40 protein-coding genes and 1 riboswitch are annotated in these 43,251 nt (G+C 62.4%); of the genes, 23 read left to right on the top strand and 17 right to left on the bottom strand.

All coding sequences use genetic code 11. The features are described 5' to 3' along the window. Positions 1 to 1,202, top strand: a 1,202-nt coding sequence (locus tag NCS58_RS28825) for a hemagglutinin repeat-containing protein (protein WP_250538926.1), incomplete at its 5' end; no start/stop codon positions are given. 234 nt (positions 1,203 to 1,436) lie between these two features. On the opposite strand, the gene NCS58_RS28830 is transcribed toward NCS58_RS28825, so the two are convergent. Beyond that, positions 1,437 to 1,763, bottom strand: coding sequence for a hypothetical protein (locus NCS58_RS28830; RefSeq protein ID WP_143756366.1), 327 nt, complete (start codon positions 1,761 to 1,763; stop codon positions 1,437 to 1,439). 785 nt (positions 1,764 to 2,548) lie between these two features. Here NCS58_RS28830 and NCS58_RS28835 point away from each other — a divergent pair. Continuing rightward, positions 2,549 to 3,280, top strand: coding sequence for a Crp/Fnr family transcriptional regulator (locus NCS58_RS28835; RefSeq protein WP_061119554.1), 732 nt, complete (start codon positions 2,549 to 2,551; stop codon positions 3,278 to 3,280). Between the two features lie 108 nt (positions 3,281 to 3,388). Here NCS58_RS28835 and NCS58_RS28840 read toward each other — a convergent pair whose 3' ends face one another. From NCS58_RS28840 to NCS58_RS28865, 6 genes are all read right to left on the bottom strand, one after another. Next, entirely contained in the window at positions 3,389 to 4,216 is an 828-nt protein-coding gene (locus tag NCS58_RS28840) for an ABC transporter permease (RefSeq protein WP_061119555.1), read from the bottom strand. 14 nt (positions 4,217 to 4,230) lie between these two features. Further along, on the bottom strand, positions 4,231 to 5,484 hold the full coding sequence (locus NCS58_RS28845; protein WP_061119556.1) for an ABC transporter permease: 1,254 nt from the start codon (positions 5,482 to 5,484) through the stop codon (positions 4,231 to 4,233). Positions 5,485 to 5,508: 24 nt separating this feature from the next. Further along, entirely contained in the window at positions 5,509 to 6,555 is a 1,047-nt protein-coding gene (locus tag NCS58_RS28850; RefSeq protein ID WP_061119557.1) for an ABC transporter substrate-binding protein, read from the bottom strand. A gap of 1 nt (position 6,556) precedes the next feature. Continuing rightward, on the bottom strand, positions 6,557 to 7,738 hold the full coding sequence (locus NCS58_RS28855; protein WP_250478083.1) for an ABC transporter ATP-binding protein: 1,182 nt from the start codon (positions 7,736 to 7,738) through the stop codon (positions 6,557 to 6,559). 19 nt (positions 7,739 to 7,757) lie between these two features. Further along, positions 7,758 to 8,897, bottom strand: a complete 1,140-nt coding sequence (locus tag NCS58_RS28860) for an SRPBCC family protein (RefSeq protein ID WP_061119590.1) — start codon at positions 8,895 to 8,897, stop codon at positions 7,758 to 7,760. A gap of 174 nt (positions 8,898 to 9,071) precedes the next feature. Continuing rightward, complete coding sequence (locus tag NCS58_RS28865; protein ID WP_061119559.1) at positions 9,072 to 9,998, bottom strand: LysR family transcriptional regulator; 927 nt, start codon at positions 9,996 to 9,998, stop codon at positions 9,072 to 9,074. Between the two features lie 174 nt (positions 9,999 to 10,172). Between NCS58_RS28865 and NCS58_RS28870 the strand changes: the two genes are divergently transcribed. From NCS58_RS28870 to NCS58_RS28890, 5 genes are all read left to right on the top strand, one after another. Beyond that, positions 10,173 to 11,522 (top strand): NAD(P)/FAD-dependent oxidoreductase, encoded by a 1,350-nt coding sequence (locus tag NCS58_RS28870; RefSeq protein WP_061119560.1) that lies wholly within the window; start codon positions 10,173 to 10,175, stop codon positions 11,520 to 11,522. A gap of 31 nt (positions 11,523 to 11,553) precedes the next feature. Continuing rightward, positions 11,554 to 11,991, top strand: coding sequence for a RidA family protein (locus NCS58_RS28875; protein WP_061119561.1), 438 nt, complete (start codon positions 11,554 to 11,556; stop codon positions 11,989 to 11,991). Between the two features lie 19 nt (positions 11,992 to 12,010). Next, the gene (locus NCS58_RS28880; RefSeq protein WP_250538927.1) at positions 12,011 to 12,688 is read left to right on the top strand and encodes a DUF1028 domain-containing protein; all 678 of its coding nucleotides are present in this window, start codon (positions 12,011 to 12,013) and stop codon (positions 12,686 to 12,688) included. Then, entirely contained in the window at positions 12,681 to 13,844 is a 1,164-nt protein-coding gene (argE, locus tag NCS58_RS28885) for an acetylornithine deacetylase (protein ID WP_061119563.1), read from the top strand. The genes NCS58_RS28880 and argE overlap by 8 nt, the downstream gene beginning before the upstream one ends. A gap of 480 nt (positions 13,845 to 14,324) precedes the next feature. After that, positions 14,325 to 15,656, top strand: coding sequence for an epoxide hydrolase family protein (locus tag NCS58_RS28890; protein ID WP_061119564.1), 1,332 nt, complete (start codon positions 14,325 to 14,327; stop codon positions 15,654 to 15,656). 35 nt (positions 15,657 to 15,691) lie between these two features. On the opposite strand, the gene NCS58_RS28895 is transcribed toward NCS58_RS28890, so the two are convergent. After that, a complete protein-coding gene (locus NCS58_RS28895; protein WP_061119591.1) occupies positions 15,692 to 17,092 on the bottom strand; it encodes an MFS transporter in 1,401 nt (466 codons plus the stop codon). A gap of 328 nt (positions 17,093 to 17,420) precedes the next feature. Between NCS58_RS28895 and NCS58_RS28900 the strand changes: the two genes are divergently transcribed. The 8 genes from NCS58_RS28900 to NCS58_RS28935 all read left to right on the top strand — a co-directional run bounded on the left by NCS58_RS28900 (position 17,421) and on the right by NCS58_RS28935 (position 24,748). After that, positions 17,421 to 18,440 carry an alcohol dehydrogenase gene (locus NCS58_RS28900; RefSeq protein WP_061119565.1) on the top strand — a complete coding sequence of 340 codons (1,020 nt, stop codon included), beginning with the start codon at positions 17,421 to 17,423 and terminating at the stop codon, positions 18,438 to 18,440. A gap of 106 nt (positions 18,441 to 18,546) precedes the next feature. Beyond that, entirely contained in the window at positions 18,547 to 19,416 is an 870-nt protein-coding gene (locus tag NCS58_RS28905) for a rhomboid family intramembrane serine protease (protein ID WP_143756367.1), read from the top strand. Between the two features lie 110 nt (positions 19,417 to 19,526). Beyond that, positions 19,527 to 20,585 carry a toxic anion resistance protein gene (locus NCS58_RS28910; protein WP_061119567.1) on the top strand — a complete coding sequence of 353 codons (1,059 nt, stop codon included), beginning with the start codon at positions 19,527 to 19,529 and terminating at the stop codon, positions 20,583 to 20,585. 20 nt (positions 20,586 to 20,605) lie between these two features. Beyond that, entirely contained in the window at positions 20,606 to 21,388 is a 783-nt protein-coding gene (locus NCS58_RS28915) for a VWA domain-containing protein (protein WP_061119568.1), read from the top strand. 51 nt (positions 21,389 to 21,439) lie between these two features. Next, positions 21,440 to 22,450 carry a DUF475 domain-containing protein gene (locus NCS58_RS28920; RefSeq protein ID WP_250538928.1) on the top strand — a complete coding sequence of 337 codons (1,011 nt, stop codon included), beginning with the start codon at positions 21,440 to 21,442 and terminating at the stop codon, positions 22,448 to 22,450. 76 nt (positions 22,451 to 22,526) lie between these two features. Next, positions 22,527 to 23,192 carry a TerD family protein gene (locus tag NCS58_RS28925; RefSeq protein ID WP_061121829.1) on the top strand — a complete coding sequence of 222 codons (666 nt, stop codon included), beginning with the start codon at positions 22,527 to 22,529 and terminating at the stop codon, positions 23,190 to 23,192. A gap of 261 nt (positions 23,193 to 23,453) precedes the next feature. Beyond that, entirely contained in the window at positions 23,454 to 24,125 is a 672-nt protein-coding gene (locus tag NCS58_RS28930; protein ID WP_143756457.1) for a hypothetical protein, read from the top strand. Next, positions 24,122 to 24,748, top strand: a complete 627-nt coding sequence (locus NCS58_RS28935) for an HAD family hydrolase (protein WP_061121827.1) — start codon at positions 24,122 to 24,124, stop codon at positions 24,746 to 24,748. Before NCS58_RS28930 ends, NCS58_RS28935 begins: the two co-directional genes overlap by 4 nt. A 34-nt stretch (positions 24,749 to 24,782) precedes the next feature. On the opposite strand, the gene NCS58_RS28940 is transcribed toward NCS58_RS28935, so the two are convergent. From NCS58_RS28940 to glyA, 5 genes are all read right to left on the bottom strand, one after another. Further along, complete coding sequence (locus tag NCS58_RS28940) at positions 24,783 to 25,388, bottom strand: dimethylsulfoniopropionate lyase (RefSeq protein ID WP_061121826.1); 606 nt, start codon at positions 25,386 to 25,388, stop codon at positions 24,783 to 24,785. Between the two features lie 82 nt (positions 25,389 to 25,470). Then, positions 25,471 to 26,574, bottom strand: coding sequence for a hybrid-cluster NAD(P)-dependent oxidoreductase (locus NCS58_RS28945; protein ID WP_250478085.1), 1,104 nt, complete (start codon positions 26,572 to 26,574; stop codon positions 25,471 to 25,473). Positions 26,575 to 26,699: 125 nt separating this feature from the next. Next, positions 26,700 to 27,248: a GNAT family N-acetyltransferase gene (locus tag NCS58_RS28950; protein ID WP_061121825.1), complete on the bottom strand. Its 549-nt coding sequence runs from the start codon at positions 27,246 to 27,248 to the stop codon at positions 26,700 to 26,702. 27 nt (positions 27,249 to 27,275) lie between these two features. Beyond that, a complete protein-coding gene (locus NCS58_RS28955; protein WP_061121824.1) occupies positions 27,276 to 27,893 on the bottom strand; it encodes a helix-turn-helix domain-containing protein in 618 nt (205 codons plus the stop codon). 779 nt (positions 27,894 to 28,672) lie between these two features. Continuing rightward, positions 28,673 to 29,920, bottom strand: coding sequence for a serine hydroxymethyltransferase (gene glyA, locus NCS58_RS28960; RefSeq protein ID WP_061121823.1), 1,248 nt, complete (start codon positions 29,918 to 29,920; stop codon positions 28,673 to 28,675). Positions 29,921 to 30,184: 264 nt separating this feature from the next. Further along, positions 30,185 to 30,293, top strand: a riboswitch (guanidine-I (ykkC/yxkD leader). A gap of 58 nt (positions 30,294 to 30,351) precedes the next feature. Between glyA and NCS58_RS28965 the strand changes: the two genes are divergently transcribed. The 7 genes from NCS58_RS28965 (at position 30,352) to atzF (ending at position 39,971) form a co-directional block, all read left to right on the top strand. After that, positions 30,352 to 31,416: a putative urea ABC transporter substrate-binding protein gene (locus NCS58_RS28965; RefSeq protein ID WP_061121822.1), complete on the top strand. Its 1,065-nt coding sequence runs from the start codon at positions 30,352 to 30,354 to the stop codon at positions 31,414 to 31,416. Positions 31,417 to 31,446: 30 nt separating this feature from the next. Next, positions 31,447 to 32,262, top strand: a complete 816-nt coding sequence (locus NCS58_RS28970) for an ABC transporter permease (RefSeq protein ID WP_061121821.1) — start codon at positions 31,447 to 31,449, stop codon at positions 32,260 to 32,262. Further along, positions 32,259 to 33,032 carry an ABC transporter ATP-binding protein gene (locus NCS58_RS28975; protein ID WP_061121820.1) on the top strand — a complete coding sequence of 258 codons (774 nt, stop codon included), beginning with the start codon at positions 32,259 to 32,261 and terminating at the stop codon, positions 33,030 to 33,032. The genes NCS58_RS28970 and NCS58_RS28975 overlap by 4 nt, the downstream gene beginning before the upstream one ends. 17 nt (positions 33,033 to 33,049) lie before the next feature. Then, a complete protein-coding gene (locus NCS58_RS28980; RefSeq protein ID WP_061121819.1) occupies positions 33,050 to 33,757 on the top strand; it encodes an urea amidolyase associated protein UAAP1 in 708 nt (235 codons plus the stop codon). 13 nt (positions 33,758 to 33,770) lie between these two features. Continuing rightward, positions 33,771 to 34,415 (top strand): urea amidolyase associated protein UAAP2, encoded by a 645-nt coding sequence (locus NCS58_RS28985; RefSeq protein ID WP_061121818.1) that lies wholly within the window; start codon positions 33,771 to 33,773, stop codon positions 34,413 to 34,415. A gap of 170 nt (positions 34,416 to 34,585) precedes the next feature. Next, a complete protein-coding gene (gene uca, locus NCS58_RS28990; RefSeq protein ID WP_250538929.1) occupies positions 34,586 to 38,140 on the top strand; it encodes an urea carboxylase in 3,555 nt (1,184 codons plus the stop codon). Between the two features lie 31 nt (positions 38,141 to 38,171). Beyond that, a complete protein-coding gene (gene atzF, locus NCS58_RS28995) occupies positions 38,172 to 39,971 on the top strand; it encodes an allophanate hydrolase (RefSeq protein ID WP_250478088.1) in 1,800 nt (599 codons plus the stop codon). Positions 39,972 to 40,028: 57 nt separating this feature from the next. On the opposite strand, the gene NCS58_RS29000 is transcribed toward atzF, so the two are convergent. Beyond that, complete coding sequence (locus NCS58_RS29000; protein ID WP_061121815.1) at positions 40,029 to 40,739, bottom strand: GNAT family N-acetyltransferase; 711 nt, start codon at positions 40,737 to 40,739, stop codon at positions 40,029 to 40,031. A gap of 101 nt (positions 40,740 to 40,840) precedes the next feature. On the opposite strand from NCS58_RS29000, the gene NCS58_RS29005 reads away from it, so the two are divergent. Next, the gene (locus tag NCS58_RS29005; RefSeq protein ID WP_061121814.1) at positions 40,841 to 41,815 is read left to right on the top strand and encodes a GlxA family transcriptional regulator; all 975 of its coding nucleotides are present in this window, start codon (positions 40,841 to 40,843) and stop codon (positions 41,813 to 41,815) included. Positions 41,816 to 41,818: 3 nt separating this feature from the next. Here the strand turns inward: NCS58_RS29005 and NCS58_RS29010 are convergent, their stop codons facing one another. The 3 genes from NCS58_RS29010 to NCS58_RS29020 form a co-directional block, all read right to left on the bottom strand. Then, on the bottom strand, positions 41,819 to 42,520 hold the full coding sequence (locus NCS58_RS29010; protein WP_061121813.1) for an SDR family NAD(P)-dependent oxidoreductase: 702 nt from the start codon (positions 42,518 to 42,520) through the stop codon (positions 41,819 to 41,821). Positions 42,521 to 42,716: 196 nt separating this feature from the next. After that, on the bottom strand, positions 42,717 to 42,974 hold the full coding sequence (locus tag NCS58_RS29015; RefSeq protein ID WP_061121830.1) for a hypothetical protein: 258 nt from the start codon (positions 42,972 to 42,974) through the stop codon (positions 42,717 to 42,719). A 44-nt stretch (positions 42,975 to 43,018) separates the two neighbouring features. Further along, positions 43,019 to 43,251, bottom strand: a 233-nt coding sequence (locus NCS58_RS29020) for a hypothetical protein (RefSeq protein WP_250478089.1), incomplete at its 5' end; no start/stop codon positions are given.

The following is a 43,251-nucleotide window of genomic DNA, read 5'->3' on the forward strand; positions in this document are numbered from 1 at the left end:
GCGTAACGCTGGCGGCCGGTCAGAACGGCGGCGGCAATCTGTCCGTGCTCGGCTCGAACGTGACGGCGGACAAGGGCCGCATCGCGCTTGTTTCGACGGGCGACATCAACATCGGCAGCGTGAGCGAAACGCATGATTCGCAGAGCTGGTCGCATCAGAACAGTTCGGGCTTCCTTGCGAACACTGAAACGACCGACACGGCGAACGCGCACGCGGTGTATGCGAACGGCTCGACGATCTCGGGCGATACGGTCATGGGCGTGGCCGGTCGTGACATGACCATCAGCGGTTCGACGGTCGCGGCGACGAACGATGTGGCGCTGAGCGCCGGCCATGATCTGACGATCGACACGACGCAGGATAAGAGCCAGTCGTCATCGTTCCATCAGGAAACGAAGACCGGCATGGGCGCATCGGGTACGGCCATTTCGTACGGCACGCACGACCAGAAGGACACGAGCAACGACGCGTCGGTGAGGAACAACGCGAGCCTGATCGGTAGCACGGATGGCAGTGTGCATCTGTCGGCCGGCAATGACCTGCACGTCACGGGAAGCGATCTGATCGCGGCGAAGGACATGATCGGTACGGGCGCGAACGTGACGATCGATGCGGCGACCGACACGTCGCATCACGACGAGACGCATGAGACGAAGCAAAGCGGTGTCTCGCTCGGCGTCAAGGGCGGTCTGGTCGACATGATCCAGTCGGCGGCGGATCAGGCGGACGCGTCGGGCAAGAGCGAGGATTCCCGCGCCTCGACGCTTCATTCGATTGCGGCGGCGGGGAGCCTCGCGGCGGCCGGTGAATCGATGGCAAGCGGCAAGCCGGACGTCAAGGTCGAACTGAGCTTTGGCAGCAGCCACAGCAAGGACACGTTCACCGAAGACACGACGACGCAGCGCGGCTCGAACGTGCAGGCAGGCGGTACGGCAATGTTCGCGGCGACGGGCAGCGACACGCCTGGCAGCGGCAACGTGACGATCGCGGGCTCGAATGTCAACGCAACCGATGTGGTGCTCGCGGCGAAGAATCAGGTCAACCTGGTCAACACGACGGACACGGATTCGACGCGCAGCACGAACGAGTCGAGCAGTTCGAGCGTGGGCGTGTCGTACGGGACGCAGGGTTGGGGCGTCAGAACAACAAACCCTGCTTCGAGCTGGGTTTGTTGTTTGTGGGAGTGGTTCAAGCGGGCGTGATGACGAGTCTTCCGTGTTCGACTTGCACTCTCACGCTTACCGGCCGCGCAAGACTCCTGCGCCCCTTTATCCGTGGATCCAACAGGCCGAGCGCGAACGGCCGTTTCTCTTGATGTGTCGCTCGGCAAGAGCGGTTGATGCTTTAAGATTGGCGTCAGCCATAGTCAACTCCTCAGATGAGTTGGTTGTGGTCAGCGGGTCGTATGGGTTGCCGCCCATGCGGCCCGCGCTTCTTCAAACGTGTTTCTTCCCTACTTCTGCCCGCCGATATGTGCCCTGGAGCGACGCGCCGCGTTCAAGGCGGCCATCGCGGCTCGCTCCGAACTTGCAGCCGAGCGATTGCCTTAACGAATGCCGTTGATCGAATATCTGCAGGCCGAGTGAGTTAGCGGACGAAAAGGAAAAACTATTTCGATCGATCGCGAAGATCGATTCTTTGCGCCATGCCTGTTTCAACGGCGTGCCCGACAGGCTCGTTCTGCAATTGGCTGTCGCGCTGTGAGCCGACACATCATCATGAGCGGCTATGCGGCGAACGCCGGTGCCTTCGTCGAGACCCACATCCTCGACAATCTTTGGTCGCGCGTGCGGTGCCGCAGCGCGAGAAGGAATACGAACCCGCCTTGGTCAGGCGATTGTCGAACGAGATACGCTGACCCGGCGCGGAACCCGCTCTGATATTTTTAAGCCTCTGTGGAGTCGGCATTCCCCTTAGGTATAAGCAATGCAACGTTTTTCGCGCCGACGCTAAACCGCCCTCCATAACGCGAGCCTCGGCTCGACGACGCGCACGTAGCGCGCGGAGCCCCGTGCAATAAGGCCTGACGCCAGCGCAACGCCTGATCTTCAAAAGGCGCATCCGAAGCCGTTAACCACGTTTGCAACATTTTGCGAGCGCGCACCATTTCCGCTGTGACAAGGCTTCGGGGCCCGCAATCAGCAACGTTTTGATGACGGACCCCTCGCCCGGCGCCCCACCCGACAAGGCATTCGCCAGACGAAAACGTTTGGCGTGGGCGCGATGTCGCGTTCGATCCGTATGAAGGTCGCCTTTCATGTTTGAATCAATTTTGTTCGTAGTCGAGCACGCGCCGCCGCGCGCTGCGTGCGGACTCGCGCAAACCCCAACTGGTATAAGGATTGGCGTGCGCTGGCACACCTCTCGCTAATGTATGACCACGCACGAAGGTCACCGCGATCCTTCAACAACAGATAAGAGCGGTGAATTCGTGCTACGGGGCTGGTCGCAACAGGGTTCGATGTACGCCGACAGATGCATACGCGAATCCTGTTGCGAGCCAGAAGAAATCAAAAGCGCCAGGCGCACACGCACGAGACTAAAAAAAATGTTGACTCTCCAATCCGATCTGCACGGCAATCATCTGTTGGGCGCGCTTCCGGCACAGGAATGGCAAGCCATTGCGCCGCATCTCGAACTTGTCCAGTTGCGCACCGAGCAGTTGCTGTGCGATTCCGGTCAGCGCATTCACCACGTCTATTTCCCGACCACGGCGATTATTTCGCTGCTGCATACGATGGAAGACGGCGGCTCCGTCGAAGTCGCGGCGGTCGGTCGTGAAGGGATGTCCGGCGTTCCGGTGCTCACGGGCGGCGACACCATGCCCACGCGCGTCCAGGTGCAATGCGCGGGATTCGCGTATCGCATGAGTGCGGGCGCGCTGCGCGAGCACTTCGGTCGCTCGGACTTTCTGCGCCGCGTGATGTTGCTGTACATGCAAGCTCTTCTCACGCAAGTCGCGCAGACGGCCGCATGCAACCGCCATCACTCGCTGTCGAAGCAACTGTGCCGCTGGCTGCTGATCCAGACGGATCGCACGCCGTCGGATCAACTGCGTGTCACCCAGCAGATGATCGCGGACATGCTCGGCGTGCGCCGTGAAGGCGTGACCGAAGCCGCAGGCAAGCTGCATGACGCGGGCGTGATTCATCATAGCCGCGGCTGCATCAAGATCCTGGATCGCGCAGAGCTGGAAGAGCGCGCGTGTGAATGCTACGGCATCGTTAAGCGCGAGTTCGATCGGATGCTGCCGCGTCGGCAGGTGGAAGCGACGGTTTGAGCGATTTTCGCCGGATTCCGTATTGATGTTGGTTTATCAGCGTTGCGCCGCACAGGGGCAGTGCCAATAGACCAACAAGAACCGGGATCCGGCGAAAAAAGAAAGCATTCAAACGAGGGCACGGCTGGCCGCAGCCGCCCGCCCCCGCAACCAGTTGATGCTCGCAAAAAGCAGCACAGCAAACACAATCAGCATCGTCGCAACCGCGAGAATCGAAGGATCGATCGAATCGCGGATACCGCTCCACATCTGACGCGGCACGGTGCGCTGATCCGGCCCGCCGATGAACAGGATCACGATCACTTCATCGAATGAGGTCGCGAAAGCGAACACGCTGCCCGTGGCGACCGCAGGCGTGATGAGTGGCAAGGTCACCCGCCGGAACGCCGTCCAGGGCGTCGCGCCGAGGCCGGATGCCGCGCGCAGCAGACTCTGATCGAACGACAACAACGAAGCCGTCACCGTGATCACGACGAACGGCGTGCCGAGCGCCGCGTGCGCGAGAATCACGCCGGGATACGAGTTCACGAGCCCGAGCGGCGCGAAGATCAGATAGAAACCCGCCGCGACGACGACGATCGGCACGATCATCGGCGAGATGATGATCGGCATGATCACCGAGCGCAGCGGAAACTGCGAACGCGAGAGACCGAGCGCCGCGAGCGTGCCGAGACACGTGGCGATCAACGTCGATGCCGCGCCGATGCCGATGCTGTTCAATAACGAGCGCTGCCAGTCGGGGCTCGTCAGCGCCTGTTCGTACCAGCGCAGCGAAAAACCCTGCAACGGATACGAGAAATACGATCCTGAATTGAACGAGAGCGGAATGATCGCGAGAATCGGCGCGACGAGAAAGAACAGCACGATTGCGGTATGCACGCGCACCCAGCGCGATGCGATGCGTTCGGTCAATACCTTGTTGCGTTGCTCTTTCATGGAAGGAGGACTCCTCAACCGAATCGCAACCGGTCGATGCCGACGATGCGGTTGAACAGGAAATAGAAGATCGCCGTGAAGATCACGAGATACGCCGATAGCGCGCCCGCAAGCCCCCAGTTGAGCTGCGTGTTCGTTTGCAGCGCGATGAGCTGACTGATCATTTCATCGCCTGCGCCGCCGAGCAGCGCGGGCGTGATGTAGTAACCGAGCGCAAGCACGAAGACGAGAAAGCAGCCCGCGCCGACGCCCGGCAGCGTCTGCGGAATATAGACGCGCACGAAGGCGGTGAACGGATGCGCGCCGAGCGATTGCGCCGCGCGCACGTATACGGGCGATACGCCTTTCATCACCGAATAGATCGCGAGAATCATGTATGGCAAAAGGACGTGCGTCATGCCGATCAACACACCCGTGCGATTGAAGATGAGCGGCACCGGATGCGTCGCAAGGCCGAGCCCCATCAACAGACCGTTGATGACGCCGCCCGGTTGCAGCAGCACATACCACGCCGTCGTGCGCACGAGCAGCGACGTCCAGAACGGCACGATCACGAAAAGCATCAGCCGATTGCTGCTCTGCGCGGGCAGATTGGCGAGCAGCCATGCGACGGGATAACCGAGCACGAGGCACAACAGCGTGACGGACGCGCTGATCGATATCGTGCGAAGGAACGCCTGTCGATACACCGACGAGTTATCCGGCACGAATGCGACGTTGCCTTGCGGCGTCACTTGCGCATCGACGGCGGCGAGCAGATAGTCCGGCGTCGGCGAGGTCGCTGCGCGCTTCAAAAGACGCCAGATTTCAGGCGAATTCCAGCGTTCGTCCATCTCGATCAGCGCCGGCTTCCATGCAGGCGGTGTCTCGTCGCGGACGCTGCGCGCGGTGCGCATCAACAGGCTGCGAAATTCGGGCTGCGCGAAATTCAGCCTGCGGGCGACGGTGCCGAGCTGCCCGCTCTGCTGCGCATCCCTGAGCCCGGCGGCGAGCAGCGCGAATGTATGTTCATCGGGCACGCCGCGTCCGTCCCACGCATTGAGCGCGCGCGTGAGCGTGGGCATGCTGCCCGGCACTTCCTTGTTCTCGACACTGCGCGCAAGCAGCAGCGCGATCGGTGCGATGAACGTCGACAGCAGAAACACGATCAACGGCAATGCAAGCATCAACGCCTGCACCGATGCGCGGCGGCGCGCTCTTTGATACGAAGCACGGCCATCGGCTCTCGTCGGAGAACCGGTGGCGGGCGCGTGAATCGATGCAGGCATGAGGTCCTCGAGTCGTCGAACGCGTTACTGCGTCAGCCACACCTGAAAGCGCTTGTTGATCTGGTCCGCGTTATCTGCCCAGAAATTCGCGTTGATCTGCACGGCGCGCTTGAAGTTGTCCGGCGCGGTCGGCATGTCGGCAAGACGCTGTTTATCGACGAGCGCAACCGCATCCTTGCGCGGCGGCGCATACGCGATGTACTTCGACAGATCCGCGGATGCCTTCGGCTGCGCTTGCGACACGATGAACTTGGCGGCCGTGTCGGCGTGTTTCGCGCCAGTCGGAATGGCCCACCATTCGAAGTCGTAGACCTGCGCATCCCAGACCGCCTTGAACGGCTTGTTGTCCTTCTTCGCGGCATCGTCGATGCGGCCGTTATAGGCCTGCACCATCACGACCGCGCCATCGGCGAGCAGCTGCGGCGCCTGCGCGCCCGACTCCCACCACACGATATTCTTCTTGATCGTGTCGAGCTTCTTGAAGGCGCGATCGACGCCGGCGGGCGTGCCGAGCACCTTGTACACGTCCTTCGGCTCGACGCCGTCCGCGATCAACGCCCACTCCATCGACACCTTCGGCGACTTGCGCAAGCCGCGCTTGCCGGGAAATTTCTGCAAGTCGAAGAAATCGTTGACAGTGGTCGGCGCGGTCTTCAGCTTGCTCGTGTCGTAGGCATAGACGGTGGACCAGACCATGCTCGCGACCGCGCAATCACTAATCGAGCCGGGGATGAAATCGCTCGTCTTGCCGAGTGACTTCTTGTCGAACTTCTGCAGCAGGCCTTCATCGCAAGCGGTGATCGCGTCGTTGGTTTCAAGATCGATCAAATCCCATGTCGTGTTCTTCGCCTGCTCCATCGCGGAGAGCTTGGCTAAGCCGCCGTCGTACGATTCGGTCGAGAAGTTCACGCCCGTTGCCTGTGTGAACGGTTCGAACCAGGCCTTCTTTGCCGCGGCTTCGAATGCGCCGCCGAAAGTCACGACAGAGAGCGTCTCCGCTGCGTGTGTCGGGATAGTTGCAAACGCAAATACTGCGAGTGCGGCGCATTGTGCTTTGATGTGAGTGCGCATGTCAGTTGGCTCCTGCGGGTGCGGTCGAGATGAGGGAAGGTGAGGGCGGTGTGGTCGGGGCTATCGCGGGTGCGCTCTTTTGCGCCATCATCGCGAGAATCTTGCAGTCGTCGTGACGCCATGCAATGTCGATCGTGCTGCCGGCGGACGGCAACGCATGGCGCTGCGTGTTGGGTACTTTGACGACGATGGAATCGCGCGAGCCGAGCTTCAGATGCACGCGATGATGATCGCCGCAATACACGAGTTCCTCGACGCAGGCGCGCACCACGTTGCTGTGCTCGTCGGGCTGCGCGCCTTCCGTCCCCGGAATATGCGCGCGTTCGGGACGCAGCGCGAGCATCGCTTCGTCGCCGGCGCGCAGGCCGTGTTCGCAGCGTCCGCGAATGACGCTGCCATCCGACAGCGCAAGCGTCGCCCATTCGTCGTTCACACCGGTCACGCGCCCCGTGAGCCCGTTGTTCTCGCCGACGAAGTTTGCGACGAACGCGTTCTGCGCGTTCTCGTAGAGTTCGCTCGGCGTGGCGGCCTGCTGAATGCGGCCATCGGAGAAGACGGCGACACGGTCGGACATCGTCAGCGCTTCGGCCTGATCGTGCGTCACGTAGACGATCGTCAGCGAAAGCTCGCGATGCAGGCGCATGATTTCGTATTGCATCGTTTCGCGCAGGCGCTTGTCGAGTGCGCCGAGCGGCTCGTCCATCAGCACGACGCTCGGCTCGAACACGAGTGCGCGTGCAAGCGCGACGCGCTGCTGCTGCCCGCCGGAAAGCTGGGAGGGACGCCGGTTCGCGAGATGCGGCAGCTCGATCATCTCCAGCGCGCGCCGGACGCGCGTCTTCTGCTCGGCGCGGCTCACGCGACGCACGGAAAGCGGAAACGCGACGTTCTCCGCAATCGTCAGATGCGGAAAGAGCGCGTAGTTCTGAAACACCATGCCGATGTCGCGCTGATGCGGCGGCTTGTCGTCCAGACGCCTGCCATCGAGGCGGATCTCGCCTTGCGTCGGCGTCTCGAAGCCGGCGAGCATCATGAGCGTGGTCGTCTTGCCCGAGCCGGACGGACCGAGCAGCGAAAGAAACTCTCCCTTGCGCACGTCGAGGTTCAGGTCCTCCACGACGTAGTTCGCGCCGTCGTACGATTTGCTCACGCCCGAGAAGGAAATGAAGGAAGGGTCTGACATCGTGATCGCGTCCTGTCTTTCAGTGCTGTGCGAGCTTCGCCGCGATGTAGCGTGCGAAGTCGTAGTTGGGCCGTTCGAGATGGCTCAGGTTGCCGGGCTTCGCGAGCGGCGCATGCACGCCGCGAAACACGGCTTCCACGCCGCGCCTGTCTTCCGCGTTCACCTCATCGAGCAGCTTCTTCAACGTCGTCATATGCGCATTCGCTTCCGGATCGGCAATGAACTCGGGCGCGAGCCCGCCGCCGAAGCGGATATGCACTTGCCCGACGCCGCGCGGCTGCAGCACGAGATACCAGAAGTAGCCGGGCGTGAGCGTAACGAGATGCGCCGGGTAGATCGCGAGCAGCGCGGTCGTCTTGCGCCAGTGACCGGATAACCGCGTGTTGTCAGGATGCGCATTGCCGATCGGCAAGCTCGCTTCCTTCGTGATCCAGTGATAGTTGAACGCGGGATAGCCGGGCGGGCACTCCATCTCTTCGAGCCTCGAATGCGGCCCCACGGTTGCGCGATGCAGCATCGGCAGGTGATAGCTTTCCATGAAATTCTCCGCGAGGATCTTCCAGTTGGTATCCCACACGTGCTCTTCATAGAAAGTTTCGATGTAGTCCGTCATCCCGTACGCGCCGATGAGTTCGCTCAATTCGGCCAGTTGCTGCTGAACGGGCGGCGCACTTTCATTGAGCGTCACATAGATCCAGCCCTGCCATTGTTCGCAGCGCACAGCGGGTAATTTATAGCTTTCCTTGCAGAAGCCTTCTTGCCGGTCCATGAGCGGCGCGCCTTTCAATTCGCCGTCGAGCCCATAGCTCCATGCGTGATACGGACACACGATACGGCGCTTGTTGCCGCGCCCTTCCAGCAGCACCGACATGCGATGCAGACACACATTCGACATCGCCTTGAGCTGCATCTGCTCGTCGCGCAACACGACGATCGGTTGTGCGCCGAGTTGCGCCGTCAGATAGTCGCCAGGCTCTTTCAGCGCGCTTGCACGGCCGACACACTGCCATTCGCGCGCAAAGATGTCGTGCTCTTCGAGGGACAGAAACTCGGGCGATGTATAGACGCCGGGCGGCATGGCGCGCGCATCGCTGAATGATCGTGCGCAATTCGACCGCAATTCGTCGATGACCGTTTGCACCGCGATGGTCCTTGTCATGAGGCTCTCCATGTTCCTCCCCGTGGAAGCGCGTCAACGCGAGGTTTCAAGGCGTTGCGCCCGGCATGGACATCAATCTATCAAGCCAAATTGCCAGCCAAAATATTGTTTTCGGATACAAAGCAAAGCTTTTACCTATGCAGCGCGGATAACTTCTCTATCCGATAGCGCGCATCATGTATCGATATGCAGCCGCCGTATATAAGTCTCGCAGAAGGACGAAAAGCGATGCACGACCTGGCGCGGGCGCATCGTGCGCGATTGCGCGATGCCGAGCGTCGTCGCGTTGACGTTGTCCTTGAAGCGTTTAATCACGAAGTCTTCGCCGTCCACCGTGCGATTCGACTTGAGCGGGAAATTGAGGATGCTATAGCCGAGGCCGTTCGCCACCATGCCGCGCACGACTTCCGGCTGCGATGAACGAAACGCGGGCACGGGGCGGCTGCCGACCGCATCGAAGAGCGCCGCGAAATACTCGCGGCTGTGCGGCAGATCGAGCATCACGTAAGGCTCCGGCAGCAAGTCGGCGAGCGATACCTTGCGTGCGCGCGCAAGTCGATGCGTCTTAGGGAGGATCACATACGGCGGCAAGGAAATCAGCGGCGTGAAGGCGATGTCTTCGGTGAGGTCCAGGCTATAGGTCAGCGCAATATCGAGCGAGCCGTCGTGCAGGCCGCGCAACAAGCCGTCCTGATGGGCTTCTACCGTGCGAAACGAAATGCCCGTGTGCCCGGCCGTGAAGCGGCTGATGAGACCCGGCATGAGCGGCGGCGCGAGCGACACGAGGCAACCGAGCGCGATTGAGCCTGTCATGCCGCCATCCATTTCCTTCGCGGCCATTTGCAGTTCTTCCGCGATCTTCAGCAAATTGCGCGCTTGCCCGAGCAAATCGCGGCCTGCTTGCGTGAGCGACAGGCCGCTCGCGTGACGGCGGATGAATAGTTGCACGCCGAACGACTCTTCGAGATCGGCGAGCGCGGTCGAAATCGACGGCTGCGAGATATGCAGTCTTTTCGCGGCGGCGGTGAAGGACAACGCTTCCGCCGTGACGACGAAATAACGTAGCTGCCGCAGCGAGTAGCGCAAGGGATGGATGTCCATCGACGATGCTCCAGAGATCATGCTTCGATGGGCGGCATTGTGAAACGCTCAAAAATCATTGCATAGCCAAATCCGATGCTAGGCATTTTTTAAATATATTTTTCAGATTCTGGCGGGGCGCGTAGATTTTCACGAGACATCACGGATACAACGGCCTTTCAGAAGGACATAGCCATGACAGTGGAAATGAAGTCAATCGACACGCTGGTGGTCGGCGCGGGACAAGCTGGTGTCGCGATGAGCGAACATCTGAGCAAGCTCGGCGTGCCGCATCTCGTGCTGGAACGCGACCGTATCGCCGAGCGCTGGCGCACGGGCCGGTGGGATTCCCTCGTCGCCAATGGCCCTGCATGGCACGATCGTTTCCCTAATATGGAGTTCGCCGATTTCGACCCCGACGGCTTTGCATCGAAGGAACAGGTCGCGGACTACTTCGTCCAGTACGCGAAAAAATTCGATGCGCCTATTCGTACCGGCGTCGAAGTGAAGAAGGTCGTGCGCAATGCGGGGCGGCCCGGCTTTACCGTCGATACATCTGAAGGAATCATCGAGGCGAATCGCGTCGTCGTTGCAACGGGCCCGTTCCAGCGTCCCGTGATACCGCCCATCGCGCCGAAGAGCGCCGCGCTCATGCAGATTCATTCCGCCGACTATCGCAATCCGCAGCAATTGCCGGAAGGCGGCGTGCTGGTCGTGGGCGCGGGATCGTCGGGCGTGCAGATTGCCGATGAACTTCAGCGCGCGGGCCGCCGCGTGTATCTGTCGGTCGGCGCGCACGACCGCCCGCCGCGCGGATATCGCGGACGCGACTTCTGCTGGTGGCTCGGCGTGCTCGGCGAATGGGACGCGGAAGTGATGAAGCCCGGCCGCGAGCACGTGACGATCGCGGTGAGCGGCGCGCGCGGCGGACATACGGTGGATTTCAGGCGTCTCGCGCATCAGGGCATCACGCTCGTCGGCCTGACGAAATCGTTCGACGATACCCGCGTCACGTTCGAAGCCGATCTCGCGGACAACATCCGTCGTGGCGACGAAAACTATCTGTCGCTGCTCGACGCCGCCGATGCCTATGCACGGCGCAACGGCCTCGATCTTCCCGAAGAGCCGGAAGCCCGAATCATTCCCGCCGATCCGGAATGCATGACGCATCCGCTTCTCGAACTCGATCTGGCGAAGGAAGGTGTGAACTCCATCATCTGGGCGACGGGCTATGCCGTCGATTTCACCTGGCTGCAAGTCGATGCCTTCGACGACAAGGGCAAGCCGAAACATCAGCGCGGTGTCGCCAAGGAACCGGGCATCTATTTTCTCGGCTTGCCGTGGCTGTCGCGCCGCGGCTCGGCGTTCATCTGGGGCGTGTGGCACGACGCGAAACATATCGCCGATCACATCGTCACGCAGCGCAAATACCTCGCGTATTACGACGCGCCGCAACATCACGCAGACGAGCAGCGCGTCGAAAGCGTGGAGGGCGCACCCGATGCGTCGCGCGTCCACAAGGTCAGCGAGATGGGCGTCAACTGATTTCAAACAATCCCGTATCAAGGTGCATTCGATGAGCCAACCTACGCATACCCGTATCCGCATGTTCAACACGAAGGATACGTACCCGAATCAGTCGCTCGACAACGATCTTTGCCAGGCCGTGCGCGCGGGCAATACCGTCTATGTGCGCGGTCAGATCGGCACGGACTTCGACGGCAATCTCATCGGTCTCGGCGACCCGCGCGCGCAGGCCGAGCAGGCGATGAAAAACGTGAAGCAGTTGCTCGAAGAGGCGGGCAGCGATCTCTCGCACATCGTCAAGACGACGACCTATCTCACGGATGTGCGCTATCGCGAGCCGGTGTATCGCGAAGTCGGCAAGTGGCTGAAAGGCGTGTTTCCCATCTCGACGGGCCTCACCGTCGTGGCGCTCGGTCAGCCCGAATGGTTGATGGAGATCGACGTGATCGCCGTCATTCCCGATGGCTGGACGCCGCCTCAGGCCTGAACGACGTAAAGGAGGGCACATGACTTTTTCTATCGTCGGACGATGTGAAAAGACGGGGCAGCTCGGCATCGCGATCAGTTCATCGAGCATCGCGGTGGGCGCGCGTTGTCCCTGGGTGCGTGCGGGCGTCGGTGCTGTCGCGACGCAGAACGTCACGCTGCCCGCGCTCGGCTCGCAGATTCTCGATCACATGGAAAGCGCGAAGCTCGATCCCGCCGCGGCGCTGGACCGCGCGCTGGCTGCGAATGAATGGAGCGAGTATCGGCAGGTGACGGTGGTCGATGCGCAAGGCCGCACCGCGTTCTTCAGCGGCAAGCAGGCGCTCGGCACGTATCACGCGGTCGCGGGCAGGCAATGCGTCGCGGCAGGCAACATGCTCGCGGGCATTCATGTGATCGAAGCGCTGATTCCCTCATTCGAGAACGCATCCGGCCATCTCGCGGATCGCCTTCTCGCGGCGATGCAGGCCGCGATTGCAGCGGGCGGCGAAGTGGGACCCGTGCATTCGGCGGCGCTGAAGATTGCGGGCAAGCAGAGCTGGCCGCTCGTCGATCTGCGTGTCGACTGGGCGGATGACGATCCCATCGGCAAGCTCGATGGTCTCTGGCAGGCGTACAGGCCGCAGATGCAGGACTACGTGACCCGCGCATTGAATCCGACCGCCGCGCCGAGCTACGGAGTGCCGGGCGATGAGTGAAGCGACGAGCCGCGATCTGCTCGAACGGCTAATCGGCTTCGCGACGGTGAGCCGCGATTCGAATCTCGAGTTGATCGAATTCATTCGTGATTACCTCGCGGCGCATGACGTCGAAAGCGAGTTGTTCTACAACGCAAAGCGCACGAAGGCCAATCTGTTTGCGACGATCGGACCGCGCGATCGCGGCGGCATCGTGCTGTCCGGTCATACCGACGTCGTCCCGGTCGATGGCCAGCCGTGGACCGTCGATGCATTCCGCCTCACGGAAAAAGATGGACGGCTGTATGGCCGCGGCGCAGCGGATATGAAGGGCTTTCTCGCGTCGGTGCTGGCCGCGGTGCCGGTGTTCACGAAGCGCGATCTCAGCTTGCCCGTGCATCTCGCCTTCTCCTACGACGAGGAAGTCGGATGCCTCGGCGTGCGGCCGATGCTGGCGCAACTGGAGCAACGCGCGCACAAGCCCGTGCTGTGTCTGATCGGTGAGCCGACGTCGCTCAAGCCTGTGCTCGGACACAAGGGCAAGCTCGCGATGCGCTGTCAGGTGAAGGGAGCGCCGTGTCATTCCGCGTATGCACCGTATGGCGTCAACGCGATTCAGTATGCGGCGCGCCTGATCAATCGTCTGGAAGAGATCGGCGAGAAGCTGGCGCAGCCCGAACGTCACGACGCGCGTTTCGATCCTCCGTATTCCACCGTGCAGACGGGCACGATCAAGGGCGGCCGCGCGCTCAACATCGTGCCGGCGGAATGCGAGTTCGACTTCGAAGTGCGCGCGCTGCCGGGCTTCGACGCGAATACGGTCGCCGACGACTTGCAAGCCTACGCGCAAGCCGAACTGCTGCCGAAGATGCGCGCCGTGAAGTCCGACACCGACATCCGCCTCGAACCGCTTTCCGCCTATCCCGGACTGGCGACGCCTCCCGATAGCGAAGCGGCGCGTCTGCTCGCGCTGCTCAGCGGGTCGTCGGCATTCGGCACGGTGGCTTTCGGCACGGAAGGCGGGCTCTTCGATCACGCCGGCATTCCGACGGTCGTATGCGGTCCCGGAAGCATGGATCAGGGACACAAGCCCGATGAGTTCGTGACGGTCGAACAACTCCGCGGTTGCGACGCGATGCTGATACGGCTCGCGGACCATCTCGCGACCACAGCCTGATTACTCACCACGCGCTTGAAGCGATCCCGACGCCCTGAGCGTCAGGGCATCGCTTTGCCGCGCGCATCTCCGGCCCGTGTACATCGGCGTATTCATGAACGGCATTGTGCCGAAATATCTCGATGGCGCGGATCTGTCGTGGGTCGCCGGGTTGCTCCTGACGTCGCCGGTTTATTACTGGCTCGCGTCGCGGGATACGGTTTAACGGCGCAGGCAAAAACGATGCGCAGATGACCTCCAGTGCGGCGCGGTAACGAACGGTTGCCGTTCGGGCGGGACTTTTTCCTGCCCGACAAAAGTGTTGTACGTCCGCCTGCGTTTACGCCTCATGTGCATATGCACATAATCGCGTCACCTGCTGCGAAAACCCTTCGCGGCGCATCGAGGCGGTGACGATCGGAAGCTCGCGCAAGGCTTCAGTGACAGAGATTCGTTGCGGCACGCATCGCTCCTCCTCGCTCAAGTATCCAGGAGGTTTATATGTCGAACGATATCTCTCTCGAAACGCCGTCGCGCCGTCACTTCATCGGCATGGCGGCGGCAACGCTCGCCGCGGGCGCATTGAGCCGCCTCGCATTCGCCGAGCCGGCCACGGGCAGTGCTGAAATCGTGCAAGTGCAGGGCAGCGACAAGACCGCGATTCGCCCGCTGCGCGCGCATGTGCCGGACGCGCAGCTCGCCGACCTGAAGCGGCGCGTCAAGTCCACGCGATGGCCGGAACGCGAAACCGTCACCGATGCATCGCAAGGCGTGCAACTCGCGACGATGCAAAAGCTGGCGCGCCACTGGGCGACGGATTACGACTGGCGCAAGGTCGAAGCGCGGCTGAACGCGCTGCCGAATTTCGTCACCGAGATCGACGGTCTCGATATTCACTTCATCCACGTTCGCTCGAAGCATGCGAATGCGTTGCCGGTCATCGTCACGCACGGCTGGCCCGGATCGGTCATCGAGCAACTGAAGATCGTCGATCCGCTGACCAATCCGACGGCGCACGGCGGCAGCGCATCCGACGCATTCGACGTGGTGATTCCGTCGCTGCCCGGCTACGGTTTCTCCGGCAAGCCGGCGACGACCGGCTGGGACCCGCAACGCATCGCACGCGCGTGGATCGCGTTGATGAAGCGTCTCGGCTACACCCGCTATGTCGCGCAAGGTGGCGATTGGGGCAACGCGGTGACCGAACAGATGGCGCTCACCGCGCCGCCGGAACTCGTCGGCATTCACACCAACATGCCGGCCACGGTGCCCGACGATATCGCGCATGCGCTGAAGTTCGGGGATCCCGCGCCCGCGGGCCTCTCAGTGGACGAAGCCCACGCGTTCGATCAACTCGATTTCTTCTACAAGCACGGCCTCGGCTACGCGCAGGAAATGGCGAATCGTCCGCAGACGCTGTATGGCATCGAAGATTCGCCGATCGGCCTCGCCGCGTGGATGATCGATCACGATGCGGCGAGCCAGGCGCTGATCGCGCGCGTGTTCGACGGTCAAGCCGAAGGACTTTCGCGCGACGACATCCTCGATAACATCTCGCTCTATTGGTTCACGAATACGGGCGTTTCATCGGCGCGGCTGTATTGGGAGAACAAGCTCAACTTCTTCGCGCCGAAGCACGTGGCGATTCCTGTAGCGGTGAGCGTGTTTCCGGACGAAATCTATGCCGCGCCGAAAAGCTGGACGGAGAAGGCGTATCCGAAGCTGATTCACTACAACCGTCTTCCGAAGGGCGGGCATTTCGCGGCCTGGGAACAGCCGCAGGCGTTTTCGGGCGAGCTTCGCGCGAGCTTCCGTTCGCTGCGTTCGGCGTAAGCGATGCACACGGCGCCTTCACGGCGTCGTGCACCTCACGCCTGCGCTTGCGCCGATCGCAGATGAATACCGAGCGCACGCCGTGCGCTCAACGCGAGCAGCGCACACGACAACGCGTTGAAGAGAAACAGCCCGCTCGGCCCGACGATCGTCATCAACGCCGACGCCAGCGCCGGGCCCGTCATTCCCCCGAACGAGAACAGCACGAGCAACAGCGCCGAAATCGCGACGCGATGATGCGCCTCCGTGCGATCCTGCACGTGCGACACGATCAGCCCGTACTGCGTGAACGTGACGGCGACGTAGACGAGCGTCGCGACCCAGGTGATGACGCGCACATCGAAGCAGAAGAGCACGAGGCTCAAGGCAGCGGATATCGACGCCGTGAAATAGACGAGACGGCGGCGATCGACCTTGTCGGAGAGGCGGCCCATCGGCCATTGCGGCACGAGTGCGCCGATCAGCGCGACGCCCATGAAGGTCGCGAGTTCGCTCGTCGAGAAGCCCGCGCGTTCGAGATAGACGGGCATCATCGCGTAGAAGCTGCTGTAGATGAAGCCCGCGAGGATGCAGCCCGGCACCGCGAGCGGCGCCGCAGCCATCATCTCGCGCACGCTTTCGCGCCAGGTGCGCGCGGGCACGCGATGCAGTCGCTCGTCCGCGACTTTCACGGGCCAGCCTTCCAGCAAGGTCACGGGCATCACGGCGGCGGCGAAGAGCGCGGCGGCAATCGAGAACTGCTGGCCGCCCGAACCCGCGCCCACGTTCAACAGGAACTGCCCCGTGCCGACCGCGAGGTAGTTGATCGCCGCGTACGAGCCGAACACCTGGCCGCGCTTTTCGTTTTCGACCGTGCCGTTGAGCCAGCTTTCGATCGACGTATAGAGGCCCATGAAGGCGAAGCCGGTCAGGAGACGCACTGCGCCGAGCGTCCACGGCGACTGCGCGGCCCCGAACGCGAGCGCGAGAATGGAAGCCGCCGCCGAGAACGCGACGAACGTCCGATGCTGCCCGATGCGGTCGATGAGCCTGCGATTGAACACCGCCCCGAGGATGAATCCCGCGTAGTAGCACGACTGGATCAGGCCGATCACGATGGTCGGATAGCCCGATTGCAGAATGCGCAGCGGGATCAGCGTCTGAAAGAGGCCGTTGCCGACGATGAGCAGCGCGTAACCGCACAGCAGCCCGGCCAGTGCCCGGTAGCTGCTGCCGGCGGCGCCGTGAACGGGCGGCGGCGCGTCCGGCGGCGCGGCGGCTGCGGGCGGCGTCTGCCGGCCGAAGAGCTTGGCTTCGGACAGCGGCCCGGTGCGCACGGCGCCGGGCGCTTCGTGCTCCGCGCCGGTCGCGTCCTGAGTGTCGTAGGAATCGCCGGCGGCCTGGTTCGTGGGATCGATTGCCTGATCGTTCGCAACTGCGTCTTCGCTCTTTGACATGACACCCTTGAAGGTCATTCTCGTGATTCCGGTTTCGCGATGGGACGCCTGAATGCGGCGTCACCGCGGCCGGTCCACTTCCGCTTCGAATGGCGGGCCTGAATGACGATGGTAACCGGCGCCGACGATGTCCGATGTTCGATTTTGTTTCCGAGTGCTTCCGGTCGGCTGACCGGGCGGCCGATGCGTCGGCGCGAGACCTGTCACAATCGCAATCTCCGACGTTCCTCGACGATGCGGTCGGGATTGCGTTTTTGCCGGGCCGTGTCATCCGACTGCGGCGCGCCAGCCGCGCCGCGCGTGTTTCTCCCATGACAAGGAGCAAGCGATGCCAACGATGCAGGCAGTGCAGGTAGCGAAAGCGAACGGTCCGCTGGAAGTCGTCGAGCGCGACGTGCCGGAGCCGCCTGAAGGACACGTATTGATCAAGGTGCAGGCCTGCGGGATCTGCCACAGCGATTCGCTCACCGTGGAAGGCCTGTGGCCCGGCCTTCAGTTTCCGCGCGTGCCGGGCCATGAGATCGCTGGCGTGATCGAGAAGGTCGGTGCCGGCGTGGAAGGATGGGAGAACGGGCAGCGTGTCGGCGTGGGTTGGCACGGCGGGCATTGCGGACATTGCGAGCACTGCCGTCACGGCGACTTCGTGCTCTGCCAGCGCGCGCTGGTGCCGGGCATCAGCTACGACGGCGGCTATGCGGACTACATGGTCGCGCCGCAGGAAGCGCTCGCGCGCATGCCCGACGATCTCTCCGATGTCGATGCCGCGCCGCTCCTTTGCGCGGGCATCACCACTTTCAATGCGCTGCGCAACAGCGGCGCGCGTGCGGGCGACGTGGTCGCGATTCTCGGTATCGGCGGGCTCGGCCATCTGGGCGTGCAGTTCGCGCGCAAGATGGGCTTCGTCACGGCCGCCATCGCGCGAGGCCAGGACAAGGCGCCGCTCGCAAAGCAGCTCGGCGCACATCATTACATCGACAGCGAATCGCAGAACGTGGCCGATGCGCTCAAGGCGCTCGGCGGCGCACGCGTGATTCTCGCGACGGCCACGAGCGGCAAGGCGATGAGCGCGGCCATCGGCGGTCTGGGGCTGAACGGCAAGCTGATCATGGTCGGGATATCGGAGGAGCCGGTCGAGGTGCCGATCACGCAGTTCATCATGGGCCGCAACTCGGTGCAGGGCTGGCCGTCCGGCACGGCGGCCGATTCGCAGGAAACGCTCGCGTTCAGCGCGTTGTCGGGCGTGAAGCCGATGATCGAGGAATTTCCGTTGTCGCGTGCGGCGGAAGCGTATGCAAGGATGATGAGCGGGAAGGCGCGGTTCAGGGTGGTGTTGACGCCTGGGAGGTGAGGGCGCGAAGGCCGTTCGGCGCGTGCGGCCGGACGGCTGAATAATTAGCGGAATCGTAATAAATGCTCGCACACTAGCGCCAAGGGGCCGTTCTTTCGAACATCGCGTGGATAATCCGGAACCTTGCAAGTTCCCTTACGCTTCGCACGTTCGATACGACTCTTTGGGCAACATGAAGAATTCAATAAGCAGGATGTGGCTCACCTGCCTGTTCGCTGTAATAAACGCTGTCGTATTTGTTTCGCTATGGGCGCGCGCGGGTTTCACGGCGCCTTCATCGGCTCTCTTGCTGGATTGGGGCGGAAACCTAGCTCCGTTCACATTGACTGGAGAATCGTGGCGTCTGTTGACGAGCGCGTTTCTGCATGTCGGCTGGATGCATCTGCTCCTCAATCTCTACATGCTGATCGTGCTCGGAACCTTAATCGAGCGCGCGATCGGATCATTGCGCTACGGGGTCGTATATCTTCTGTCCGCGCTGGGAGGAAGTCTCGCGAGCAGCTCGTGGTACGGCTTTCATGAAACCCAGACCATGCAGTTCGCGATGGGCATGTTCATTCCGACGACCGCGATTCATCCTGTCGTGAGCGTAGGGGCGTCGGGCGCACTGATGGGACTCGCCGGCGCGGCGGCCGCCTTGCATTTCCACGCATCACTGCGTAACGAGGGCACGGCTCCCGTTCAAATCAAGCCGGTTGCGATTCTTCAGGTGATCGTTCTGAATCTGCTCTCCGGATTTCAAATCTCCGGAATCGATCAGGCAGCGCACATCGGCGGTTTGTGCACGGGCTTTCTGATTGGACTCATGCTGCAATGGCTCGCTTGCGGCCCGAAGTTGGTGCGGCTCGGTGCACCGCCTGTCATCGGCGTAGTGTTTGCCGCATTGATTTTCTATTTCGCACAACACGCGGGAACGCAAGACTTGTTCGAGTGGAAAAGGGCGATGATGGAGCAGAACGCAACGCAAACGGAATAGCGCAATCCGAGCAGTTCCGATCTCTTCGACGAGTTAAAAATTCGGAATGCAGATGAAGTCAGAGCAAGCCGGATAAGAAATCGAGCTACCAAAATAAACAAGCGAGAACGATGAAACCTTTATTCGCCGACAGTCAGGAAGCACGGCCGACCCTCTCTGCCGACGGCGGCCGCGACCTTCGAAGGACTTCACCGTCCGAAGCGAAATTGCTGACTCAGGATGAGATCGACGATCTCGGCGTCAAGGCCGGAGAGCGCGTGGCAGGGCTTTCCCAGCGCATCTTGTCGGAGGTGCGCGCATCCGATATCGACCAGTTTGGCGAAAGGCTCAACGAGCTGATCGTGACGGCAAAGGACCTCGATCCCGCCGCCCTCCAGAAGCGCGGCATTCTGAGTCGAGTCACGTCGATGTTCAAGGCATCCAAGGAACGGCTGCTGGCGCAATTCGATTCGGTGGAAAAGCGCATCGGCACGCTGATCATCGAGTTGGAGAGCAATGCGAATCGGCAGAAGCGCGACATCGCCGAACTCGAACAAATGTATGCGGATAACTATGAAACGTTTCGGCAGTTCGAGCACGCTAAGAAGCTCGGTGAAGAATCGCTCGAAGCTTATCGCGCGGCGCTTGCGCTACCGCAATCCAGCGACGATGCATTCGGCGCGCAACACACGATGGATCTGCGTCGCTGCGCCAGCGCGCTCGAACAGAAAATCGACGATCTGTCTCGCGCCATGCTGATGTCCGAGCAACTCGCACCACAGATTCGCCTTGAGCAAGATCACAAGCGCACGCTCATTTCGAAGTTCGGCACGGCCAAGACCGTCCTGATTCCCGCGTGGACCAACGCGTTTTCTCTTTACATCAAGCAACTAAGCACGAAGAAAGCAGCCGATCTCGCCAATGCGACCTTCGATGCCGCTGACGCCGCGCTGCGCGCACAAGCCGATCAGTTGCACGCCAATGCAGGCGCGGTGGCGGCGCTCGGACAGCGGCCCGTCATTGCAACGGACACGTTCGCCTACACGCAGCAAAAGCTCTTCGATGCATTGGACGAAATCGCGAAGATCGTCGAAGACGGACAGCGCCAGCGCAAGGCGGACGAGCCGCGACTCAGACAACTCGAACGCGATCTCGTCGCCAAATTCAGCGATCACCGGCATTTGAAATAAATAACATCGGTAACCACGCAATGAGCACCATCAACCTTCATAAACCCGCTCTCGCGAGCCGGGCCGATAACGTTTCTATCGTGCTGAGCAAGCGCCGGCTGCCGCGTCCGCCTGTCGTGCGCGTCGCCGCCGCCCTCGACATTTCAGGCTCGGCCGAACAGCTATACAAATCCGGCGTCATCCAGGAGACTCACGATCGCATGCTCGGCATTGCGATGAAATTCGATGACAACGGGGAAATCGATACCTGGACTTTTACCGAAGGCTTCGATCGGCTTCCGACTGCCACACCTGAAAACTACGGCAGCTACATCACGGAATACGTGATGCGCAATGACGGTATTCGCAAATGGGGCGCCACGCAGTACGCACCGGTCATGGCGGATATCGTCAACTTCTTCTTCGCGCCCGAAGAACAGCGCGCAGCGCCGAAGGAGAAGCGCGGCTTCCTCAGCCGGCTGTTCGGCACGCCTGCCCCGGACCCCGCGCCGTTACCCGCGGAGCCGGCGAACAACATGCCCGCGTGGGTGCTTTTCGTGACCGACGGACAGAATCCCGAGCAGGATCGCGGACATGCGGAGAAGCTCCTGCGCGATTCGCAGAAGTTCCCGATTTACTGGTCTCTCATCGGCGTCGGCGATCCGCGTGAATTCGGTTTTCTTCGCCATGTCGCGAAGGATTTGCCCAACGTAGGGTTTTTGCATCTCGAATCGCTCGATATCTCCGATCAGGAGATTTACGAGCAACTGATTACAGAAGAATTTTGCGATTGGGTTCGCGGCAAGCAGGTCGAGAAAACATAAGCGGGCGCTCGTCACCGAGCGCTCTGAATCGAAATTCGGTCATATCAAACAATGAAACCTTTTAAACTTCCGCTCGCGTTGACTTTCATCGCGATGGCGGCGGCATTCGCGCTGGGCGGCGTGAAGGATGTCGTCCTCGTCGCGGTACTCTGTATTTTGGAAATATCGCTGTCGCTGGATAATGCCGTGGCCAACGCGGCCGTCTTGCGCCACTGGTCCGAGAAATGGCGCGACCGCTTCATGACATGGGGCCTTCCCGTCGCGATCTTCGGAATGCGCCTCGTCTTTCCGCTGCTGATCGTTGCTATCGCAGGGCACATCGGGTTCTTCGAAGCTGGAAAGATGGCGCTCGAAGCACCTCGGCAGTATGCGCAAATCCTGACTTCCGCACATCACGAAGTGTCGGCGTTCGGCGGCGCGTTCCTGTTGATGGTTTTCTTCAAGTTCATGCTCGATCGCGACAAGGATGAGCACTGGATCAGCATCGTCGAGCGTCCGCTTGCGCGTCTTGGCCGGCTGACGGCGATCGAAGTGGCGCTGACGCTCGCGGTGATTGCTATCGTCTCCACTCGGTTGCCGGACATCGAACGCGCTTCGTTTCTCGTGGCGGGCCTGGGCGGCGTGATCGCCTTTGTCGTATCGCACGGCATCGGGGATTTCGTCGGCGGTGACGAGGCAGGCAATCGCGTGGTGCGCGAAAGCGTCGCGGGCTTCCTGTATCTGGAGATGCTCGATTCGTCGTTCAGCTTCGACGGTGTCATCGGTGCATTCGCGCTGACCAACAACGTATTTCTCATTGCTATCGGACTCGGCGTCGGTGCTTCGTATATTCGCCAGATGACGCTGATACTTCTCAAGAAAGGTACGCTCGCTCAATACCGTTTCCTGGAGCATTGCGCATTCTGGGCTATCGGCGCGCTCGCGGTCATCATGCTGAGCGTGAACGTGGACGTTCCCGAAGTCATCACCGGTTTGATCGGTGCATTCACCATCGGCGCGGCGGTTATCAGTTCGATAGTCGTTCAGCGGCGTGAAGCTGTCGCGGGCGATCGCGCGTCCTGATCGCGCAAATCCGCGTGCCGGGCATGCGGCTAACAATGCAATCCAATCAATTCAACGAGAGCAGTCAGTCATGTCAATGATCAATCTTTCCAAGGGCGGCCGAATCAATTTGTCCAAGGAAGCGCCCAGCGCAAGCAAGTTCAGAATCGGTCTGGGCTGGGATGCGAACGCGACCGATACGGGCAATGATTTCGATCTGGACGTTTCGGTATTTCTTTGCAAATACGATAGTCAGAACAGTCCAAAGCTGATCTCGCAGAAGCACTTCATTTTCTATAACACCGAAATTCGCACGCTCGACCGCGAAACAACTTTCTACCAACCGGGCGACGACTGGCCGCGCAAAGGCATGTCGGCATCGGAATGTCTCGGCGTCGTTCATAGCGGAGATAACCAGACCGGCAGCGGCAACGGCGACGACGAAGTGATCTTTGTCGATACGAAGAAACTCGATGCCGCCATCGATGAGATCTCGGTTGTCGTCACCATCGATCGGGCCGAGGAGCGCAAGCAGAATTTCGGTCAGGTGCGCAACAGCTACATTGAGATATCGGAAGAGGAAACAGGACGAGTGCTCGCGCGCTATCCGCTCGAAGAAGATTTTTCGATGGAAACGGCCGTTCAAGTGGGCAGCTTCTATCGCCGCGATGGACAGTTCATGTTCAAGGCGGTCGGAATGGGCTATAACCGCGGCCTCGGCGATTTCGTGATCGCTTATGGCGGACACGTCGATCGCGCCTGAATAGCGGGACTCGAGTTGGCGCATCGGTTTAGCATGCGCCATCGTCGGAATGTGAGAAGTCGAATGCCGTCTGATCAGCCTGAACCGAAGCCGCTTGCGTTTTCGAAACCCCAACGAGATGTTCGCGAGTTGCAGCCGCGCGCGTCGGAAGAGCGCGCGGTCACGCCACTCGATTTCGGCAGCAACGCCGTGTCGGTCGATCCGTTATTCGACTCGCGCGAAGCAAGGCGGCGCGTATCGAACGCGGAGCCGGGAAAGAGTGTGTTCGGCGATCACGGGCATCCGCTTCTGAACCGGAGCTTCGAACTGGCTCGACAGCAGTTTCCGGAGCTATATCCCAAGCATGGGCCGCGTATCGAGCGCGGCATTCGTCAATTGCTTCCGCTGCGGCTCGAGACCATTTCCATGTTTGCGGATGCAGCCTTGAGAACTTGCGGTGAATCCGTCGATATCTTCATGCGCGTGACACGCGATTTCGCCGACCTCGACGCTGCCGGCCTCATGCGGCAAATGCTCGATAGCGCCACGCGCAAGCCGGGTATCCTCGATCGGTTGACAGAACACTATCTGAAACCGCAGCGACCGGAAATGGACTATCGCGAATCATTGAGCACGTTGAAGGTTTCATTGCAATCGTTCATGCCCCGCGTGCGCGTTTTGCGAGAAGAAGTCGACCACGCGCGGGAAAGCCTTGCAAGCGGACTTGCCGCATTGAGTGCGGTTTGCGATATCGATCACGGGGGCAATGCCACAGCCGCTCTCGCGCTGGGCGAACGCCGCAGCGCGGTACGGCAGGCGTTCCAGCAACTCGAATTGCTTTCGCTCCAGGTCAATGCTTTCGAAGCGGACCTCGTCGGCCTTTTGTCCAGAGCCGATCAACTGGCGAACATCACGCTTCCGGCAGCGCTGGCGGCAAGGAACCAACGCTCATGAAGCCATCCTCGAACATCGTCGCCGCCTTCGATTTCGACGGAACCATTACCACGAGCGACAGCCTCAAGGCATTCGTGTTGCACACGGTTGGCCCCGCGCGCTTTGCGGCAGCGGGCTTGCGGGCGGCGCCTCGATTGCTTGGCATGACCGCGCGACTTTGCGATCGCGGCGTCGCGAAGGCTGCGTTTCTTCGTCATGCGTTGCGAGGGATGTCTCCCGCTGAACTGGAGCGCGCCTCGCAAGACTTCTGCGCCACACGCCTCGCTCGAATGGTCCGGCCGGAAATGGTGGAACGAATCCGGCAGCATCAGGCATTGAGCCATGAGGTCGTGCTCGTGAGTGCGTCGCCTTCGCTGTACCTTCGAATCTGGGCGCAATCGGTCGGTATCGGCGTGGTGCTATCGACTGAACTGGATATCGATCGCCAAGGATTCACGGGTCGGTTCATCGGACGGAATTGTTGGGGGCCGGAGAAAGTTCGGCGGCTCGAAGCATGGTGGAACGGTAGTCGGCCACGCATGCTCTTTGCCTATGGCGACAGCCGGGGCGACAGGGAAATGGCCGCTGCTGCCGACGTTGCATGGGTCAGAGGGAATGGCGAGTTGCCTGCGCTCGATCGCTGAGTGACCTGAAACGCAATGCGATCCGTCAACCTGGCTAGTCCCCCTCTCTCGTCAGCAACGACCAGATGGCGACGAAGGGCACGGAACCGGATCGCATTGCGTGCGGATTATTGCGAACGTTATGAATGCCTCCTCCGATACCCGGATCGATCCATGCACCGCCGCCCTGCCGGAATTCGCCGGGCGTGAAGAGCACATAGGCTTCCTCGGGCGGATGGCTGTGATCGGGATAGCGCGTGTGCGGCAACATCAGCGAGAAGCCCAGTTGCACGTCATATCGGCTTTCCGCGCCACCGGGTCCGCAGATCATGCCGTGCACGTGCGCATCGATGTAGTTGTCGCCGCCGTTCACGCCCGATGAGCGGCGCGACCATCCGAGATCGGGTTCGAGCGCTTTGATCGCGCGCGCGGCGGCGCCGAAGCCGGTGTCGTCGTCGATGAAGGGCGCGAGCGCGGCGTCGAGCCACTCGCACGCGGGATAGCGCGTGTGGTGCCGCGCGCCGTCGTCGGATGGCGTTTGCAGCCGTTCGAACACGCGTGCGGCGACTTCGCGTCCGGCATGCGGCAGTTTGTCCGACTGAAAGAGCTTCTCCGCGATGGCGATGAAAGCGGCCACGTTCTCCGGACGACGACGGTTCATAAGAGCCTCCCTGACAACCAGGCGCTTCGATTCTCCATCACAAGCAGTCGGTTTCAAAGCTGCACATCGAATGCCTGTCTCCTCACAATTCCAGCACGAGGTCCGAGGTCGGGCGGCTGCAACACAACAGGCGAAATCCCTTCTGGACTTCTCTGTCGCGGATGCCGCCGTTGTGCTTCATATCGACGGTGCCTTCCAGCACGCGCGTTTTGCACGTTCCGCACACGCCTTGACTGCACGACGACGCCACAGCGACGCCCGCCTTCTTCGCCGCCGATAACACGGTCTGCGACGCGTTCATCGTGAACGACTTCGACGAGCGCGAGAGCTTGACAGTGAAAATGCCTTCAGCGGCGGGTGCTCGAGCAGGCTCGCCCGCGCCGATATCGAAGCTCTCCTCGTGGTAGCGCGCCGGATCATGGCCGACTTCGCGAAGCAGCGCGCGCACCGCGCTCATGTATCCGGCCGGGCCGCACGTGAAGACTTCGCGTTCCAGATAGTCCGGCGTCCATTGCGAAAGCAACTGAAGATTGAGGCGGCCTGTCGGACCATGCCAGTCAGCTTCATCGCCGATGCCCTCGCACACGAAGAATATGCGCAGGCGAGGCGATAGCTTCGCGAGCCGCGTCAGTTCCTCGCGAAACACGATATCGCCAGGCGTGCGCGCGCTATGAATAAAGACGATGTCTCGATCCAGACCGAGATCGATGCTTGCACGCGTCATCGACATCAGCGGCGTGACGCCGGATCCCGCGGACAGATACAGCGATTTCGCCGCGGGCGCGGCCGTCGGCGTGAACGCGCCTGAAGGTCCATACGCGCGCAAGCCGACGCCGGGTTTCATGGTGTCGTGCAGCCAGTTCGACACGGTCCCGCCCGGAACGCGCTTGACCGTGATCGACAGCAGAAACGGACGCGTCGGCGCGGACGAAATCGTGTAGCAGCGCTCGACCGATCGTCCCTGCACGTTCGCCGTTATCGTCATGAACTGACCCGGCTCGAATCGCACGGGCAGTCCGTCTTCCGTGCGGAATTCGAAGCTTCTCACATCATGCGTTTCATTGATGACGCGACAACACGTCAGCGTCTGCTGCTCGCCGCTCGGCCAGAGCCGCCCGCCATGTTCCCAGGTGGCGGCATCGGCGAAATCGAGTGGAGAAACGAAAATTCTGTCGACGGAGTTCATGGCGCTCACAAGTGCGTTTGCAATGAGCGCAGTATTGGAGCGCGCGAAATCACCGTCAACGCGCTTTATTTTCCGCCTTCCATGACTTCAACTTATGCGTGGCTTTCAGAAGCCGGCTTGCTCGTTCAACCGTCCACGGGTTCCGCGGGCGTCTCCAGATTGAGCTGATAGAACGCCGCGTCCAGCCAGCGGCCGAACTTGAATCCGGCTTCCCTGACCGTTCCCGAGTGCGTGAAGCCCAAACGGGTATGCAGGCGGATGCTCCCGTCATTCGTCGCGTCCACGCAACCGACGAGCACATGCACCTGCGCGTCTTTCGCGCGACGGATCAGCTCACGCAGCAGGCGCTCGCCGAGCCCGAGTCCGCGGCAATCGCGATGCACGTAGACGCTGTGCTCCACCGTGTATTTGAAAGCGGGAAACGCGCGAAAGGTGCCCCAGCTCGCGAAGCCCATCAGCTTGCCCGATGCATCGACCGCGCCTACCACCGGGAAGCCGCCCGCGCGTTTCGCCGCGAACCACGTCGACATGGCTTCGACGGGGCGCGGCTTGTAGTCATACAGCGCGGTCGAATTGACGATGGCTTCGTTCAGGATGTCGAGAATGGCGAGCGCATGATCCGCTTCGTTGCAGTCGATCAGGCGCACGTCGTCGCGCGGTTCGGTGGTGTTCATTCGGTATCCGTTCAGGCTGAGGATGAATCAGGTCGCGGGTGCGTCGCCGATGGCGAGGATGTAGCGCGCTGCTTTGGACGCCGGGTTGCTGAAGATCAGCGGCCGGTCGAGCCGCATCGCGAGGCAGTCGCCTTGCTGGAGCGCATGCAGTTCGTCTCCGATGACGATGTCGATGCATCCGCTCATCACCCAGACTTGCTGATGCATCGTCGATTCCCGTCCGCTTCGCTCATAGGCGACGCGCGCGCCGGGCGGAAAGTCCACTTCGACCAATTGGAACGGCGACGGCCAGCCCGGCGGGGAAAGGTTTCTGCGCGTGTAGCCGGATTCGGGATCGCGCCATTTCAATTGCTGGCGACGCCGCGCAAGCGGTTCTGCGGGCGCGCCTTCCTGCTCGCCGCCGAAAAGGCTGGCGAGCGATACGCCGAGACCGGCGGCAAGTTTGTCCAGCACGACGGCCGTGGGGCTGGCGGCGCCGCGTTCGATCATCGAAATCATCGAGCGGCTCACGCCGCAGCGGGCTGCGAGCGCGTCGAGCGTGTAGGCGCGTGCGGCGCGCAACTCGCGGATGCGGTCGGCGATGCGTTGGTTTATGTCGGTCGTCGTGGTGTCTTCTTCGGACGATGTCCGGGCGTTATCTAGCATAATGGATTTAGTTTCCAGTACGCTGGATGGCTATGTCAAGGGTTTCCGCTGGATCCCGTATTGTTATTGGTTTATTAGCACTGCCCCCGTGCGGGGCGGCAGTCACTTTCTTTGCTGCTGCAAAGAAAGTAACCAAAGAAAGCAGCTCCTCACGCCCGCGGTCACACGCAGTTTGGCCATGCTTGCCAGGTGATAGTGGGCTGTCTAAGTGTCGCCCTCATAGGCCCAACCGGGCTTGGCTCGCGCACGGTCTGACAAGCTAGTACTCACAAGAAGCTGGTTCAGCACCAAATAGCACCGGCACAGCGCTACGCGCTGCCGACGGGTCTACAAAGGAAACCAACCTATCGCACATGCAATGCGATGGAAGCGTCAGCGACGAAGCGCGCGCAAACCCGATGAACCCATCGGCCGCGAAGCGGGCCGGAGCCTTTTGGTGCTGAACCACTTCGCTGTGCGGCGCGAGGTGACAGACCGTGCGCGAGCCAAGCCCGATTAGTCTTGTGAGGGCGACACTTAGGCAGCCCACGATCGGCTGGCAAGCATGGCCAAACTGCGTGTGACCGCGGGCGTATCGAGCTGCTTTCTTTGGTTACTTTCTTTGCAGCAGCAAAGAAAGCGACTGCCGCCCCGCACAGGGGCAGTGCTAATAAACCAATAACAAAACGGGATCCGGCGAAAGCCTTTCAAAGAAAGCGACTGCCGCCCCGCACAGGGGCAGCGCTAATAAACCAAAAAGAACCCGGGATCCGGCAAAAGCCCGTCGTGCCAGTCGAACCTCAACCGTACACAGGAAAGCGCTTCGTCAATTCAGCGACCTGCTCGCGCACGCGTTCAAGATTCCCCGCATCTTCCGGGCTTTCGAGCACATCGGCGATAAGATTGCCGACAATCTCCGCTTCCTTCGTACCGAATCCACGCGTCGTCATCGCGGGCGAGCCGAGGCGCACACCGCTCGTGACGAACGGCTTTTCCGGATCGTTCGGAATGGCGTTCTTGTTGACCGTGATGTGCGCGGCGCCGAGCGCGGCTTCCGCAGCCTTGCCGGTGATCTTCTTCGCCCGCAGATCGACGAGCATCACGTGGCTTTCGGTATGACCCGACACGATGCGCAAGCCGCGCTTCACGAGCGTTTCGGCCAGCACACGCGCATTGTCGACGACGCGCTGCTGATATTCCTTGAACTCCGGCGACAGCGCTTCCTTGAACGCAACAGCTTTCGCGGCGATCACATGCATCAACGGTCCGCCCTGAATGCCCGGGAAAATCGCCGAGTTGATTTGCTTCTCGAACTCGGCCTTCATCAGGATCACGCCGCCGCGCGGGCCACGTAGGCTCTTGTGCGTGGTCGTGGTGACGAAGTCGGCATGCGGCACCGGGTTCGGATACACACCCGCCGCGATCAGACCGGCATAGTGCGCCATGTCGACCATCAGATATGCGCCGACGCTCTTCGCGATCTTCGACAGCCGCTCGAAGTCGATCTTCAACGCAAACGCCGACGCACCCGCGACGATCAGCTTCGGCTTGTGCTCGTTGGCGAGTTGCTCGGCCGCATCGTAATCGATGTCCTCGGCTTCGTTCAGCCCGTAGCTCACCACGTTGAACCACTTGCCCGACATGTTGACCGGCGAGCCGTGCGTGAGATGGCCGCCGTGCGCGAGGCTCAGGCCCATGATCGTGTCGCCCGGCTTGAGCATCGCGAAGAACACGCCCTGATTGGCCTGCGATCCGGAGTTCGGCTGCACGTTCGCCGCTTCGGCGCCGAAGAGCTGCTTCACGCGGTCGATGGCCAGCTGCTCCACCACATCGACATATTCGCAACCGCCGTAGTAGCGCTTACCGGGATAGCCTTCCGCGTATTTGTTCGTGAGCTGCGAGCCTTGCGCAGCCATCACGGCCGGGCTCGTGTAATTCTCCGACGCGATCAACTCGATGTGATCTTCCTGACGTCGGTTTTCATCGGTGATCGCCGCCCAGAGTTCCGGATCGACGTTTTCAACGGTGCTGGTTGCGCGCTTGAACATGATGGTTACCCATGTGAGAAGAGAACGGGTTGCTGCGGGAACTCTGACTGTCCCGTATTCCATCGAAAGCAGGCGCGCCCGGATAGAAGAATTCCGACATTACGCTGGAATGCGGGCACCCGTTTGGTGCGAGCGTGCGTAGACGCGTCGCGCGGCGCGCTTCGTATCTGTGCACGAATCCATATTCAAGCCGCCGAAGCCGCGAGATTACAGCGTTGGCACGCTTATCGCATTGAGCATGTCAGGAGTGGCAGTCACAATCTGGCAATGGATGACTAGGGTTCCGGTCCGCATCGACGTTCGATGCGCGATGCTGGTCCGAGAGTTGTCGACCTCGAACGAGGTTACACGGCGGGAAAAAAGCCCGGGAGAGAACGCGATGCGTCGCGCCGCTCCTGCCGTCGATAACCGTTCAATGCGAGGTCAATCTCATGCGCGTCCGCTTTTTCGCCGCTGCCGCCGTCGCTCTCTCCCTCTGTTTCTCCACGCCCTCGTTCGCTCAGGCCCGCAAGGACTTCAAGGTCTGCTGGACCATCTACGCCGGCTGGATGCCGTGGGGCTACGCGAAGACGCAGGGCATCATGTCCAAATGGGCGAAGAAGTACGGCATCAATGTCGATGTCGTGCAGCTCAACGACTACATCGAATCGATCAATCAATACACCGCCGGGAAGTTCGACGGTTGCGCGATGACCAACATGGACGCGCTCACCATTCCGGCGACGGGCGGTGTGGACAGCACGGCGCTGATCGTCAGCGATTACTCCAACGGCAACGACGGCGTGCTCATCAAGGGCGCGGGCAAGAAGGTCGCCGATCTCAAGGGCCAGTCGGTCAACCTCGTCGAGCTTTCGGTTTCGCACTATCTGCTGGCGCGCGCGCTCGAATCGGCTGGAATGAGCGAACGCGACATCAAGACCGTCAACACGTCGGATGCCGATATCTCCGGCGCATTCGCAACCGCCGACGTGCACAACGCGGTCACATGGAACCCGATGCTCGCCGACCTCAAGGCGAAGCCCAACGTCACCGAAGTGTTCGATTCGAGCCGCATTCCGGGCGAGATCATGGACATGATGGTCGTCAACACGAAGACGCTGCACGACAACCCCGCGCTCGGCAAAGCGCTTACCGGCGCATGGTTCGAGATCATGCAGACGATGCATGGCTCGTCGCCGGAGAGCGAAGCCGCGCTCGCGTCGATGGCCAAGGCATCGGGCACCGACCTCGCCGGCTACAAGTCGCAACTCTCGACTACCGCGCTCTTCTACACGCCGCAACAGGCGCTCGACTTCGCCACGAGCCCGAACATGCCGAAGATCATGACGCGCGTCGCACAGTTCTCGTTCGATCACGGCCTGCTCGGCAAGGGCGCACCGAACGCGGGCGCGGTCGGCATGGCGTTCGAAAACAACGTGATCGTCGGTAGCAAAAGCAATCTGAAGCTGCGTTTCGATCCGACCTACGTGCGCATGGCCGCGCAAGGCAAGCTGTGAGCGGCGCGCCGTTCTGAAGAGGAGAGGCCCATGCGGCTCATCAACCGACATCCCGGCCGCACCGGCAGTCTGATGCTGTTGCTGCTGCCGTTCATCGTGCTCGTCGCGGTGTATTTCACCGGGTCGTCGATTCGTCTGCAGGCGAACCCCGACGACAAGCTGTTGCCGTCCGCGACACAGATGAAGGCCGCGCTCAACGAGTACGCGTTCACGGAGGACAAGCGCACGGGCGAGCATCTGATGCTGAGCGACACGGTATCGAGCATGAAGCGTCTCGGCATCGGGCTGGTCGCGAGCGCGGCGATCGCTCTAGTGTTCGGCATCGTGACGGGCAGCATTCCGCTCGCGGGCGCGACGCTTTCGCCGTTCATCACGGTGATATCGATGATTCCGCCGCTCGCCGTTCTGCCGATACTTTTCATCGTGTTCGGCCTCGATGAACTGTCGAAGGTCGTGCTGATCGTGATCGGCATCACGCCGATGATGATCCGCGATCTGCAACAGCGCACGCGCGATATTCCCGAGGAATTGTGGATCAAGGCTCAGACGCTCGGCGCGTCGAGCTGGACGCTCATCCTGCGCGTGATCGTGCCGCAACTCCTGCCGCGTCTGTTGATCGCACTGCGGCTCGCGTTGTGTTCCGCGTGGCTGTTCCTGATCGCAGCCGAAGCGATTGCATCGACGGATGGGCTCGGCTATCGCATCTTCCTCGTGCGCCGCTATCTCGCGATGGACGTGATCCTGCCCTACGTCGCGTGGATCACCCTGCTCGCATGGCTCATCGACGAAGCGCTGCGCCGTCTCACGCAATGGGCGTTCCCCTGGTACAACGGAGGCCGCGCATGATCGAGATCCGCAACCTGTGGAAGCAATACGACGATCAGGTCGTGCTGGAGCGGCTCAATCTGCGCATCGCGCAAGGCGAGTTCTGCTCGATGGTCGGCGCGTCGGGCTGCGGCAAGTCGACGTTTCTGCGCCTTCTGCTCGGTCAGGAACGTCCCACGCGCGGCGAGATATTGCTCGATGGCGAGCCCTTGCCGTCGGAGCCGGACCTGCATCGCGGCGTCGTGTATCAGCGCTATTCGGTGTTTCCGCATCTGAGCGTGGTGCGCAACGTGATGCTCGGGCTCGAGCTGCCCCATGCGCCTTTCACAGGGCGTCTTTTCGGCGCGCGCCGGCGTCTCGCACGCGATGAAGCCGTCGCGATGCTCGCGCGCGTCGGCCTTGCCGATTCGCTCGACAAATATCCGCATCAACTCTCGGGCGGCATGCAGCAACGCCTCGCGCTCGCGCAGGCGCTCGTGATGAAGCCGCGCGTGCTTCTGCTCGACGAACCCTTCGGCGCGCTCGATCCGGGCATCCGTCGCGACATGCACGAACTGCTGACGGGCCTCTGGCGCGAAGCGAAGCTGACCGTCTTCATGGTCACGCACGACCTGAAGGAAGGCTTCACGCTCGGCAGCCGCGTGCTGGTGTTCGACAAGGTTCGCATCGACCCGCAAGCGCCGCAGGCGTACGGCGCGCGCATCACTTACGACATTCCGCTCGAACGCAACGGCGTGCGCGAAGCGCAGCCGGCGATGGAAGTTCCGCCGCTCTTGGCCGTTCCCGCATGATCGAAAGGACATAACACATGAACGACATCCTGCTCGAAGAAACGATTCCCGGTGGCGGCCACGCGTCGCTGATCGTGAAGCGCGGCCAGTTGCTGCGCATCACCGACATGCGCGGCGGCGCGAACGTCGCCATGCTGCTGTTCAATGCCGCCGAAAAAAGCGAGCGTCTGAATCTTCCCGATACGCTCAAATGCCAGCACACCGCGAAGCTGACGAAGGGCCATTGCCTCTATTCCGACATGGGGCGCGTGCTTGCCGCGATCGTCGCGGATACGTGCGGATGGCACGACAGCCTCGCCGGTGTATCGAATGCGGCGGAAGTGTTCGAGAAGTACGGCGAAGGCCGCTATCAGGAACTGCGCAACGCGTTCTATCGCAACGGCACGGACAACCTGCTCGTCGAACTGGGCAAATGGGGCCTCGGCATCGCGGATCTGTTGATGACGCTGAATCTTTTCAGCCGCGTCGACGTGACCGATGCCGGCGCGTTGAGCTTCGTGCAGGGCAATTCGCAGGCGGGCGACTACATCGAACTTTATGCGCCGATGAACACGCTCGTCGTGCTGACAGCGATCCAGCATCCGCTCGACCCGAATCCCGAATACGCGCCGAAGCCGGTGCAGCTCGCGCTGCGCAACGCCGACGCGCAAGTCGCGGAAATATGCCGGACGTCGTGCGATGAAAACACGCGCGGCTTCATCAACACCGAACGATTCTTTCTCTGAGCGAGAGGCGCGCATGACGACATCCAATCTCACGGCCAGCAAGCTCGATCCCGCCGAGGCGGTCTTTCGCGAAACGCTGCCCGCGGGCGAACCGTGGCTCAAGGAACTGAAGGCGGGGCAGACGTTGCGCATTCGCGATGTCGATGGCAATCAGGCCATCGACACGCTCTTCTACAGCGCAGCCGATCCGCGCGAACGTTATGACGCGCAACGCACGTTACGCCGTCAGCAAAGCCTCTATCTGACGACGGGCACCGTGCTCTATTCGAACCTCGGCAATCCGATGCTGACGATCATCGCGGACACTTGCGGCCGGCACGACACGCTCGGCGGCGCGTGCGCGCAGGAAAGCAACACGGTGCGCTACGCGCTGGAGAAGCGCTACATGCATAGTTGCAGAGACAACTATCTGCGAGCCTGCGCGCACGACGGAAGACTCTCGAAGCGCGACATCGCCGCGAACATCAACTTCTTCATGAATGTGCCGGTGACGGCGGAAGGCGGCCTCACGTTCGAGGACGGCATTTCGGGCGCGGGCAAGTACGTCGAGCTGCGCGCCGAGATGGACGTGATCGTGCTGATCTCGAACTGCCCGCAACTGAACAATCCGTGCAACGCGTACAACCCGACTCCGGCGGAGCTGACGATATGGAACTGAGCACCTTGCGCCGCTGGCTCTACACGATGATGAAAGCGCGCGCCGAGCGTCTGTTGTCGATCGAACGCCACGCGAAGCACTGAACACACTGAACGCCTACCTGCCGGGGACGACCCCGGCATGCATGCTCACGTGGCGGGACGGCCCGCCCACGCATTGAACGTCCACGCATGTTCGACAAAGTCCTCATCGCGAATCGCGGCGCGATCGCGTGCCGCATTCTGCGCACGTTGCGCGAGCTGAACGTCGCTGGTATCGCCGTCTATAGCGAAGCGGATCGCGCGAGCCGCCACGTCAGTCTCGCCGATACGGCACGCAGCCTCGGCGATGGCGCCGCGAGCATCACCTACCTCGACATCGCGAAGATTCTCGATATCGCGCGCGAAGAAGGTGTGCAGGCGATTCATCCGGGCTACGGCTTTCTGTCGGAGAACGCGTCGTTTGCACAAGCGTGCGAAGCGGCGGGTATCGCGTTCATCGGGCCGACGCCGGCGCAATTGCGCGCCTTCGGGCTGAAGCACACCGCACGCGCGATCGCCGCTGAACAGGGCGTGCCGATGCTCGAAGGCACGGGCCTCCTCGATGACATCGACACCGCACTCGAAGCGGCGCAGCGCATCGGTTACCCGGTGATGCTGAAGAGCACCGCGGGCGGCGGCGGCATCGGCATGCGTGTATGCCGTTCCAGCGACGAGCTCGCCGCGCAGTTCGATATCGTCAGGCGCCTCGGTCAGAACAACTTCAGCGATGCGGGCGTGTTCCTGGAGAAGTACATCGAGCGCGCGCGGCATCTCGAAGTGCAGGTGTTCGGCGACGGCAAGGGCGAAGCCATCGCGCTCGGCGTGCGCGACTGCTCGGTGCAGCGGCGCAACCAGAAGGTGCTCGAAGAAACGCCTGCGCCGAATCTCCCCGAGGGCATGGCAACCGCGCTCTGCGACGCTGCGATCCGGCTTGCGCGTGCGGTGTCGTATCGCTCGGCGGGCACGGTCGAATTCGTCTATGACAGCGATGCGTCGCGCTTCTATTTCCTCGAAGTCAACACGCGTCTGCAAGTAGAGCATGGCGTGACCGAACAGGTGTGGGGCGTGGATCTGGTGCGCTGGATGATCGAGCTTGCAGCGGGCACGTTGCCCGCACTCGATACGCTTTCGCGCGATCTCGCACCGCGCGGTCATGCGATCCAGGCGCGTCTTTATGCGGAAGATCCGGGCCGCGATTTCAAGCCCTGTCCGGGTCTGCTCACCGACGTGTCGTTTCCGTCATCCGATGGCCGCGCGTTGCGCATCGACACATGGATCGAGGCGGGTTGCGACGTGCCGCCGTGGTTCGATCCGATGCTCGCGAAGCTGATCGCGTGGCAACCCACGCGCGACGCGGCGCGTCATGCGCTCGATGCCGCGCTCGACGCGACGCGCATCTATGGCGTCGAAACGAATCGCGGTTATCTGCGGCAGATTCTCGCGGATGCGCCGTTCGCAAGCGGTCATCCGTGGACGCGTTGTCTCGAAGGCTTGCGCTATCGCGCATCGACATTCGAAGTGCTGAGCGGCGGCACGCAAACGACCGTGCAGGACTATCCGGGAAGGCAAGGTTATTGGGCGGTGGGCGTGCCGCCATCCGGCCCGATGGACGGTCGCGCGCTGGAGCTCGGCAATCGTCTGCTCGGCAATGGCGAAGATGCCGCCGCGCTCGAAATCACGATGAGCGGTCCGACGCTGCGCTTCAACACGGATGCGGTCGTGGCGATAACGGGCGCAACGCTGCCCGTCATGCTCGACGACATCGCGCAGCCGATGAACACGACCTTCCTCGTCGCAGCCGGGTCCACGCTCGCGCTCGGCACCATCCGCGGCGCGGGCGCGCGTGCGTATCTGTGCGTGCGTGGCGGGCTGGATGTCGCGCACTATCTCGGCAGCCGCAGCACGTTCACGCTCGGCCAGTTCGGCGGCCATGGCGGGCGCGCATTGCGTGCGGGCGACGTTTTGCATGTTCATCCGCTGACGAGCCGTGAAACCGGCGCGACATTGCCGGACACGCTCACGCATCGACTCGACGATGTGCGCGTGCTGCGCGTGATCTATGGTCCGCACGGCGCGCCGGAATACTTCACTGCGTCCTATATCGAGCGCTTCTTCGAAACCGACTGGGAAGTGCACTTCAATTCGAGCCGCACCGGTGTGCGTCTCATCGGTCCGAAGCCCGAGTGGGCGCGTACCGATGGCGGCGAAGCGGGTCTGCATCCCTCGAACATTCACGACAATCCGTATGCCGTCGGCGCGATCGATTTCACCGGCGACATGCCCGTGATTCTCGGTCCAGACGGTCCGAGCCTCGGCGGTTTCGTATGTCCGGTCACCGTGATCGAAGCGGACCTGTGGCAGATCGGCCAGTTGAAGGCGGGCGACAAGGTGCGCTTCGTTCCCGTCGATATCGCGACCGCGCGCAAAGACCCTGCACGGCAAACGCCATTGCAATCGCCGATCGTATTGAGCATCGGCGAAGGCGATGAACGGCTCGTCGCGCGTCTGTCCGGCGATACGCATCTGCTGCTCGAAATCGGCCCGCCCGAACTCGATCTCGTGCTGCGCTTTCGCGGCCATGCGTTGATGCAATCGCTCGAAGCATTGCAGTTGATGGGCGTGGTCGATCTGACGCCCGGCATCCGCTCGCTGCAGATTCACTATCAGCCGGAACGATTGCCGCTCGACACGCTGCTGGAGCACGTCGCGTCGGCATGGCAAAGCGTGCTGCTGCAAAAGGACTTGCGCGTGCCGTCGCGCGTCGTGCATCTGCCGCTCTCGTGGGACGATCCCGCGTGCCGGCTCGCCATCGACAAGTACATGACCACCGTGCGCAAGGACGCGCCGTGGTGCCCGAGCAACCTGGAGTTCATCCGCCGCATCAACGGGTTCGATTCGATCGACGACGTGAAGCGCGTCGTGTTCGATGCAAGCTATCTCGTGATGGGCCTGGGCGATGTCTATCTCGGCGCGCCGGTCGCAACGCCGCTCGATCCGCGTCATCGGCTCGTGACGACGAAGTACAACCCCGCGCGCACGTGGACGGCGGAGAACTCGGTCGGCATCGGCGGCGCGTATCTGTGCGTGTACGGCATGGAAGGGCCGGGCGGGTATCAGTTCGTCGGGCGTACGTTGCAGATGTGGAACCGCTATCGCGACGTCGCGGATTTCGCGGGACGTCCGTATCTGTTGCGCTTCTTCGATCAGATCCGCTTCTACGAAGTCTCCGCCGACGAGCTGCTGCGCATACGCGAGGCGTTTCCGCTTGGGCGGTATCCGCTGAAGATCGAGGAGACAGAGCTGTCTCTCGCCGGCTATCAGGCGTTTCTCGATCGCGAAGCGGACGGCATTGCGCAATTTCGCGCGCATCAGCAAACGGCGTTTCAGGCGGAGCGGCAACGCTGGCACGAAGCGGGCAGCGACGAGACGGCGCTCGATGCACCCGTCGCCGCCGATGCGGACGTCGTGCCGCTCGCCGATGGCCAGATCGCCGTCGATAGCGAAATTGCGGGCAATCTGTGGCAGGTGCGCGTCGAGGCCGGCGCGAGCGTCGAAGCGGGCGACGTGCTCGTCGTCATCGAATCGATGAAGATGGAAATATCGGTTATCGCGCCGTGTGCGGGCATCGTCGGAGAAGTTCACGTTGCGCCGGGTTCGTCGGTTCGCGCGGGGCAGCGCGTCGTCGTGATCGAACAGCGCGCGTGACACACTTCAGACCAACAAGGAATCATCGGACATGGATTCATTCGACCTGCGTCTTCCCGCCTTGCGCGCCGCGTATCGCGAAGGCCGTGCGACGCCGCGCGCGCTGATCGGCGCATTGCGCACGCGCGCTCGCGCGTTGAACGCCGACTATCGGCTCTTCATTCATCTGCTGGACGACGACGAAATCGAGCCGTATCTCGCGGCGCTCGATGCACGCGACATCGATTCGCTGCCGCTTTACGGCGTGCCCTTCGCAATCAAGGACAACATCGATCTCGCGAACGTGCCGACAACGGCCGCCTGCCCCGCGTTCGCGTACACGCCGCAGCGATCTGCGACGCTCGTCGCGCGGCTGATCGCGCTCGGCGCGGTGCCTGTCGGCAAGACCAATCTCGACCAGTTCGCGACCGGACTGAACGGCACGCGCTCGCCGTACGGAAAGTGCCGCAACAGCGTGCTTGCGGACTATCCTTCCGGCGGATCGAGCGCGGGGTCGTCGCTGGCCGTCGCGCTGGGCGTCGCGAGCTTTTCGCTCGGCACCGATACCGCCGGCTCGGGCCGCGTGCCCGCTGCGTTGAACAATCTCGTCGGCACGAAGGGGACGAAGGGCCTGCTCTCGACGGCGGGCGTCGTGCCCGCGTGCCGCACGCTCGATTGCGTGACCTATTTCACCGCGACGGCGAGCGAGGCGAGCACGCTGCTCGCGCTCACGGCAGGCCACGATCCCGCCGATCCGTACAGCCGCGCGAATCCGCAATGGAACGATGCCGCCGCGTTCGGCACGGTGGCGCGCTTTCGTTTCGGCGTGCCGCGTCAACTCGAGTTCGCCGGTTGCGACGAAAGTCCCGCGCTCTTCGCGAACGCGCGCGCGGCGCTCGAAGCGCTCGGCGGCGAGGCGATCGACATCGACGTCGCGCCTTTTATCGAAGCCGCGCGTCTGCTTTACGAAGGGCCGTGGGTCGCGGAGCGCTATAGCGTCGCCGGCGCGCTGATGGAGTCGCAGCCCGATGCCGTGCTGCCCGTGATCCGCGACGTGCTCGCGAAGGCGCCGGGCGTCACCGCCGTCGATGCGTTTCGCGCGCAATACAGGCTTCAGGCATTGAAGCAGCGTTGCGACGCCGTACTCGCGGATCTCGATTGCGTGCTGACGCCATCGATCCCGCGTGCGGTCACGCTCGCCGAGCTCGAGCGCGATCCGATCGGCGCGAATTCGCTGCTCGGGCATTACACAAACTTCATGAATCTGCTCGATTACGCCGCCGTCGCGACGCCCGCGGGGTTCATGCGCAATGGCCTGCCGTGGGGCGTGACGCTTTTCGGCCGCGCTTTCACCGATCAATATCTGCTGAGCGTCGCCGATGCGTTGCATCGCAAGCTCGCCGTGCCGCTCGTCGGCGGCGCGCGGCAGGACGGCGATACGCCCGCGCGCGCCGCGCGTGACGACAGGATGAAGCTCGTCGTATGCGGCGCGCATCTCACGGGTTTGCCGCTGAACGGGCAACTGGCCGCACGCGGCGCGCGCCTCGTCGAAGCGACATCGAGCGCGCCGCGTTATCGCCTGTTTGCACTCGCGGGCGGGCCGGTTCAACGGCCCGGCATGATGCGCGACGATGCGAACGGGGCGGCGATCGCGGTCGAAGTGTGGGCGTTGCCGAGCGCGGAGGTCGGCTCGTTTCTCGCGGGCATTCCCGCGCCGCTCGCGCTCGGCAAGGTCGAACTCGCGGACGGCCGCTGGGAAACCGGCTTCGTCTGCGAGGCGCATGCGCTCAACGGCGCCGTCGATATCACGCAGTACGGCGGCTGGCGCGCATGGCTCGACCGCGCCGCGTGAGCGATCATCGGCGGCAGACGGCCGCGAGCGGCGTGCGCCGGGCCGTTGCAAAAGACATCAACGCGCGGCGCCGGGCGCGGCGTGACTGACCTGCGTGAGCACGAACGCGTGGCGCAATTGGAAGCCGAGCCGTTCATACAGGCCGATGGCGCTCTCGTTGTGACTGAACACATGCAGGAACGGCGTATCGCCGCGCAGCCCGATTTCACCGCGCAGGATGTTCATCAGCCGGCCGGCGAGACCGCGCCCGCGACAGCGTTCGTCGACGCACACCGCGCTGATCTCCACATAACCGTCGATGGCCATGCGTTCTCCCGCCATCGCGACGAGCTCCCCGTGTTCGCGAATCCCGATGTAGCGGCCCATCTCGCGCGTGCGCCGTCCGAACGGGCCCGGCTTGGTTCGTTGCACGAGCGCGAGCATGTCGTCGACATCGGCGGGGCCTAGGGCGATCACGCCGCTGTCGTCGACGCCTTGCGTGAAGGGCCGCGTCGCGACCATCTGATGAATCGTGCCGACGCGCTTCGCCTCCAGGGCATCGATGCCCGCGACCGCATCCGCCGACAGCATGGCGACCAGCTCGCCGGGCTGCAACAGCGCGTGCAGCGCGCGCCATGCGTCCGGCGTGTCCGACGCGATCGCCGCGAAAGGCGCGACCTCCGTATGGAAACGCCGCGCGAGCGCATCGCCGAGGCCGAGATGCGCCTGTTTCGTGGTCAGCGCGGTCCAGATCGGGCGGTCGAGTCCCGTTTGCGTCGGAAAGCTCATGTCTGCTCCGGATGAGAAAGTTGATCGGATAAGCGTCACTCTAGACAGTTCGACGCACTCCGGCTATTGTCGGAAATGACACTTTTAGAATCATTCACGCCATGCGAACGATGGTTCTCGCCCTTGACGGCGTATTCGACACGGCGCTGTCCGCCGTGCTCGACGCCTTCACCATCGCGAACGAGCTGGCCGACATGCTGGAGCCGGGCGCCGGCCCGCGCTTCGAAATCGAATTGATCGGCGTGAGGCGCGACGTGCGCACCGCGCTCGGCATGCGCGTGCCGGTCAAGCCAGCGAGCGCGATGACGCGCCCCGACTGGTTGATCGTGCCGGCGCCCGCCACCAAGATGCCCGCTCAACTGCTGCCGGCGCTCGCTCGCCGCGACGTGATCGATGCCATGCAGCTGCTCACGCAGCAGCACGCGGACGGCGTGAAGATCGCGGCGGCGTGCATCGGCACGTTCGTGCTGGCGGAATCCGGCTTGCTGGACGGTCACGAGGCCACGACGAGCTGGTGGCTCGCGCCATTGTTTCGACAACGCTATCCGGCCGTGCGCCTCGACAGCGCGCGCATGCTCGTGCCATCGGGCGAGTTCACGACGGCGGGTGCTGCGATGGGGCATCTCGATCTCGCGCTGTGGCTGATAAATCAGGCGAGCCCCGCACTGGCCGCGACGGTGGCGCGCTATCTGATCGTGGACGCGCGTCCGTCGCAGGCGCCTTACATGATTCCGGATCATCTGGCGCGCGCGGACCCGATGGTCGAGCGCTTCGAGCGCTGGGCGCGCGCGCGGCTCGCGCAGGGCTTTTCGCTCGAGGCGGCCGCGCACGCGCTGGCGACGAGCACGCGCACGTTGCAGCGGCGTATCGAAGCGGTGCTCGGCAAGTCGCCGCTGTCGTACTTTCAGGACCTTCGTGTCGAGCGGGCCGTGCATCTGCTGCGTTCGAGCCAGCTCGATATCGAGGCGATCGCCGCCGAGGTCGGCTATGCGGACGGCGCGACCTTGCGCACGCTGTTGCGCCGGCGGCTCGGGCGCGGCGTGAAGGAGATACGGGCGGGCGCTGCCGAAGGTTGATGCTCAGAACTTCTCCACCCACGGCCGCAGCTCGATTTCCCAGGTCCATGCGCTGCGGTGCTGACGCAGGACGTCCAGATAGGTCTGCGCGATGGCATCGGGATCGAGCGTGCTGTCCGGCGCATCGGGCGGATCGGCGCGGCCGTCGGAGCGAACGCTGCCATCGATGACGAAATGCGCGACATGAATGCCCTTCGGCGCCAGTTCGCGTGCGGCGCTCTGCGCTAGGCCGCGCAACGCGAACTTGCCCATGGCAAATGGCGCGGACAGCGCGAATCCCTTCACGCCGGCGGTCGCGCCGGTCAGCAGGATCGCGCCCCTGGCCGCGGGAATCATGCGCCGCGCCGCCTGCTGGACCGCATGGAACGCGCCGAGCGCCGAGACGGCGACAGCCTGTTCGACCTCCGCTGCGTCGAGCTCGGCGATCGGCCCGCGAGTGCGCCCGCTCGCGTTGTAGATCACGATTTCCGGGGCGCCGATGCGTTTGTCGGTTTCGGCGAAGAGCGCTGCCGTCTGGCCGGCATCGGAGGCATCGACGGGCAGGGCGATTGCGCCGGTTTCATCGACGAGTATTGAAAGCTTGTCGACGTTGCGCGCCGCGATGACGACGGGAATGTCCTCGGCGCGCAGACGCCGGGTGAGAGAGCCGCTGATGCCGCTCCCGGCACCGATGATGAGGGCGCTGCGATAAGGAAGTGTGCTCATGGCTTCACGCTCGGAGGGGTGACGAAGCCGATGATAACTGTGGTGTGAAATCGGCGCGCGAACGGCGCGCTTCATGGCAATGCTGTGAACAGGTGTCCTTCAGGCTATCTGCTTTTCGATCTCTTCGCACCGACACCGAAGCGTGAAGAGAGGAGAAGGAAGCACGTTTGTTCCTTCTCCTGTCGACGGTGCTGCTTCAGACCTTTACGCCGTGCAGGAGGCTGCCGATGGCGTCGAGCGACTTCGTGACGTTCTTCAGATCGACGTTGGTGTACTGCGATGCATCGACCTGGGTCACCGGCGCCACATTGATCTGCGGGCTGGCGAAAGCGAAGCCGCTGATCGAGTTGGCGTTGATGCCGTTGTTCTGGAAGATGCTCGCGCCGCCGACGATAGCGCCCATTTCAGCGCGGCCGAGTTCTTTGCTGACAGCGAGGTTGTCGATTTTCAACATGATGGTTCTCCGGAATGATGGTGTGGATTCGATGAGGCGAGCGATCAGACCGCGACGCCGCCGAGCAGGCTGCCGACGGAAGAGAGCGACTTGGTGATGTTCTTCACGTCGACGTCGGTGTGCTGCGAGGCATCGACCTGCGTCACCGGGGCGACGTTGGTTTGCGGGCTGGCGAAGGCAAAGCCGCTGATCGAGTTGTAGTTGATGCCGTTGTTCTGGAAGATGCTTGCGCCGCCGACGATGGCGCCCATTTCAGCGCGGCCGAGTTCTTTGCTGA

The organism is Caballeronia sp. INML3B, assembly GCF_023631305.1.
In the GTDB taxonomy this organism is placed as follows: Bacteria; Pseudomonadota; Gammaproteobacteria; order Burkholderiales; family Burkholderiaceae; genus Caballeronia; species Caballeronia turbans.

Excerpts from the sequence above, each read along its gene's own strand:
- NCS58_RS28835 (WP_061119554.1), top strand. The coding sequence starts at position 2,549 with ATGTTGACTCTCCAATCCGATCTGCACGGCAATCATCTGTTGGGCGCG.
- NCS58_RS28840 (WP_061119555.1), bottom strand. The coding sequence starts at position 4,216 with ATGAAAGAGCAACGCAACAAGGTATTGACCGAACGCATCGCATCGCGC.
- NCS58_RS28845 (WP_061119556.1), bottom strand. The coding sequence starts at position 5,484 with ATGCCTGCATCGATTCACGCGCCCGCCACCGGTTCTCCGACGAGAGCC.
- NCS58_RS28850 (WP_061119557.1), bottom strand. The coding sequence starts at position 6,555 with ATGCGCACTCACATCAAAGCACAATGCGCCGCACTCGCAGTATTTGCG.
- NCS58_RS28855 (WP_250478083.1), bottom strand. The coding sequence starts at position 7,738 with ATGTCAGACCCTTCCTTCATTTCCTTCTCGGGCGTGAGCAAATCGTAC.
- NCS58_RS28860 (WP_061119590.1), bottom strand. The coding sequence starts at position 8,897 with ATGACAAGGACCATCGCGGTGCAAACGGTCATCGACGAATTGCGGTCG.
- NCS58_RS28865 (WP_061119559.1), bottom strand. The coding sequence starts at position 9,998 with ATGGACATCCATCCCTTGCGCTACTCGCTGCGGCAGCTACGTTATTTC.
- NCS58_RS28870 (WP_061119560.1), top strand. The coding sequence starts at position 10,173 with ATGACAGTGGAAATGAAGTCAATCGACACGCTGGTGGTCGGCGCGGGA.
- NCS58_RS28875 (WP_061119561.1), top strand. The coding sequence starts at position 11,554 with ATGAGCCAACCTACGCATACCCGTATCCGCATGTTCAACACGAAGGAT.
- NCS58_RS28880 (WP_250538927.1), top strand. The coding sequence starts at position 12,011 with ATGACTTTTTCTATCGTCGGACGATGTGAAAAGACGGGGCAGCTCGGC.
- argE (WP_061119563.1), top strand. The coding sequence starts at position 12,681 with ATGAGTGAAGCGACGAGCCGCGATCTGCTCGAACGGCTAATCGGCTTC.
- NCS58_RS28890 (WP_061119564.1), top strand. The coding sequence starts at position 14,325 with ATGTCGAACGATATCTCTCTCGAAACGCCGTCGCGCCGTCACTTCATC.
- NCS58_RS28895 (WP_061119591.1), bottom strand. The coding sequence starts at position 17,092 with ATGTCAAAGAGCGAAGACGCAGTTGCGAACGATCAGGCAATCGATCCC.
- NCS58_RS28900 (WP_061119565.1), top strand. The coding sequence starts at position 17,421 with ATGCCAACGATGCAGGCAGTGCAGGTAGCGAAAGCGAACGGTCCGCTG.
- NCS58_RS28910 (WP_061119567.1), top strand. The coding sequence starts at position 19,527 with ATGAAACCTTTATTCGCCGACAGTCAGGAAGCACGGCCGACCCTCTCT.
- NCS58_RS28915 (WP_061119568.1), top strand. The coding sequence starts at position 20,606 with ATGAGCACCATCAACCTTCATAAACCCGCTCTCGCGAGCCGGGCCGAT.
- NCS58_RS28920 (WP_250538928.1), top strand. The coding sequence starts at position 21,440 with ATGAAACCTTTTAAACTTCCGCTCGCGTTGACTTTCATCGCGATGGCG.
- NCS58_RS28925 (WP_061121829.1), top strand. The coding sequence starts at position 22,527 with ATGATCAATCTTTCCAAGGGCGGCCGAATCAATTTGTCCAAGGAAGCG.
- NCS58_RS28935 (WP_061121827.1), top strand. The coding sequence starts at position 24,122 with ATGAAGCCATCCTCGAACATCGTCGCCGCCTTCGATTTCGACGGAACC.
- NCS58_RS28940 (WP_061121826.1), bottom strand. The coding sequence starts at position 25,388 with ATGAACCGTCGTCGTCCGGAGAACGTGGCCGCTTTCATCGCCATCGCG.
- NCS58_RS28945 (WP_250478085.1), bottom strand. The coding sequence starts at position 26,574 with ATGAACTCCGTCGACAGAATTTTCGTTTCTCCACTCGATTTCGCCGAT.
- NCS58_RS28950 (WP_061121825.1), bottom strand. The coding sequence starts at position 27,248 with ATGAACACCACCGAACCGCGCGACGACGTGCGCCTGATCGACTGCAAC.
- NCS58_RS28955 (WP_061121824.1), bottom strand. The coding sequence starts at position 27,893 with ATGCTAGATAACGCCCGGACATCGTCCGAAGAAGACACCACGACGACC.
- glyA (WP_061121823.1), bottom strand. The coding sequence starts at position 29,920 with ATGTTCAAGCGCGCAACCAGCACCGTTGAAAACGTCGATCCGGAACTC.
- NCS58_RS28965 (WP_061121822.1), top strand. The coding sequence starts at position 30,352 with ATGCGCGTCCGCTTTTTCGCCGCTGCCGCCGTCGCTCTCTCCCTCTGT.
- NCS58_RS28970 (WP_061121821.1), top strand. The coding sequence starts at position 31,447 with ATGCGGCTCATCAACCGACATCCCGGCCGCACCGGCAGTCTGATGCTG.
- NCS58_RS28975 (WP_061121820.1), top strand. The coding sequence starts at position 32,259 with ATGATCGAGATCCGCAACCTGTGGAAGCAATACGACGATCAGGTCGTG.
- NCS58_RS28980 (WP_061121819.1), top strand. The coding sequence starts at position 33,050 with ATGAACGACATCCTGCTCGAAGAAACGATTCCCGGTGGCGGCCACGCG.
- NCS58_RS28985 (WP_061121818.1), top strand. The coding sequence starts at position 33,771 with ATGACGACATCCAATCTCACGGCCAGCAAGCTCGATCCCGCCGAGGCG.
- uca (WP_250538929.1), top strand. The coding sequence starts at position 34,586 with ATGTTCGACAAAGTCCTCATCGCGAATCGCGGCGCGATCGCGTGCCGC.
- atzF (WP_250478088.1), top strand. The coding sequence starts at position 38,172 with ATGGATTCATTCGACCTGCGTCTTCCCGCCTTGCGCGCCGCGTATCGC.
- NCS58_RS29000 (WP_061121815.1), bottom strand. The coding sequence starts at position 40,739 with ATGAGCTTTCCGACGCAAACGGGACTCGACCGCCCGATCTGGACCGCG.
- NCS58_RS29005 (WP_061121814.1), top strand. The coding sequence starts at position 40,841 with ATGCGAACGATGGTTCTCGCCCTTGACGGCGTATTCGACACGGCGCTG.
- NCS58_RS29010 (WP_061121813.1), bottom strand. The coding sequence starts at position 42,520 with ATGAGCACACTTCCTTATCGCAGCGCCCTCATCATCGGTGCCGGGAGC.
- NCS58_RS29015 (WP_061121830.1), bottom strand. The coding sequence starts at position 42,974 with ATGTTGAAAATCGACAACCTCGCTGTCAGCAAAGAACTCGGCCGCGCT.